The organism is Sunxiuqinia sp. A32 (assembly GCF_052690465.1).
Genome location: NZ_JBQYLI010000009.1, coordinates 1 through 57,671, shown reverse-complemented (window position 1 = coordinate 57,671; position 57,671 = coordinate 1). Strand labels below are relative to the sequence as shown.

General features: G+C 39.8%; 58 protein-coding genes and 1 pseudogene (1 of these 59 running past the window's edge). 28 read left to right on the top strand and 31 right to left on the bottom strand.

Going from position 1 to position 57,671, the window contains the following annotated elements:
* Together ACUNWD_RS10940 and ACUNWD_RS10935 are read right to left on the bottom strand one after the other, a co-directional pair.
* Positions 1 to 645: the start of a dihydroorotase gene (locus ACUNWD_RS10940; RefSeq protein ID WP_445587846.1), read on the bottom strand. It extends 699 nt beyond the left edge of the window; the window shows 645 of its 1,344 coding nt (coding positions 1–645); its start codon is at positions 643 to 645; its stop codon lies beyond the left edge, outside the window.
* Positions 646 to 764: 119 nt separating this feature from the next.
* Positions 765 to 1,502: a polyprenol monophosphomannose synthase gene (locus ACUNWD_RS10935; protein ID WP_445587845.1), complete on the bottom strand. Its 738-nt coding sequence runs from the start codon at positions 1,500 to 1,502 to the stop codon at positions 765 to 767.
* Positions 1,503 to 1,747: 245 nt separating this feature from the next.
* On the opposite strand from ACUNWD_RS10935, the gene ACUNWD_RS10930 reads away from it, so the two are divergent.
* The 4 genes from ACUNWD_RS10930 (at position 1,748) to ACUNWD_RS10915 (ending at position 7,800) form a co-directional block, all read left to right on the top strand.
* Positions 1,748 to 3,307 (top strand): sigma-54 interaction domain-containing protein, encoded by a 1,560-nt coding sequence (locus tag ACUNWD_RS10930; RefSeq protein WP_445587844.1) that lies wholly within the window; start codon positions 1,748 to 1,750, stop codon positions 3,305 to 3,307.
* Between the two features lie 77 nt (positions 3,308 to 3,384).
* On the top strand, positions 3,385 to 3,852 hold the full coding sequence (locus tag ACUNWD_RS10925) for a GNAT family N-acetyltransferase (protein ID WP_445587843.1): 468 nt from the start codon (positions 3,385 to 3,387) through the stop codon (positions 3,850 to 3,852).
* Positions 3,853 to 4,377: 525 nt separating this feature from the next.
* A complete protein-coding gene (locus tag ACUNWD_RS10920; RefSeq protein WP_445587842.1) occupies positions 4,378 to 6,657 on the top strand; it encodes an NADP-dependent malic enzyme in 2,280 nt (759 codons plus the stop codon).
* 129 nt (positions 6,658 to 6,786) lie between these two features.
* Entirely contained in the window at positions 6,787 to 7,800 is a 1,014-nt protein-coding gene (locus ACUNWD_RS10915; RefSeq protein WP_445587841.1) for a YeeE/YedE thiosulfate transporter family protein, read from the top strand.
* 13 nt (positions 7,801 to 7,813) lie between these two features.
* On the opposite strand, the gene ACUNWD_RS10910 is transcribed toward ACUNWD_RS10915, so the two are convergent.
* The 16 genes from ACUNWD_RS10910 to ACUNWD_RS10835 all read right to left on the bottom strand — a co-directional run bounded on the left by ACUNWD_RS10910 (position 7,814) and on the right by ACUNWD_RS10835 (position 19,584).
* Positions 7,814 to 8,668, bottom strand: a complete 855-nt coding sequence (locus ACUNWD_RS10910; RefSeq protein ID WP_445587840.1) for a GNAT family N-acetyltransferase — start codon at positions 8,666 to 8,668, stop codon at positions 7,814 to 7,816.
* A 9-nt stretch (positions 8,669 to 8,677) separates the two neighbouring features.
* The gene (locus tag ACUNWD_RS10905; protein WP_445587839.1) at positions 8,678 to 9,532 is read right to left on the bottom strand and encodes an alpha/beta fold hydrolase; all 855 of its coding nucleotides are present in this window, start codon (positions 9,530 to 9,532) and stop codon (positions 8,678 to 8,680) included.
* A gap of 16 nt (positions 9,533 to 9,548) precedes the next feature.
* A complete protein-coding gene (locus ACUNWD_RS10900) occupies positions 9,549 to 9,641 on the bottom strand; it encodes a zinc-binding dehydrogenase (RefSeq protein ID WP_445587951.1) in 93 nt (30 codons plus the stop codon).
* An 8-nt stretch (positions 9,642 to 9,649) separates the two neighbouring features.
* The gene (locus ACUNWD_RS10895) at positions 9,650 to 10,312 is read right to left on the bottom strand and encodes an NAD(P)-dependent alcohol dehydrogenase (protein ID WP_445587838.1); all 663 of its coding nucleotides are present in this window, start codon (positions 10,310 to 10,312) and stop codon (positions 9,650 to 9,652) included.
* A gap of 5 nt (positions 10,313 to 10,317) precedes the next feature.
* Positions 10,318 to 11,025, bottom strand: coding sequence for a DUF4386 domain-containing protein (locus ACUNWD_RS10890; protein ID WP_445587837.1), 708 nt, complete (start codon positions 11,023 to 11,025; stop codon positions 10,318 to 10,320).
* A 71-nt stretch (positions 11,026 to 11,096) separates the two neighbouring features.
* On the bottom strand, positions 11,097 to 11,753 hold the full coding sequence (locus ACUNWD_RS10885) for a hypothetical protein (protein WP_445587836.1): 657 nt from the start codon (positions 11,751 to 11,753) through the stop codon (positions 11,097 to 11,099).
* A 19-nt stretch (positions 11,754 to 11,772) separates the two neighbouring features.
* A complete protein-coding gene (locus ACUNWD_RS10880; protein ID WP_445587835.1) occupies positions 11,773 to 12,414 on the bottom strand; it encodes a class I SAM-dependent methyltransferase in 642 nt (213 codons plus the stop codon).
* Positions 12,402 to 13,037: a DUF4386 domain-containing protein gene (locus ACUNWD_RS10875; protein ID WP_445587834.1), complete on the bottom strand. Its 636-nt coding sequence runs from the start codon at positions 13,035 to 13,037 to the stop codon at positions 12,402 to 12,404. The genes ACUNWD_RS10880 and ACUNWD_RS10875 overlap by 13 nt, the downstream gene beginning before the upstream one ends.
* Positions 13,038 to 13,060: 23 nt before the next feature.
* Entirely contained in the window at positions 13,061 to 13,765 is a 705-nt protein-coding gene (locus ACUNWD_RS10870; protein WP_445587833.1) for a DUF4386 domain-containing protein, read from the bottom strand.
* A 73-nt stretch (positions 13,766 to 13,838) separates the two neighbouring features.
* A complete protein-coding gene (locus ACUNWD_RS10865) occupies positions 13,839 to 14,030 on the bottom strand; it encodes a hypothetical protein (protein WP_445587832.1) in 192 nt (63 codons plus the stop codon).
* A gap of 167 nt (positions 14,031 to 14,197) precedes the next feature.
* Positions 14,198 to 14,389 carry a hypothetical protein gene (locus ACUNWD_RS10860; protein ID WP_445587831.1) on the bottom strand — a complete coding sequence of 64 codons (192 nt, stop codon included), beginning with the start codon at positions 14,387 to 14,389 and terminating at the stop codon, positions 14,198 to 14,200.
* Positions 14,390 to 14,425: 36 nt separating this feature from the next.
* Complete coding sequence (locus ACUNWD_RS10855) at positions 14,426 to 15,133, bottom strand: L-2-amino-thiazoline-4-carboxylic acid hydrolase (protein ID WP_445587830.1); 708 nt, start codon at positions 15,131 to 15,133, stop codon at positions 14,426 to 14,428.
* 222 nt (positions 15,134 to 15,355) lie between these two features.
* Positions 15,356 to 16,480: a helix-turn-helix domain-containing protein gene (locus ACUNWD_RS10850; protein ID WP_445587829.1), complete on the bottom strand. Its 1,125-nt coding sequence runs from the start codon at positions 16,478 to 16,480 to the stop codon at positions 15,356 to 15,358.
* A 170-nt stretch (positions 16,481 to 16,650) separates the two neighbouring features.
* The gene (locus ACUNWD_RS10845; RefSeq protein WP_445587828.1) at positions 16,651 to 17,634 is read right to left on the bottom strand and encodes an NAD(P)-dependent alcohol dehydrogenase; all 984 of its coding nucleotides are present in this window, start codon (positions 17,632 to 17,634) and stop codon (positions 16,651 to 16,653) included.
* Positions 17,634 to 17,819: a hypothetical protein gene (locus ACUNWD_RS10840; RefSeq protein WP_445587827.1), complete on the bottom strand. Its 186-nt coding sequence runs from the start codon at positions 17,817 to 17,819 to the stop codon at positions 17,634 to 17,636. The genes ACUNWD_RS10845 and ACUNWD_RS10840 overlap by 1 nt, the downstream gene beginning before the upstream one ends.
* A 52-nt stretch (positions 17,820 to 17,871) precedes the next feature.
* On the bottom strand, positions 17,872 to 19,584 hold the full coding sequence (locus ACUNWD_RS10835; RefSeq protein WP_445587826.1) for an acyltransferase family protein: 1,713 nt from the start codon (positions 19,582 to 19,584) through the stop codon (positions 17,872 to 17,874).
* Between the two features lie 362 nt (positions 19,585 to 19,946).
* Here ACUNWD_RS10835 and ACUNWD_RS10830 point away from each other — a divergent pair, with 362 nt between their 5' ends.
* The 3 genes from ACUNWD_RS10830 (at position 19,947) to ACUNWD_RS10820 (ending at position 24,390) form a co-directional block, all read left to right on the top strand.
* A complete protein-coding gene (locus ACUNWD_RS10830) occupies positions 19,947 to 22,007 on the top strand; it encodes a helix-turn-helix domain-containing protein (RefSeq protein WP_445587825.1) in 2,061 nt (686 codons plus the stop codon).
* A gap of 111 nt (positions 22,008 to 22,118) precedes the next feature.
* Positions 22,119 to 23,471, top strand: coding sequence for an MBOAT family O-acyltransferase (locus ACUNWD_RS10825; protein WP_445587824.1), 1,353 nt, complete (start codon positions 22,119 to 22,121; stop codon positions 23,469 to 23,471).
* Position 23,472: 1 nt separating this feature from the next.
* Positions 23,473 to 24,390 carry a hypothetical protein gene (locus ACUNWD_RS10820; RefSeq protein ID WP_445587823.1) on the top strand — a complete coding sequence of 306 codons (918 nt, stop codon included), beginning with the start codon at positions 23,473 to 23,475 and terminating at the stop codon, positions 24,388 to 24,390.
* Positions 24,391 to 24,416: 26 nt separating this feature from the next.
* Here the strand turns inward: ACUNWD_RS10820 and ACUNWD_RS10815 are convergent, their stop codons facing one another.
* From ACUNWD_RS10815 to ACUNWD_RS10800, 4 genes are all read right to left on the bottom strand, one after another.
* Complete coding sequence (locus ACUNWD_RS10815) at positions 24,417 to 24,947, bottom strand: OsmC family protein (protein WP_445587822.1); 531 nt, start codon at positions 24,945 to 24,947, stop codon at positions 24,417 to 24,419.
* Between the two features lie 465 nt (positions 24,948 to 25,412).
* Positions 25,413 to 26,021: a hypothetical protein gene (locus ACUNWD_RS10810; RefSeq protein WP_445587821.1), complete on the bottom strand. Its 609-nt coding sequence runs from the start codon at positions 26,019 to 26,021 to the stop codon at positions 25,413 to 25,415.
* A gap of 4 nt (positions 26,022 to 26,025) precedes the next feature.
* Complete coding sequence (locus tag ACUNWD_RS10805) at positions 26,026 to 26,241, bottom strand: DUF2188 domain-containing protein (protein ID WP_445587820.1); 216 nt, start codon at positions 26,239 to 26,241, stop codon at positions 26,026 to 26,028.
* A gap of 386 nt (positions 26,242 to 26,627) precedes the next feature.
* A complete protein-coding gene (locus ACUNWD_RS10800; RefSeq protein ID WP_445587819.1) occupies positions 26,628 to 26,783 on the bottom strand; it encodes a hypothetical protein in 156 nt (51 codons plus the stop codon).
* 221 nt (positions 26,784 to 27,004) lie between these two features.
* Here ACUNWD_RS10800 and ACUNWD_RS10795 point away from each other — a divergent pair, with 221 nt between their 5' ends.
* A complete protein-coding gene (locus tag ACUNWD_RS10795) occupies positions 27,005 to 27,817 on the top strand; it encodes a YybH family protein (protein WP_445587818.1) in 813 nt (270 codons plus the stop codon).
* Between the two features lie 178 nt (positions 27,818 to 27,995).
* On the opposite strand, the gene ACUNWD_RS10790 is transcribed toward ACUNWD_RS10795, so the two are convergent.
* The 5 genes from ACUNWD_RS10790 to ACUNWD_RS10770 form a co-directional block, all read right to left on the bottom strand.
* The gene (locus ACUNWD_RS10790; protein ID WP_445587817.1) at positions 27,996 to 28,835 is read right to left on the bottom strand and encodes a hypothetical protein; all 840 of its coding nucleotides are present in this window, start codon (positions 28,833 to 28,835) and stop codon (positions 27,996 to 27,998) included.
* Positions 28,836 to 28,933: 98 nt separating this feature from the next.
* Positions 28,934 to 29,545, bottom strand: a complete 612-nt coding sequence (locus ACUNWD_RS10785; protein ID WP_445587816.1) for an indolepyruvate oxidoreductase subunit beta — start codon at positions 29,543 to 29,545, stop codon at positions 28,934 to 28,936.
* A 2-nt stretch (positions 29,546 to 29,547) separates the two neighbouring features.
* Positions 29,548 to 31,353 carry a thiamine pyrophosphate-dependent enzyme gene (locus tag ACUNWD_RS10780; protein WP_445587815.1) on the bottom strand — a complete coding sequence of 602 codons (1,806 nt, stop codon included), beginning with the start codon at positions 31,351 to 31,353 and terminating at the stop codon, positions 29,548 to 29,550.
* 265 nt (positions 31,354 to 31,618) lie between these two features.
* Positions 31,619 to 31,945, bottom strand: coding sequence for a hypothetical protein (locus ACUNWD_RS10775; protein ID WP_445587814.1), 327 nt, complete (start codon positions 31,943 to 31,945; stop codon positions 31,619 to 31,621).
* Positions 31,908 to 32,948: a family 43 glycosylhydrolase gene (locus tag ACUNWD_RS10770; RefSeq protein ID WP_445587813.1), complete on the bottom strand. Its 1,041-nt coding sequence runs from the start codon at positions 32,946 to 32,948 to the stop codon at positions 31,908 to 31,910. Before ACUNWD_RS10770 ends, ACUNWD_RS10775 begins: the two co-directional genes overlap by 38 nt.
* A 125-nt stretch (positions 32,949 to 33,073) precedes the next feature.
* On the opposite strand from ACUNWD_RS10770, the pseudogene ACUNWD_RS10765 reads away from it, so the two are divergent.
* From ACUNWD_RS10765 to ACUNWD_RS10755, 3 genes and pseudogenes are all read left to right on the top strand, one after another.
* Positions 33,074 to 33,424: pseudogene (locus tag ACUNWD_RS10765) on the top strand (DUF4440 domain-containing protein); the annotation flags it as partial.
* 303 nt (positions 33,425 to 33,727) lie between these two features.
* The gene (locus ACUNWD_RS10760; protein WP_445587812.1) at positions 33,728 to 34,411 is read left to right on the top strand and encodes a hypothetical protein; all 684 of its coding nucleotides are present in this window, start codon (positions 33,728 to 33,730) and stop codon (positions 34,409 to 34,411) included.
* Between the two features lie 99 nt (positions 34,412 to 34,510).
* Complete coding sequence (locus ACUNWD_RS10755) at positions 34,511 to 34,882, top strand: DUF423 domain-containing protein (RefSeq protein WP_445587811.1); 372 nt, start codon at positions 34,511 to 34,513, stop codon at positions 34,880 to 34,882.
* A gap of 92 nt (positions 34,883 to 34,974) precedes the next feature.
* Here the strand turns inward: ACUNWD_RS10755 and ACUNWD_RS10750 are convergent, their stop codons facing one another.
* Genes ACUNWD_RS10750 through ACUNWD_RS10735 form a run of 4 tightly spaced genes read right to left on the bottom strand, consistent with a single transcriptional unit; the run spans position 34,975 to position 41,228 of the window.
* On the bottom strand, positions 34,975 to 36,363 hold the full coding sequence (locus ACUNWD_RS10750) for a TolC family protein (RefSeq protein ID WP_445587810.1): 1,389 nt from the start codon (positions 36,361 to 36,363) through the stop codon (positions 34,975 to 34,977).
* A gap of 27 nt (positions 36,364 to 36,390) precedes the next feature.
* Positions 36,391 to 39,540 (bottom strand): efflux RND transporter permease subunit, encoded by a 3,150-nt coding sequence (locus ACUNWD_RS10745; protein WP_445587809.1) that lies wholly within the window; start codon positions 39,538 to 39,540, stop codon positions 36,391 to 36,393.
* Between the two features lie 14 nt (positions 39,541 to 39,554).
* Positions 39,555 to 40,742 carry an efflux RND transporter periplasmic adaptor subunit gene (locus ACUNWD_RS10740; RefSeq protein ID WP_445587808.1) on the bottom strand — a complete coding sequence of 396 codons (1,188 nt, stop codon included), beginning with the start codon at positions 40,740 to 40,742 and terminating at the stop codon, positions 39,555 to 39,557.
* Between the two features lie 36 nt (positions 40,743 to 40,778).
* The gene (locus ACUNWD_RS10735; RefSeq protein WP_445587807.1) at positions 40,779 to 41,228 is read right to left on the bottom strand and encodes a MarR family winged helix-turn-helix transcriptional regulator; all 450 of its coding nucleotides are present in this window, start codon (positions 41,226 to 41,228) and stop codon (positions 40,779 to 40,781) included.
* 384 nt (positions 41,229 to 41,612) lie between these two features.
* On the opposite strand from ACUNWD_RS10735, the gene ACUNWD_RS10730 reads away from it, so the two are divergent.
* From ACUNWD_RS10730 to modC, 17 genes are all read left to right on the top strand, one after another.
* Positions 41,613 to 42,047 carry an OsmC family protein gene (locus ACUNWD_RS10730; protein ID WP_445587806.1) on the top strand — a complete coding sequence of 145 codons (435 nt, stop codon included), beginning with the start codon at positions 41,613 to 41,615 and terminating at the stop codon, positions 42,045 to 42,047.
* Between the two features lie 449 nt (positions 42,048 to 42,496).
* Positions 42,497 to 43,321: a nitrogenase iron protein gene (gene nifH, locus ACUNWD_RS10725; RefSeq protein WP_445587805.1), complete on the top strand. Its 825-nt coding sequence runs from the start codon at positions 42,497 to 42,499 to the stop codon at positions 43,319 to 43,321.
* 27 nt (positions 43,322 to 43,348) lie between these two features.
* Positions 43,349 to 43,669, top strand: coding sequence for a P-II family nitrogen regulator (locus tag ACUNWD_RS10720; RefSeq protein WP_445587804.1), 321 nt, complete (start codon positions 43,349 to 43,351; stop codon positions 43,667 to 43,669).
* Positions 43,670 to 43,686: 17 nt separating this feature from the next.
* The gene (locus tag ACUNWD_RS10715) at positions 43,687 to 44,061 is read left to right on the top strand and encodes a P-II family nitrogen regulator (RefSeq protein ID WP_445587803.1); all 375 of its coding nucleotides are present in this window, start codon (positions 43,687 to 43,689) and stop codon (positions 44,059 to 44,061) included.
* Between the two features lie 15 nt (positions 44,062 to 44,076).
* A complete protein-coding gene (gene nifD / locus ACUNWD_RS10710; RefSeq protein WP_445587802.1) occupies positions 44,077 to 45,708 on the top strand; it encodes a nitrogenase molybdenum-iron protein alpha chain in 1,632 nt (543 codons plus the stop codon).
* A gap of 18 nt (positions 45,709 to 45,726) precedes the next feature.
* Positions 45,727 to 47,109, top strand: coding sequence for a nitrogenase molybdenum-iron protein subunit beta (gene nifK / locus ACUNWD_RS10705; RefSeq protein WP_445587801.1), 1,383 nt, complete (start codon positions 45,727 to 45,729; stop codon positions 47,107 to 47,109).
* A gap of 178 nt (positions 47,110 to 47,287) precedes the next feature.
* Positions 47,288 to 48,616, top strand: coding sequence for a nitrogenase iron-molybdenum cofactor biosynthesis protein NifE (gene nifE, locus ACUNWD_RS10700; protein ID WP_445587800.1), 1,329 nt, complete (start codon positions 47,288 to 47,290; stop codon positions 48,614 to 48,616).
* A 16-nt stretch (positions 48,617 to 48,632) separates the two neighbouring features.
* A complete protein-coding gene (locus ACUNWD_RS10695; protein WP_445587799.1) occupies positions 48,633 to 50,051 on the top strand; it encodes a nitrogenase component 1 in 1,419 nt (472 codons plus the stop codon).
* Positions 50,052 to 50,071: 20 nt separating this feature from the next.
* Positions 50,072 to 51,331 (top strand): radical SAM protein, encoded by a 1,260-nt coding sequence (locus ACUNWD_RS10690; RefSeq protein WP_445587798.1) that lies wholly within the window; start codon positions 50,072 to 50,074, stop codon positions 51,329 to 51,331.
* 119 nt (positions 51,332 to 51,450) lie between these two features.
* Positions 51,451 to 51,756 (top strand): (2Fe-2S) ferredoxin domain-containing protein, encoded by a 306-nt coding sequence (locus tag ACUNWD_RS10685; RefSeq protein ID WP_445587797.1) that lies wholly within the window; start codon positions 51,451 to 51,453, stop codon positions 51,754 to 51,756.
* The gene (locus ACUNWD_RS10680; RefSeq protein ID WP_445587796.1) at positions 51,757 to 52,896 is read left to right on the top strand and encodes a homocitrate synthase/isopropylmalate synthase family protein; all 1,140 of its coding nucleotides are present in this window, start codon (positions 51,757 to 51,759) and stop codon (positions 52,894 to 52,896) included. It begins immediately after the preceding gene.
* On the top strand, positions 52,893 to 53,237 hold the full coding sequence (locus ACUNWD_RS10675; RefSeq protein WP_445587795.1) for a winged helix-turn-helix domain-containing protein: 345 nt from the start codon (positions 52,893 to 52,895) through the stop codon (positions 53,235 to 53,237). The genes ACUNWD_RS10680 and ACUNWD_RS10675 overlap by 4 nt, the downstream gene beginning before the upstream one ends.
* A gap of 50 nt (positions 53,238 to 53,287) precedes the next feature.
* On the top strand, positions 53,288 to 54,445 hold the full coding sequence (locus ACUNWD_RS10670) for a porin (protein WP_445587794.1): 1,158 nt from the start codon (positions 53,288 to 53,290) through the stop codon (positions 54,443 to 54,445).
* 11 nt (positions 54,446 to 54,456) lie between these two features.
* Positions 54,457 to 54,855 carry a hypothetical protein gene (locus tag ACUNWD_RS10665; RefSeq protein ID WP_445587793.1) on the top strand — a complete coding sequence of 133 codons (399 nt, stop codon included), beginning with the start codon at positions 54,457 to 54,459 and terminating at the stop codon, positions 54,853 to 54,855.
* Positions 54,856 to 54,865: 10 nt separating this feature from the next.
* On the top strand, positions 54,866 to 55,603 hold the full coding sequence (gene modA / locus ACUNWD_RS10660; RefSeq protein WP_445587792.1) for a molybdate ABC transporter substrate-binding protein: 738 nt from the start codon (positions 54,866 to 54,868) through the stop codon (positions 55,601 to 55,603).
* Complete coding sequence (gene modB / locus ACUNWD_RS10655; protein ID WP_445587791.1) at positions 55,600 to 56,307, top strand: molybdate ABC transporter permease subunit; 708 nt, start codon at positions 55,600 to 55,602, stop codon at positions 56,305 to 56,307. Before modA ends, modB begins: the two co-directional genes overlap by 4 nt.
* On the top strand, positions 56,304 to 57,395 hold the full coding sequence (gene modC / locus ACUNWD_RS10650; protein WP_445587790.1) for a molybdenum ABC transporter ATP-binding protein: 1,092 nt from the start codon (positions 56,304 to 56,306) through the stop codon (positions 57,393 to 57,395). The genes modB and modC overlap by 4 nt, the downstream gene beginning before the upstream one ends.
* Positions 57,396 to 57,671: the final 276 nt, after the last annotated feature.

Sequence of the window (57,671 nt, the reverse complement as noted above, 5' to 3'; positions counted from 1 at the left end):
TTCTGCACTTCTAATTTTTGGGTGGCGTGAAATAGGAACAATTTCGCCATATTTCTGACGGTAAATCTCCGTATTGCGTTTTATTATTTCTTCATCTTCGCAGTGAGTTGCAATTAACGTTGGTGCATTTTTAAAAATTTCAGAAAGTGTTTGCTCATCATCCACCAGCATGTTCCCAGTTGACGATCCCATGAAAACCTTAATTCCACAAACCTTTCGAGGATCGGTAGCAAGAACTTCATCCAGATTGTCATTGGTTGCGCCCATATAAAATGAATAGTTTGCGGCTGAAACCTGTGCCGCTCTATCGTATTTTTTTGCCAATTCTGCCTGGGTGGTAGCCTGAGGTTTGGTGTTGGGCATTTCCATATAGGTGGTCACACCACCCGCAACTGCCGCCCGCGATTCCGTGGCAATTTCTCCTTTATGGGTAAGTCCTGGCTCACGGAAATGAACCTGATCATCAATCGCACCAGGGATTAAAAACCTTCCTTCTGCATCGATAATTGTTGCATCTTTTTTTACCTGTTCAGGAACTTGTGGTTCTTTATATATCTTCTTGATAAATTCATTCTCAATAAGCACACTTCCCGGGAAACGTTCTCCTTCATTTACAATAATGGCATTCGTTATGATGGTTTTCATGATGTCAATTTTTAGTTCCTTTATTACAAATTTACGTATCTCAAAAGAAAAGGCTACAATCTTGCAGCCTTATTCTAAATGTTTATTATTGATAAAATGTTCAACTAATTTTCTTTCAATTATTTCGTCGGGTGCTCATATTTCCTGAACCAACTCCTAATTTTCATTTTTAAAATACCCCAGAGAGCTTCGTTAAATATACCTCCACTCATTTTTGAAGTGCCTTCCTGTCTTTCTGTGAAAATGATTGGTACTTCAACCAGGTTGAATCCATGTTTCCATGCAGTGAATTTCATTTCAATCTGAAATCCATAACCTTTCAATTTTACTTTATCAAAATCGATTGTTTCAAGCACTTTCCTGCGATAGCATTTGAATCCGGCAGTGGTATCCATCACCTTCATTCTGGTAATAAACCGCACATAAACGGATGCAACATATGACATTAGCACCCTTCCCAAAGGCCAGTTGATTACATTGATTCCTGAAATGTATCTGGATCCTATCGCAACATCGGCGCCATCTTGGCATGCTTTGTAAAGGTTTTCGAGATCATCGGGATTATGGGAAAAATCACAATCCATTTCACATATATAATCGTATCGATTTTCAATGGCCCATTTAAAGCCTGTTAGGTAGGCCGTACCTAGACCTAGTTTTCCTTTTCGTTCAATTATGTGCAACCTTTCAGGAAACTCAACTTGCAATTTTTTTACAATTCCGGCAGTTCCATCAGGAGATCCATCTTCAATAATCAAAAGTTCAAAGGGTGTTTCAAGAGAGAACACTTTACGAATCATTTTTTCGATGTTCTCAATCTCGTTGTAAGTTGGTATGATGACAAGATTTTTGTCCACTTCTAAGACATTTTATATTCGTCTACGAAAGTAAGGTTTTTAAACCATTTATATTCATTTTTTTAACGCTTCCATTTAATTTTTAACAGCTGTTAAAAGTAGCAGAGCACACATATGTTCATTGTTAAAAATGTATTAAATTGATTTTTTATAAGCGTAATAGATGACTTATTGTCTTTAAATAGTTGCACATTTGTGACAAATAGATATTCAAATTAGCATTTGGTTGTCAAAATGGGAAAGTTATGGAGTTTAAATGTCGAAAAGTAGGCAATGAATGCTATGGGCTTAAAGAACTTGTATTATTATCGGAAGTAACCCAAAGGTTAATTCAAAGTAAGGAACTTAAGAATGACCTGGATGCCATTTTGGAGTTGTTGGTCAAACATTTGAAAGCTGAGCGCAGTATCCTGACGATATTTAATCGTAAGAATTCGAAGATATATATTGAATCCGCATACGGTTATACGCAGGCACAGCAGGCGCGGGGCAAATATAAGCTTGGGGAAGGCATTATTGGGCGGGTAGTAGAACTTTCAAGGCCTGTGGTCATTGAAAAAATATCGAAATCAAGTCTCTTTTTAAACCGAACGCGTCAGGAATTGACGAAGGATGGAGAAGAGCTTAGTTTTGTTTGTGTGCCAATTATTGAGGAAGGGAAGGTTACAGGTACACTCAGTTTAATTAGAGTTTTCAATCCGTTTATTACAAATCAGGAAGATTTAAACCTGTTGTCCATAATCGGAGGCTTGATTTCAAAGGTGGTTCGATCAAGACAGGAACGAATGGAAGAACTCGAACTGTTGAGACAAAAAAACCTGGAATTGCAAAATCAGGTGAAAGATGACCACCGACCTGTAAACATCATCGGAAATTCAGGAAAGATGCGGGATGTTTACGAATTAGTGAATATGGTTGCCGAAACTAATTCTACTGTTCTGATTCGTGGGGAAAGCGGAATAGGTAAGGAATTAGTGGCAGATGCTATTCACTTTTTAAGCAAGCGGGGAAAAAAGAATTTCATCAAGGTAAATTGTTCTGCCCTGCCAGATAGCCTCATTGAGAGTGAGTTGTTTGGGCACGAAAAGGGAGCATTTACTGGTGCAGACAGTCGGCGAAAGGGACGCTTTGAGCTGGCAGATGGAGGCACCATTTTTTTAGATGAAATTGGGGATATCCCACTATCAACACAAGTAAAGATACTTCGGATTTTGCAGCAGCGGGAGTTTGAGCGATTGGGAGGTACAGAAACCATTAAAGTGGATGTACGGATCGTAGCTGCGACTAACAGAAACCTGGAAGAGTTGATAGATAAGGGAGAATTTCGAGAAGACTTATTTTATCGGATTAATGTGTTCCCGATTTATATCCCCCCCTTGCGTGAAAGGAGAAACGATATTCCAATGTTGGTTGATCATTTTATTGAAAAATTCAACAAAAGAAATAACACCAAAATTAGTCGAATAACTACTTCTGCGCTAAATATGTTGATGGTGTATTCGTGGCCTGGGAACATTCGAGAGTTGGAAAATTGTGTGGAAAGAGGCTGCATTTTAACTACTGATAATGTTATTCACAGTTACAATTTACCACCATCGCTTCAAACGGCTGATTCATCGAATACCCGCTCACGAGGCGGAATGACATATACGGTTGAGCAAGTAGAGAAGCAGTTGATTCGGGAGGCACTGACAAGCACGCAGGGCAATATTGCTAAAGCTGCCGAGTCATTAAAAGTTACAGAACGAATGCTTGGTACCCGATTGAAAAAATATGAGATAGAGGCATGGCGGTTTAAGGTATAGGGATTGATTTTCCGAATTGATGAAGAATCGAAAGACTGATTTTTTCTTTTTAAGTACTTTTGCTGAAAACAAAACTCATGAACTATACTTTTCTTCAAATTGATTTGAACAAAGAGGAGCATTGTGGGCAGTTGATTCGTTTACTCGACGCGTACATGCAGGATGAAATGGGAAATGGGGCTCCGATGTCAAAAGAGCTTGCGCCCAAAATTCTGGATGGTTTGAAGAATTATCAGGGGTATCTTGGTTTTTTTGCGTTGGTAGATGGAGAATTCGCTGCATTGGCAAATTGCAATAAAAATTATTCAACTTTTAAGGCAAGTCCTTTAATGAATATTCACGATTTTGTGGTTCATCCGGATTATCGAGGTAAAGGAGTTGGAAAATTTTTACTGGACAGTATTGCGGAATATGGCAAACAAAATGGGTACTGTCGAGTCAACCTGGAAGTTCGTCATGATAACATTAATGCGCAAAAGCTCTATAAAAAGGCCGGCTATCAACAGTGTCAGCCACCGATGTATTTCTGGGAGAATAATTTGTAGTAGAGTTTGAAATTTTTCGAAAACGCCTCAACCTATTTTCACAATTACACAGGTTACAATACCTTGTTTGAGTATATGGGCTAGGTACTACTCGGCTGGGTGGTCTAGTTTCTTCCTTGTGCCAGGTTAAGGATAGGGGATCAAAATGATAATTCCCAATTTCTGTTTGAATAGCTGGAGGTCTGTTGGGGCGCGTATGGTGGCAAATACAATTACATTCATGTGGATATTTGATAGGGGTGATGATTTCATATTCTGTTGTATCGGATTCAATATAAGATTTTGGTTCTTCTCTGTCTCGAATAACAAAATAGGCATTGGGACCGCAGGAACTCAAAAGAATGAAGAATGCAATAGTCAAAAAAGGGATGATTGTTTTCATGACTTGAGGCTTTGATTTTAACAAAACAAATACCTTGCCAGTTCAAAGTTCAATTTAGAATTATATTTTTGAATCATGATTAATGTGTTGGTTTACAATGGTTATTTGTTGTAATTTGATTCAAAACCATTAAATCAACAGTCATGGAAAAATCAGTATATCAAGATGCTTTGTGGTATCACCAAAAAGGTCGTCCCGGGAAAATCGAAGTTGTTCCCACCAAGTCACACCACACACAATACGATTTATCACTTGCCTATACTCCCGGAGTTGCCCAGCCCTGCCGTGAGATTGAGAAAAATCCTGAAGATATTTATAAGTATACATCCAAGGGAAATTTGGTAGCAGTTATTTCAAATGGGACTGCTGTTTTAGGATTGGGGGATATTGGTGCGGCAGCCGGTAAGCCCGTAATGGAGGGGAAAGGAATGTTGTTTAAAATTTTTGCTGATGTGGACGTGTTCGATATTGAAGTTAATGAAAAAGACCCTGACAAGCTCATTGAAGTGGTAAAAGCAATAGCTCCGACATTTGGGGGCATCAACCTCGAAGATATTAAAGCACCAGAATGTTTTGAGATTGAAGAACGGTTGAAAGAAGCTTTGGACATTCCTGTTTTTCACGACGACCAGCATGGAACTGCAATCATCTCAGCAGCTGGATTAATAAATGCATTGGAACTGGTTGGAAAGAAAATTGATCAGGTTAAAGTAGTGGTGAATGGGGCAGGTGCCGCTGCGGTATCTTGCGCTAAGCTTTATATTTCCCTGGGTGTTAAAAAGGAAAATGTTGTCATGCTAGATAGTAAAGGTGTTTTAAATACTCGTAGGAAAGACCTGAATCCGGTTAAGCAGCAGTTTGTAACACTGAGGGAAATTAACACCTTGGGAGAGGCAATGGTCGGAGCAGATGTATTTCTCGGTCTTTCGGTGGGCAATGTGGTTTCTAAAGAGATGATCAAATCAATGGCAGACCAGCCAATTGTTTTTGCAATGGCAAATCCAACTCCTGAGATTTCCTATGAGGACGCTACGAGTGCACGCGACGATATAATTATGGCGACAGGAAGAAGTGATTATCCAAACCAAATCAATAATGTACTTGGATTTCCATTCATTTTTAGGGGAGCGCTGGATGTGCGCTCAAAAGTGATTAATGAGGAAATGAAGATTGCTGCGGTTCATGCATTGGCTGGTTTGGCAAAAAAGTACGTTCCTGAATTAGTTACCAAAGCTTATGGAATGGAAAGTATTGTTTTTGGCAAAGATTACATCATTCCGAAACCTCTTGATCCAAGGTTAATAACCACAGTTTCTCCAGCTGTGGCAAAAGCAGCGATGGACACGCTTGTCGCTCGTAAGCCAATCACGGACTGGGACGATTATGAAAGGGAACTTGGAGCCAGACTGGGGATGGAAAATAAACTGATAATGACCATTTGTGATAAAGCAAAAAAAGCTCCTAAAAAGGTTGTTTTTGCTGATGCCAATAACATCAAAGTGGTTCGTGCTGCGAGATTTGTGAAGGAACAGGGAATTGCACATCCAATTTTGCTGGGCGATCATATGGAAATTCAGCATTTACTCGATGAAAATAAAATGGAGCTAAACGATATTCCAATCATTGATATCTACAAAGACATTTCCGGTGAAAAGAGAGCAGCGTATGCCAATCTTCTTTTCGAAAAAAGAAAGCGGAAGGGGATGAGTTTTGACGAAGCTTTAGAGAAAATGTACAACCATGATTACGTTGGTTGTATGATGGTTGAGACAGGAGAGGCGGATGCTTTCATTTCTGGCTTTTCCCGAAAATATGCCGATACCATTCGTCCGGCGCTGCATGTCATCGGCACCAAGGAAGAATTCAATCATATCGCAGGAATGTATATCATGTTAACACCGAAAGGACCATTGTTTTTGGCGGACACAACGGTTAATTCGGATCCCGCGCCACAAATAATTGCCGATACTACGGTATTGGTTGCCAATGAAGTAAGGCGTTTTAAAATTGAACCACGGATTGCAGTTCTTAGCTATTCCAATTTTGGTGCATTCAAAGGCAAAGGAAGCCCGGTTCGGGCGAGCGAAGCAGTAAAAATACTTCACCGGGATTATCCGGATTTGATGGTGGATGGCGAAATGCAGGCGAATTATGCTCTTAATGGTGCTTTGAGAAACAAAAAGTTCCCGTTTACGAAATTAGGTGATCAGGATGCCAATGTGTTGATCTTTCCCAATCTGAGTTCAGGGAATATTTTGTACAAAGTATTGCAAGAGCTCGGCACTGCAAAAGCGATTGGGCCGATATTACTTGGAATGAAGAAATCAATCCATGTTTTGCAGATGGAAAGTTCGGTTCGGGAAATAATTAACCTGGTTGCCATTGCGGTAGTTGATGCGCAGGAAACATTGCATAAAAAATAAGGACTAACCTATTATTATTATTATTATTATTATTTAACTGATATAGATATCTGGAATTTTGTGACTTGAATCACACGATTCTAGAATGGAAAATATTAACTTGCCATTCCTAAAATCAACGACTTAATTATGACTTTATTAATCATCTTTCTCGGTTTTTTGTTTGGCGCAACTCTGCAGATTGCCAGACTCAACAGGTATAATGTTATTAGTGGAATGGCCACACTTGAGAACTTAGCAGTCGCAAAGGCTATTGCAGTAGCTATCGGTGTCGGTGCTATTTTAATCAATCTTGAAATAGGTTTTGGATTTGCATCCTATCATGTTAAGCCTTTTATTCTTGGTGGAATAATGATCGGCGGTTTAATATTTGGTGTGGGAATGGCTATTTTGGGATACTGTCCAGGTACTTTGGCTATTTCTCTGGGCGAAGGTTCTCTCGATGCCTTGTGGGGAATAATTGGGGGACTAATAGGCGGTTTGGTATACACTTTATTGCTTCCGGGAATCAATCCAATCTTGGGACCTAATTTGGGAAGTATTTCCCTGAATTCATTAGTTGGTGGTAGTTCATTCGTTTTCTATCTGTTGGTTTTTGTTATTGGTGGCGTATTTATTGTGTCCTCCTTTATTTTAAATAAAATTGAAAAGAAAAAGGATTGGAACTGGTTATATGCAGGAGTTGGCTTAGCGGTTTTAAATATGATCGTATTCTTAACCGTAACGACCAATCGTATTATCGGGGCATCTACCACTTACCCTTATTTAGCTAATTTATTGACAGGGAATACGTCGAATGACTATTTCATAAAAATTCAAACACCAGGTAATTGGGAGCTTTTGTTTTTAGGTGGAGCTTTTGTTTCGGGTATTATAATTTCTCTTTTTAGAAAAGAATTTAAATTCACGCTGATACATGATAACTGGAAAAAATACAAAGGCAATTCTTCACCAAAAAGGATTGCGTGGGCGTTAGTTGGTGGCTTTATTTTGATTTTTGGGGCCCGAATGGCAGGTGGCTGTACCAGTGGACATGTAATTTCCGGAGGAATGCAACTTGCCGTTAGCAGTATTGTATTTGCTGTGTTTGTGTTTGCTGGATTGCTTATAACAGGAAAAGTCTTTTATAAAATGAAAAAATAATTTGAGATGGAACTTATAATTGTTTAATCATCTCAAACTGTTTACCTGTAATTGAAACACCTTTTGATAGTAAAAATTGAGTGATTGATTCACAGTTGATTTCGGTATTGATTATTTTGATTGAATCTTTTCGATTCGAAGAGTTTGCCAATTTGAGTAAAGCTGTTGCAATTCCTTTTCTGCGGTGTTTCTTATCAACTGCCAGTTGAGTAATGTCGCCGGAGATAGGTTCGGAAATGCAGTAGCCAACAAGCTGTTGGTTTTTATAAGTACCAAATATTTTGAAATCCTCTTGCTTTCGTTTTACCGCATCAAAATTGTTTTGCCACGAAGGTTGAAAATCCCAAAAAGCAGATGCCTCACTTTGATTTGGCAAATTGATTAGACGAATGTAGTACACGTCATTCAACGGTTTGGAGTTCAAATGAAGTTCGTTGATTGAGGCAACAAAATAATTGAACTCGCGGCTTACTTCAAAACCGGCTTTTTTATATACAGAAATGGCTGTAGGATTGTGTTGCAGCACTTCGAGTAAATACCGAGAGATTCCATGTTCCTTTAAAAATGGGACTGAATATGAAAAAACTTTGCTGGCTAATCCTTGTCCGCGATACGCTTCAAGTGTTCCCGTTCCTGTGTCGTATGCAGTTTTTAGTCCATTGAAAATCCCAATTCCATTTAGAGTAAAAGACGTGATTTTCTCACCATCAAAAGCCGCAAAAGAAAGTTCAGGAACAAAACCACGTCGCGTTAGCATGGTTCGTAATTCTTCTTTGTTCAACTGCATTTCGTAGTCTTTAAATGCTTCATTAAAGGCAATGAATATGTCGTCGAAGCGAGTGTTCGTTAAAGATTTAATTGTTATCATGGCTTTGTTTTATTGTTTGTTGTCAATCAAAAATTGTATGATTTCATTTTCAAATTTTCTTAGAATTTTGTGATTAAAAAGGAGATGTCCCATTTGAGGAACTAGTATCAATTTGGAGTTTGGTATACATTCGGCAGTTTGTATTCCTCCATATTTATCCACCAAGTAATCTCCTTCTCCATGAATGATAAGTGCTGGAATGTTAAGCTGTTTTAATTGATCACTTCGATCAGTCAAATTGGCTTGTGCTTTTACATACGATTCGCCAAGTGCTCCTTTGATTTCCTGTCTTTTGTAAAGATTTTTCGTGTAGTTAATTGCTAGTTCTTCATCAAAATCAGCAGTTCCGTTTAAATACTTCCAAACCTGTAAAAATCCATTTAAATCTTTTTCATAATCATTTTGAGGGCTGGTCTGCATGAATATTTCCCAGGTTTTTTCAGGGGGCAATGGGACTTTGGGAGAATTAGTTGAGGAGGAAGCTGATGTCAGTGTTACTATTCGCTCTGGAAAATGAATGGCTATTAATTGTGCAATAAATCCACCCATTGAGTGTCCAACAACATGTGCCTTTTCAACATTAAGTGAGTCCAAAATTGCAAGGGCATCTTTCGCAAGTTTTATTGTATCATAAGGGTATTTCTCAAAATCTATCTTGGAAGAATATCCAAAATCACGGTGATCATACTTGATCACAAAAAAGTTTTTCCGCGTAAGGTTCTCGCACAATCGATCTGACCAAAAAGATGAATTTGCACCAGCCCCAGAAATGAATATGACAGCTTCATTTTGATAGTCTCCGTAGGTTTCAACCCACAGTTTTAAATTTGTTTCGATTTTTATAAACTGAACATTTTTCGTCATAAAATTGATGTATTGCTCAGAAAGTAACTATTACATTCCCTTTTTTATGGCCTTGATCGACATATCGATGTGCCTCTGCCATTTCTTCAAATGGATAAGTCTTATCAATAACCGATTTTAGTTTGCCATTGAATAAGAGCTCATTCTTGAAAGGTCATCTTTCTTATAATCAACAACCAATTCTGCTCCAAGTGATTTTACCAAGTCCACATTTTGGGTGCTACAAACCGCAGTAACTTCAGCTCCAAAATAGTTGGCTAATTGAACCGCATACGTGCCAACAGCTCCTGAAGCACCGTAAATCAGCATCTTTTGCCCTTTTTGAATATTTGCTTTACGCACAAAATATAAAGCTCCAATTCCCATAAATGGAACCGATGCGACTTCCTCGTAGGAAAGATTCTTTGGAATTTCAGCGATGATGCCGTCCTCTTTCATGATGAGATACTCAGCATAACAACCAAAACTCAGCCACGGAGTGGATCCGTAAACACGATCCCCAGTTTTGTATTTCGTTATTTTCTGACCAGTGAACTCAATTTCTCCGGCAAACTCAACACCCAATATTGATTTTTTGGGTCTTCGTAATCCTAATAATAACCGGAATGGAAACCAAAATAAAAGCGGCACCCGAAAAGCTCGAATCCTAACATCTCCTGCTGTTACTGTTGTTGCCTTAACTTTAATCAGAATCTCATCTTCCTTTGGAACTGGGTTGTTCATCTCCTGCATTTGGAGAACATCCGGAGCCCCATATTTGGTACAAACTATTGCTTTCATCTGGATTATTTAGACTTTCTAAGGCCAATAACAAGTAGCCATATACCAAGAGCTATTTCACTCAGCATAGGGATTATAAATATCCATTCCAAAACAGTTGTAATATTTTTTGCCTCCGGGGAAAGTAGTTTTAGAGAATTCGTGATAACGTATCCAACAAAAGCAAGTACAAGCAGAACTCCAAAGATTTTTGGACAGAAACCTGACTTGAATAATAAATATCCCAGGAGAAGAACATGAAGTCCAAACACCACTAGCCCAAGGGACCATGTATCGTAAAAACCTTTGATGTGAATCAGAACCTGCGTTTGTAGTTGCTCTGTTCCCAAGATCGCTGCGAAATCTATCCCCCCAATTAGTGAAAGAACCTGGACTAGGTTCATGATGGCTGTACCCAAGATTGCTACATAGATCAATCGGAACCATGCCATAATCAGTGACATATTTTTATTTACAGGCTTGAGAAAGATATACAGTCCCCAAGCAGCTATAACATCACTGATGAGAATGATGAGCCAGCTAAACACACCAATCCGAAAAAGCATACTGGATGCCGTAACGTTTTTCATCGTTTCCGAAGCGCTGTCCGGAACATAAAGATGCCCAATAGATACGTCAGTCGCGATTACGGCAGCAACAGTCATAACGAGAATTGAAATCCCCGCAATGATCGCGGCTTTTCGTTGGTTGATGTCGACGATTTTCGTTTTCATTTGACAGGTATATTTAAAAATTAATTAGTGAACATGTTTTGAACAGCATCTGGCCATTGTACTTCTCCTTTTTAATATAAACAATATTTACAAACACCGGTATCAATGGTTGAGACTTGTTTTAGTCCGATCCCCAATAATTCAGCTGAAGTGAAATCGAAAAATGTACAATAGGGTCGAATATCTCCCTCGCCGATGGCTTCCCAAAAGGCAACCATTTGGCAATTCCTGGTCTCAATACTCATCTCAAAATCATCGCTTTTAGTTCCGTCAATGACTTCGGTTGGCCAACCATTTTTGGAAACACTTTTCCCTACTTTTTTTAAATATCGACGCATCAGTTTGCTTAAGTAAACTTTGCCGCCAAATCTTAAGAGAAAGGAGGGAACCTTCTCTCCTGTTGACCGCGTATCTTCAATCGAGAATCTGATAAATTGTTCGGTGCTAATTCCTATTGCGTTCATACCTTTTTTTATCGCAGCCATTTTGCTGGCAGTAACCATCAACGCATCATACATGGGGGTTTGGAAGCTTCGAATGTGTATAACAATTTCTGGATATACTTTTCTTGCTTCAGCAAAAATTTTATCCGCAGCTTCCGTTCCAAATTGCCTGCTTATCGATTTTCTTTTTGATTCCAAGTATTTCGGAAAACTCCGGATCAACTTGCGTTGTTTCTTCTCAACGATGGGAGAAATAGATTGTTCGTGTTTAATTTGAGTTTCCATTTTCGCTTTGTTTTTTTGATTATAATTTTCGGGCTTTGATGTAAAATATCTTGTATTGTTCGCCTAATAAAAGGCTTTTGGAGATCTGGAGGCCATTATTTATAAGTAAGTTTTCTATGCTTTTGTGGGTTGTTTTTTCCAAAGTCGCTTCCTTCGAAGGTTTTCCAAATATTTTTAAATACCGCATGCCCATTTTCAGTCGGTTGAAAAAGCTCATGTCGTTTATCGCAAACGAGGTAATAATTAATGAGCCTCCTTTTTTTAATACCCGTTTACTTTCCTTAATTACCCGATCGGCGTTGCCAATAATATGAATCAAATTTGCCATGAAGACGGTGTCAAAACTCTCATCCTCATAATGTAAGTTTAATGCATCCGCTTTTTCAAAAACAACATTTTTCAAATCACCTCTTTTCTTTTTGGCCAATTCAATCATTTCATCAGAAAAATCGGTTGCGAGAACCTTTTCTGCAATTGGTTGAAGAGTTTCGGTATATAAGCCGGTTCCACAACCCAACTCTAAAATATATCCTGAATCTTGTTCCCTGGACAGCTCCACATGTGCTAGCGAAAGAACTTTTTTGCCAACTACAGCGCTTTGTTTCTCTTCAAACTCATTGGAGAATTGACTCCAATAGGTTTCTTTGTTTACAGTTTCCATTGTTGAGTTTTTACGTTGATGAATCCTTTTACGATCAGCCAGATACCCATGAAAATTTCATTTAGAATAATGGGTAAAGCGAGAGCCATTCCTGCATTGGATTGAATAGTTGTAAGGTTTAGCACAATAATTCCGCTAACTCCTATAAAGCCCCAGATTGAAATAAACCGTGGTAAGAATTTTGTGCGATATAGAAAGAAATAGAGCAAAAGTGCACCCAAACAAAAGAAGAGGGGAATTAGGATGCTTGCTATATCGCTGCGCGCCGTCAAGATAGACTCCCCAAAACCAGCGTTCGATTTTAAGATTGAAAGAGGGATAAAAGCTGCAGCAAGGCATGATACCATTTCCAGAATCCGGAAGCATAAATAGCCAATGGCAATTTTGACACTTTTCAACTTTAAGACTGGAAACAATAGTATTCCTATTCCAAGAACTGCAAAGGCATTGATCATTTCCAATAAAACGCCTGTTTTTATTAGACTTTCATTTTCTGAAATCAAAGTTGTGTTGATTGGCTTCGATAATATCGATTCCAAAATACCTCCACCAGTGAGGCTTCCAATCATTGCAACAAGGAATAGTATTCCGATGATTCTCGCAGTTTTTTTGAATGGATCCATACAGTCTTGTTTTTTTCTATTGTCTATTTAGCTAATTGGGCATCGGGCATATTTATGCCTTTTGCAAGAAGCCATATCCCAATTGCGATTTCAAAAATTCCGCTTGGTGTCCAAAAAATGAATTGATTTAATTGCATTGCTGCTAACTCGGGCATTAATATGTACATCAAAGCATGAACGAAGATGAGTGCAAAAGAAAGTATACCAAATCCAGCGATTATTCTGGGAACAAAGTTCGATTTGAAAAATAAATAGCAAAATAGGATCATGTCCAACCCAAGAAATACCATCGGAACAGCCATTATAGCTTTGTGTGAGTTTAGAAGCAATCCGATAGGAAATTGTAGTTGCTCTGGGGGCAACCCAGTTGGATAAAGGTCATTATTGATGAATTGCAGTGCAATAAAAGGAATTAGTACAGCAACAGCCGCTAGAGTCGCCTCTGCCAATTTTAACAACAATGCAAGCATTGCTAGACTTTTGCCTGTTGCTTTGAGTATTTGATAAAGAGCTAAGGCCAATACAATTAAGCCAATAGACATAAATAACTCGATGCTTATACCCACGCGAAAAAGCAACTCGTTTTCCAGGATGTTGTTGACCGTTTCGCTGATATTGTCAGTGACGACAAATTTGGAAAGGATAAATGTCCAGTTAATAAAGGGTAGCATTAAATTTAATATGAAAAATGCGCCTGCGACTCGTGCAAGCTTCTGGGTTGAATTCATTTCTTTGATTTTTAGTTTTATAATTACAGGATGATTGGCAACCGATTTATAAGTTACTAAAAAATGTTCTGAATTACAGCTTGTTAATTGTCTGATCTTTCATTTTTACGGCCACCCTGGATATTCCCGTACGGCTGGCTGATGGGCTTGCTTTGTTCAATTCCACTTTTATAATGGCATCGGCACCCATTTGGGCCGCTTTCTTTTTGACGTGTTTTACTGCTGCATCGCCGTTCCCAATGGCATCGACTGCAACCGAGCCCATAACAAGGTATTTTTGATCCAGGTCGCCAGATTAGATCTGAACCTGTTCTGGTCGCGTTGGAGTGTAACTAACAACGCCTGTTTGCGGATAGTAGGCGTAAAAACAGCTTGTAAAAAGCACACCCAGTATCATATCTGGTAAAATATTTGTTTTCATTACCAGTTGTTTTAATTTGTTATTCTTCTCAATATTTTGTCGAAATTAGCCGATGTTACAACCAGTCCAACTCCAATTCCAATGATTAATGATGCCGCAAAAATTTGTACTGAGTTTTGTAGAAAAATGAATCCAATTCCCAATCCCAACATGGTGGTTGATCCGATTATCCAAGTGTTTTTATATTCGTTTTTCTTTTTCATAATTTTTAGTTTTTAATAAAGATTCTTGTATTGTATTTATTTATTCAGGTGGGCAGTGTCTGGTGCAGTTCCTTTTCGGTGGAAGTAAAAATGACAACAGTCTCCACCTTTTGCCAGTGTACACGGGCGTCGGAATTCACAATTCACAACGTCTTCAATTAAGGGAAATCCTGCGAGATCGTGATCACAACCCAGCGTACCAATTTCAGGACAACCAATTTCCTCGAACAGTTCCATGTTCATACAGGAAGTCACCTTGAATTCGAGCAAGTCATCTGTTTCGTGAAACCCGCTATTTTTCCAGGTTCCAATTCGATCGATCTCTGTAAACATGGCTCGATTAAACCTTTTGAAATTGTCAAAAGCATCACCTTCACAATTTAATAGCTCATCCAATTGATAGATGGCTGGCATAGACACGGAAGCCACATTCTGGAACATTTTGGTCATGAATTCTGTGGCATATTTTTTCCCTTTCTTATCGGCGATTGAAAAAAATAATCCACCCAACATGCAAAGCTGTTTATCCATATCTTTACCAATATTTTCAGCTCTTTTAATTGCAGCGGGATACTCCTTTTTTATTCTCCGAGTATGTTTTTTGACGCCCATCATTATGAAGATAAGTCCAAACAATCCGAACTCTTTTCTGAGAAAATGAAAAACTACTTTCTGTTGTTTTTTCAAACCTTTTTTAGGCATTGTCAGTGCTTTGCCATACATTGATAATTCTTCGACTTTCATGGTATAAATTTTTGAGTTAAACTTTCTGGGATCAAAAGTATAGCGTGATGAATAGGCAATCGTTTCAGGATTGAATTGTAAGACCTGGAGAAGTCTCGAGAAAGTATAACAATCAGATGTAGAGCGATGTATGGGGTTGTCTTGATGGAGAGATGAGACGTGCTATTTTAAGTCAATTTAGTATTGAGACATCAATTTCTTAATGTAAGACCGGATGGGAAATCAGAATTTATAGCTTGACCTGAAATCAGAAGGAGTCAGGCCGGTGGCGTTTTTAAATATACGGTTGAAAGTTGCTTTGGAATTGAATCCGGCATCCATGGCAAGGCCCAATATTGAAATATGTTTGTTTTTGGGATCTGTAGCCAGCTTTTTAAATTCATCAATACGATATTCGTTGATGAATTCGAAGAAATTCTTATTCAATTGCGAGTTCACCATTTTTGAAAGTTGGTGTACATGAATACCGAGTTTATTAGCCAAATCACCAATATTAAGTTCCGGATCAAGATAAAGTTTTTCTTTTTTCATTAGGGTAACCAACTCTTCTAACCTTGGATCGGTATAATCATCTAGTCCCTTTGAACTGGTTAATTTTTCACTTTGCTGAATTTTGATTTGATTTTCACCAGATGTTTCCGTCGACAAATAAATAGTTTGTTGATTGTACCCACGATATACAATGTAAAAAAACAAAATCATGTTTATCAGGATAATGGATGAATCCATCTGGTATATTGAGATCATTTTAGCAGAGACCAGGCTGTAAGCAACAAAACTGATAACAATAATGAAAGCAAATCCAAAAACGATATGTTTAATCCAAGCTAAGTTTATAGACTCTTCATAGGAAAACTCACTTTTAATTTTGTACTGATGTTTGACCAGTATGATTATGGTGCGTATAAGAAAATAAACCTGGCAAAACAACAATGTGAGCATGGGAATGAATGCTTCATATGCCAGATTTTGCTTGTTATAGATCAGTTCCTGACGCTCTTCCAGGCTAAGCATTAGATTTGGAATGAATGAAATAATGTAGATTAGGACAAATCCAAAATGGGATAAATTTTTCAGGTCAAGTTTAAAATTTCGGATTGTAAGTGACTTTGTGTATAAAAAAAGGAAAGGTGTATGTGCCACCAGTACAATTCCTAAAATAAAGCCCCAATTGACCGGGGGCAAAAGAATTTTTCGTTCTGCCAAAAAAAGGATGGCGAAATGGATTGCAAAGTTCAAGGTCCAGGCAATTAATATTTTATTGCTGATGTTTTTCTCTTTCCTGCTAATCAAAAGCAACGCAATAATGATTGCATTAACAGAGCCTATCGCACTAATTATATCCATTCATATTTTTTTGATGACACCTCGTAATTTTTCAGTATGATTTCAGAACATCCGAATAAAATCAAACTAAAAATAATAAAAAGGATTGGACGATGAATAAAATGATTGCCATCGGGGGAATATTTTGTTTTATTATACGCGATAAATCAAGTCTGTTAAGATGAATTTGACTAATTTTTATGGTCAACCGTAATTACCACATGTCCTTTTTTGTGGCCTTTGTCAACGTAGGCATAAGCTTCCGGGATTTGCTCAAAGTCATATTGCTTATCGATTGCTGATTTCATTTTTCCAGATTCAACGAGTTCTCTCAGGTAGTTTAAATTTTCAACGGTGTAAGGAGCCACTCCGCCAACAACTTTTCGTTTATACTTTCTCGATGATTTCCTGCCCTCCAAAATTCTGGAAAGTTCCAGGTGCACCGCCGACATATAAATTCCGCCCTCATTCAGCGACTTTACACATTCTGTAATAGGAGCCTTGCCTACCGTGTCGAAAATGACATCATACATTTCGCCTGTCTGTGAAATATGTTGTTTTGTATAGTCCACGACTTTATCGGCACCCAGCGATTTTATCAGTTCCAGGTTAGCTGTGCTACACACACCGGTAACTTCGGCACCAAAAACTTTGGCTAGTTGAAGGGCAAAGCTTCCAATCCCCCCGGCTGCTCCATAAATAGCTACTTTGGTATTTTCTTTGACATTTCCTTTTCTTAAATAATGAAGGGCAGCCAACGCACAGTGAGGAACTGCAGCAGCTTCTTCAAACGTCATGTTATTTGGTTTTAAAGCGATGACTTCTTTTTCTGCCAGACAAGTATATTCAGCGTGTGCGCCAAAAGAAGCACCTGTAGAAGCAAAAACCTCATCTCCAACTTTCAAACGGCTTACTTTTTCACCAATGGCTTCAATCACTCCGGAAAGTTCAACACCCAAAATTTTCTTTCTTGGACCCTCAATTCCAAGTGCCAAACGTACCGGGATGTTGAAAATAGACGGGAACACGGCGCCTCTGATTCGAGCATCAGCTCCGTTTACCGTAGTGGCCATTACTTTAATTAACACTTCGTTTGCTTTTGGCTCTGGCTTTGCTACTTCTTTTATCTGCAATAAATCAGGAGAGCCATATTTGGGGCATATAATTGCTTTCATTATTCGTCTTTTTTGCAGGAAATGATGGGAGCTATTACCAATCCTAATCCGATTCCAACGAATAAAGACGCCAGAAAAATGAAAACGTTGGTTTGGATGAAAATTAATCCTACCCCCAGACCAATGAGAGTAGTTCCGCCGATTGCCCATGAGCTTTTGTCCTGTTTTTTAGTTTTCTTTTCCATCAGATTTTCAGTTTAAATGGTTATATTCTTGTTGATCTTTATAAAGTTACGGCTATTGAACCATCCCTGCAATTTTTGGCCTTGCGGTTTGAATGTGCTCATAATCCAAGGTGAGTCCAAGCGGAGCATAAACTTTAGAGAAGTAATCGTAAATGGGTTTCACCATTTCGAAAGGTGCTGACACCGATTCAAAAGCAGTTGAACCAGCATTGTTCTGAATGGTTTTATCGGCCCCGTTTTCAAGAAGTGCTTGTACAATTTCAGTACGGCAAAAGAAAGCCGCAGTATGAAGTGGTGTTGAACCGTCGTTATTTTTGAAGTTGACATCAGCACCTGCATTAATTAAAGTCAGTGCAATCTCAGTTTTATCAAAAACGATGGCAGAAATTAGTGGACTGGAACCGCCTGCCGGTTCACGCTCATCTAACCTACTTTTATCCTGGATAATTTGTTTCACAGCTTCCAGGTTTCCTGAAACGATTGCTGCGTGGATGCTTGCTGTTTGAGGTGTTTGTTCTGTTTGCGCCAGTTCCGGTTGGTTTTCTTCCGGTTGGGCACTTTGTTCTTGCCTTTTAAAAGCAACGGTCAGTGTGAAAATGACAACCATCGCTGTGACTACGGTTTTATAGTTGTACGTATGTTTCATGGCTTTTTGATAGGAATAAATAATCATGTTTGAAATAGTAAATGTTAAGGTGGATAAAATCAGGAATTTGATAAACGCAGGGATTGCGAATGGAAGAAGTGTCAAAGCAACGACTCCCAATACGATGGTGTGAATAATATATACCGAATAGGAACTTTTATTCAATTGCCTCATCAGTGGGTTTACTTTGTTGAAGCTAAACCTGAAGGTATGAATCAATACATGTAAAAAACTCAACATGGATGCGGTGGCAGAAGTATAATATAGAATTCGGTCAATTGATTCAGAGATATAGAAATAGTTTCTGCCGGGAGTGATGATGTTGAAAAATAAGTTAAGTGCGACTGCCGTGAATACTCCCAATGCAACCGTTAAAACAATATTTGAAATGACGAACCACTTGGTATTCTTTTTATTCGAATCGAAAACTCCTAATTTATTACACAGTGAGCCCAATAGGAAGGTTGCAAAATAAACCACTAATCGTTCATTCTGAAAATGGAACAGGATGTTGTGCGTCCAGTAATTAAGCCCATTTGAGGATATAATTACTCCATAAATTACACTCACCAGGAAAGTTAATGCGACACCTGTTTTTAGAGAGATTTTCATGGATAACACATGAATTCTTGATAATCCCAGGTAAATCAATTGGAATGTAAATAAAACGGGAAGGAACCATAACCAGTTTTGTACGGGGTTATTGGCGTAAAAGCTTAGATCCGTTCCGGCTCTTTCAAAAAAGTGAAAGTAAGAGAACCATTCTTCTTGTGGTAATCCACGAGAGTATAGGAAAATGGCTTTAAATGCAGGGATCAGGGTTAAAACGGCAATCAGCCAGGGAAGCATAATCCGTTTTAGTTTTGATTTAATGAATTCCCAACTGGATTTTCCCACTACTGAGAACCGCACAAAATAGCCGGAAATAAAAAAGATGGAGAACATCACAAATAAATCCAGATACATACGTATAAGACCAATTTCATTGCATTTTACCGGGTCGACTACAATCCATGAGTTTTGCAGTACGTGTTCATAAACCAATCCTGAGTGGAGTACAACCACCATTAAAATAAGGAAGGTTCTTAAGTTGTCTAGAAAGTAAATTCGTGTTTTCATTAGTAATCGTTTTAAAATTGTTTCTGTCGTCTGTTTCGGCTTTGAAGCGTTGTTGTTTTTCAATGTTTCTGAGAACTGTTTTCGTCGATCATTTTCGATAGTGTAAAGGTCAGGTAAACGCTGATGCAGGTCTAATCACTGGCGTAGCAAAGAGTATCAAGTTTGATGAAGGGCTGTAAACTATGACGAAAGGATATAAATTATGACGCAAGTGTTGCTTCAAGTGATTGAAAAAGAGCAATAAAATTGATTGCGCAAAATCAAGAGAACGATCGATATTGAGAAGGAGTTTTTTTATCTGATCGTTACTAATTTCAGAATTTGTATCTTTAAAAACCGAATAATTTTAACCGGAAACGACCATGCCAAATTTGAATCCTGCAGAAAATGATTTTTTAATTAAGATCACAGCAATCATTGAGGCGAATATTTCCAATGAGCAGTTTGGTGTTTCAGAGCTTGCTCAGGAAATTGGCATGAGCCGATCCAATCTGCTTCGAAAAGTGAAAAAGCTGACTGATTTATCGGTTAGTCAGTTTATCAGGCAGGTTCGCTTAAATAAGGCGATGGAAATTCTTCGCGAAGGTTCAATGAATGTTTCCGAGGTAAGCTATCAGGTTGGATTTAGCAGTACTTCTTATTTTATCAAATGCTTCCGGGAGCATTATGGCTATCCTCCTGGTGAAGTCGGGAAACATCAAGTGGAAGAAAAAATCGAGCACGAACCCAAGGAATCACCCAAACGAAAGAAGAATCCGGTTCTGATTATTTCCTATTCGGTGTTTACTCTGATAGTTGTTTTGGTTTTCATCTTTAAACCATCTTTTTCTCCCAAAAAGGAATTGGACAAATCAATTGCCGTATTGCCATTTAAGAATGATAGCAACGATTCAACCAATGTTTACATTATCAATGGACTGATGGAATCAGTTTTGAACAACCTTCAAAAGATTGAAGATTTAAGGGTGATCAGTCGCACTTCAGTTGAGAAATATCGAAATTCTGGAAAAACAATACCGGAAATCGCACAAGAGCTAAACGTAAGGTATTTCATCGAAGGAAGCGGGCAAAAGATTGGTGATCAGATCATGCTGAATATTCAGTTGATTGAGGGGGAAGACGACAAACATTTGTGGGCTGAGCAATACAGCAGGGACACAAAGGATATTTTTAATCTGCAGATGGAGGTGGCCAAAAACATTGCCGGGCAGATAGAAGCAATCATCACTCCTGAAGAGCAGAAGTTAATTGAGGAAGTGCCAACCGATAACCTGGAAGCTTACGACCATTTTTTGAAAGGGCAGGATTTGTTTTTCAAAGGAACAGCGGAAGGTTTGCTGGCTTCCATTCCCTGGTTTGAAAAAGCTGTCGAACTGGATCCGGAATTTGCACAGGCGTATGCTGATTTAGCGATAGTTTATTACTTCATGGACATGTACCAGGCCGAGAAAAAGTATTCGGAACAGATAAATAGTTACGCCGATAAAGCAATATTTTATAATGATAAGTTACCTCAGGCATTGTTGGCAAAGGCATTCTTTTACATGAATGCAAATGAAAACGAATTGGCCGAACCTTACTTGAAAAAGGCCTTGGAATACAATCCTAACTCTTCTTTTGTTATTGGGACGCTCTCTGATTTTTATGCAAGCCGCATACCTGACACAAAAAAATACCTGGAATATGCGCTGAAAGGAATTAGCATCGATATTGCCTCCAATGATTCGGCATCTGCCAGTTACATTTACTTGCACCTGAGCAATGCGTTTATTCAGTCTGGTTTTGTTGAGGAAGCTGAGAAATACATTAACAAGTCTTTGGAATACGATCCGGCAAACTTGTTTTCAGCGTATGTGAAGCCGTATATTTTGTATGCGAAGAACAAGGAACTGGGAGCACTGAAAGAAGGATTGATACAAGCTTTGAGTAAAGACACGATGCGTTTTGATATCATCCAGGAAATTGGGAAGGTGTGCTATTATCAACGGGATTTTCAGGAATCATATAAATACTATAAACGCTTTATTGATATTACTACTGCCATGCATTTGGATGTTTATCCTTTTGAAAAAGGCAAGATTGGGTACGTGTTCGATCAGCTTGGGAAAAAAGAGGAGGCAGGTAAGCTTTTTAAAGAGTATTTCGAATATTGCCAGCAAGATCAATCAATTTACAAGCACGTCAGCCTGGCAATGTATTATTCCTACATGAATAATAAAGAGAAAGCAATCGAGCACCTGAAGTTATTCGCTCAGCAAGATAATTTCCATTATTGGACCATTCTGTTTTTAGATTGGGACCCTTTGGTTGAAAACATCAAGGATTTGCCAGAGTTTAAAAAGATATTCAAACAGATTGAAACCAATTTCTGGGGAAGCCACCGGGAGATCAAAAAGTCATTGGAACAGAAAAACTTGATCTAATCAGGATTGATAAGTATCCGAATTCAATGTTGATTCATAATTATCATTATTTTTGCGTTCGTGCTTTTTAACTCATTAATATTTGTCGCGTTCGCCCTGCTCTTCTTTTTGGTGAATAAACTTATCGGGGAAAAGGTAAAAAGCCGATTGATTTGGTTAACCCTTGCTTCTTTCTTTTTTTATGGATGGTGGGATTGGCGTTTTCTTTTCTTAATTATTTTCAGTGGGCTGGTTGATTATTTTGCTGCGCTGATGATGCAAAAGCATCCCAAAAGGAAAAAGCTGTTTTTCATTCTTTCTGTTGTTGCAAATATTGGTTCACTCTCACTATTCAAATATTCGGGATTCATTGCAAGAAATATTGATTTGCTATTCGGGCTTGAGGGGAACCTGATGCTGTCGACCCACGTATCCGATTTTTTCCTGATCACTCCGGTTGGAATTAGTTTTTACACGTTCCAAAGTATGAGCTACACGTTTGATGTGTATCGGGAGAAATTGAAGCCTACGAAAAGTGTCATCCATTTTTTTGCGTATTTGTCCATGTTCCCGCAATTAGTTGCCGGGCCAATTGTGCGAGCAAAGGAAATGTTACCACAAATGTTGAAAGTGACTCCAATTTCTAAAACGGAACGTTGGGCTGGTTTTCAATTAATTGTTCGTGGTTATTTTAAAAAGATGGTGATTGCTGATAATCTGGCGCCATTGGTTGTTGCGGCTTTCAGCTCTCCCGAGTTGAATTCGTCTGGCATGTATTGGTGGGGAGTGATGATTGCTTTTGCTTTTCAGATTTATTGCGACTTTGCAGGATATAGTGATATAGCTCGTGGGCTGGCAAAATGGATGGGCTACGATTTTCCAGACAATTTCAAACATCCGTACATTTCAATTTCCCTGCAGGAATTTTGGACACGCTGGCACATTTCTCTTTCAACATGGTTTCGCGATTATTTTTACATTCCCTTGGGCGGTAATCGAAAAGGAAAGATTCGTACTCACATTAATTTGTGGATTACCATGTTGGTTTCGGGTTTGTGGCATGGGGCAGCATGGACTTTTGTTGCCTGGTCGGCTGTCCACTCGTTTTTTCTCAGTTTTGAGAAAATTACACATTGGCCGCAAAGAATCAGCAAAGTTGCATTGTTGAGGCCGTTGGTGTGGTTCTTGGTTTCGGCTCAGGTTCTGCTTGCGTGGGTGTTTTTTCGGGCCACCTCCATTGATCAGGCTTGGGAGATTGTGCAGCGGATGGTATTATTCACGGGTGATAATTATTTGGGATGGGGTTTAAACGGAAGCATATTTATAACACTCATGTTTCTACGAGAACTTAGTGTTGGTTTGAAATTGGAAGAAAGAATTCAACAGGTTCCGGCATGGCTTGAAATGACTTTTTATGCCTTTGTAATTGTCGTGATCATCTTCTTTAGGGGAGATGGTAGCGAGTTTATTTATTTTCAGTTTTAACATGAGAAGAACGCCAAACATATATTTTACGGTTTTGATTGCGATGGTAATCTCGCTATTGCTCAGTTTGGTGTTGCCGAAAGACAAAGAAAAATATTTGAAAGGACAGTTTTGGAGCAGGAAAGCTTTTGCACCTGCCAAATACGACGTTCTATTGATGGGAGATTCCCGGGTTTATCGTGGATTAAATCCGGAAATAATGAGCACTCAATTGCCTGAACTGAAAATATTTAACTTTGGGTTTTCCAATGGAGGATTGAATCCGGAGATGGTTAAGGCTGCTGTTTCAAAATTAAATAAAAACAGTAGACATCGAATTATAGTGATGGGAGTGACAGCTAATTCAATAACCGGATACACAAAAAATAACGAGCAGTATTTCCAGGAGCTGACACGACCCCGCGAAGAAGTGCTCGAGCATTTGTATCTGAATCCAGTTTTGTACTGGTTTTCTGCGACCAGCCCCGAAGAAATCAGGGAGCTATTTAACCCGGTGAAAGATTCGACTTACTATCATTCAGATTATCATTTGAATGGTTACGTGGAATCGGATAAATTTCCGATTGATACAACAGAAGCAATTCGTTCGTACGTCGATGATTTTACAAACTATAAAGTGGAACCAGCGGCAATCGATCAGCTTGAGAAATCTATTGAGAAACTAACGAAACGTGGGATCATTGTTATTGCTTATCGTCCACCAATTTCAAAACCCTTGCAGGAATTGGAAGACTCATTGGGAAAATACAATGAAGAACAAATTGAACGAGCGGTTGAACAAGCAGGAGGGTACTGGTTGCAGCTAAATTCAACACACTATAAAACCTACGATGGAAGCCATCTGGATAAACCATCCACCGAAAAATTATCAAAGCAACTGGCTGACGAAATTCGGAGCATATTAGCTAAGCAGGAATAATTCTGGAAACGTCTTTCTTAATAGATTTACGATGCCGAATTTTCTATATTTATTTGAGTGGTCACGGGTGTTGATGAAACAATGGTTTGGTAAACCACACAATAGCGCTCAGTTAGTTTTTTAAGCGCTTCTATTTGCTCTGAATCAGCATCGCAATCAAGTTCAAAAGCAAGTCGGATGGCTTTAAATCCTACAGGCACATCTTTCGAAACTCCCAAAGTTCCCTTAAAGTCAAGGTCACCTTCTGCTTTCACTATAGCATCACTAATTGATATTCCGATTGCAGTGGCTACGGCACTCATGGTTACTCCAGCACAAGCAACCAATGCTTCCAAAAGCAGGTCGCCGGAACAAGCCAATGAACCGTCCCCTCCGGTTGCAGGGTGAAGACCTGCCTCCGATAATGCTCGTCCTGTCTCAACTTTGCAGGAAATTCCTTCTCCAACTTTAGCCTGGGCGCGGAGAGTGACAACTGCTGATTCCGGATTGATTCGATACTGATTTTTCAGGGGGGCTTGCAAGCTTCTTAACTCATCAAAATTCATTTTCCTTTCCATTTGTTCCTCCTATTAAATGTTTATAGGTAACAATTCAGGCTGATAATAAGATCAAATGGAACGAAAGCTATCCTTGTTTGTGCTTCTGATTTTCTCTGTTAATTCCTCTCGATGGCGCAAGTTTGAAACTTGTGTCTTGCTTTGAAAAAGCAAACGTTTTTTTTCTTGCCCTATCGGGCAACACACCAATTGTAAATCGGCGCGAGCGGTGGGTACGACGGAAGTCATCTGGATAAACCATCCACCGAGAAATTATCAAAAGTACTGGCTGTCGAAATTCGAAGCATATTAGCTAAGCAAGAATAATTCTGGAAACTTTTAGTTCCATCACTGAAGTCGATTGATAAAATACATGGAGCCCTGTCGATAAATTGTAGTGTATTGCAAATATGGGCAAGTAGATGATTTCTATTGTCCACTTTTACAGAATCACTATGCCGAATTTTCTATATTTTTTAGGCTTAGTTATTTTATTTTCTCATCAATATATTCCATAAATTCTGAGATAGGCAATCTATTTATATCTTTTTGTTTAAATCCTAATTTTGTCTTTTCCTCATATAAGTCAGCATAAAACACATTGTACCCATCCCATATTGAACTTGCACTTGGAACCCTTTTATGTCCATTTTCAGCGAACCAATTACGTACTTCATAAACTAATTCTTCTGCTTCGCCTTTGTGGCACTTACAATCAGCAAAAGATAAGTCAGATAAGGCTTTCTGAGTGCTATATTTTTCCTCCTCTAAAATAAGTATCCTTTTCCCCTTAAATTCTTTACCAGAATTGTAATCTCGGCATCCTAAATCAAGTCCCAATTCAAATGGCATATTTTGGCGAAAATATTCACCTACCTTTTTTGCTCTGGCTCGACTCAAATCGTGAATCGAATATTTTGATGATTCTATTAACTCTTTAATTTTATGTAATCTAATTTCACCTGAATCATTTCTTTCAAGTGATATTCTAGGATTAAATCCAATCCTTTTAATTGTAAATAGTAATGGTTTAAGAAGAGGAAAATACTCATCATCAAAAGGGCAATTTATGAATATATTTTTGTTAAAATCCATGATCTTACTTTTGTGATTTTTTCCATTCTTGAATTGAGCCATCTTTCTTGTGAATTACAACATCACTGCCAGATTTTCGACTTTTTTCGGCTCCCTTAACAGCTTGTTCTTTTGTCGTGTAGACTTTAGTGGCTCTTTTAGCACCTTCTTTTTTAACGGCCCAACCTGAGTCTCTTTTTACTACATGGGTTCTTTTTGATGTGGATGATTGCTTTGCCATTCTAATATCTATTTGTATTTTGATCTAATTTTGCCTAACGTCAATATATTATGTGCCAAGTAGCTTTATTCAACAATTGAAGATGGTATAGTTACTTTTCCGCTCCCCAAATTACAAAAATTGATCAGTATAATATTTAAGCAGAGTATAATTTGAAACGGTTTTAAAGAAGAGTGTACTCTCTGGATTTGCAGCCTTGGCTTTGGGTGCGGCTAATTTTATTCGCCGGTTTATAGCGGATGAAATCCGCTACACCCGCAAGCAGTGCTGCTAAACGGTAGTGTTATTCGGCAAGATTTTTTTACGTCAATGGCCGTTGGAATAATGCTTCTGCGTTTGAGCAGAGGTATTCTTCTATGTGGAATCATCGATATTCCCGAAGGAGGCTATTTTATTCTATAGAGAATATTGATGGTTCGCAATGGAATTGCTTTGCTGACACATGGAATCATAGATATTCCACACATCAGAATGATTATTCCATAGAGAATTTCAATCATTCCAAAGGGAACAGGCTTTCGGTAGGGTGGAATAGCTTTCATTCCAAGGGGAATTAACCTTCAGCTATCTGGAATAGTTTGGCTTCATTTTGTGACTATTCATCTGATTTTTGTTTGACGAAAAAGTAAGGCATATACTGGTTTGGAATCTAAATAAGTTTATTGTCGTATATATCCAAGTCAGTTTTTTCTAATCTTCTTTAACATTGATTGAAAAGCAATCAACTAAGTCCAGGCTTTTTTACACATTAAAACTCAAATCGATGAAACAAAAAGTGTCCTTTACAAAACAACTTTTCTTCCTTTTCCTCTCATTGTTAATTGTTGGTGGGTGTGCTCAAAAACCGGTTGATGTAAGTGCTGAGATTCAGTCAGCAAATGATCAATTTGTTGAAGCTTATCAGAGTGGAGACGCACAGGCTGTTGCTGATAGGTACACCGCAGATGCAAAAGTATATCCCGAAAACTCGGATGTGGTTCAGGGAACAGAAGCGATCGCTGAATTTTGGGCAGGTGCAATCAGCATGGGAGTCACAGAGGTGATGCTTCAAACGGTTTCTGCTACCAGGTACGGAAATATGGCTGTTGAAGATGGCCGTTACATGCTTCATCTTGAAGGCGGACAAATGGTTGATCAGGGCAAGTATGTGGTAACCTGGGAAATGGTAGACGGGCAGTGGAAAATTTCGAAGGATATCTGGAATTCGAGTAATCCGGCAAAAGTAGCGAGGGCTGCTGCAAACGATACGGTTTGGGTGGTTTGGAATGTGGTGAAAAAGGATAAGGTGGCGCAATTTGAGGATTTCAATTTTAATTACCTGGATCCTGCGGCAAAAGAATTTTATCCAGAGTTGCGCAGCACTGTCAGGATTTTAAGGCCGGTTTCGCCAAACGATGACGGTACATCTACCTACGTGTACTTGATGGATCCGGCTATTGACCGTGAATATAGTATGAAGCCTCCGCTTGAGGCAAAATATGGTTCGGAAAAAGCGGATGAATACCTGAAGATGTTTGAGGATTGTTTGAAAGGTGGAAAGCAGCAGTGGGTGGTAACAACGCAAACGTCTTGGTAATAGCTAAAAAATCTCGGTTACGAGCAGAAAATGATACAATAATCCTGTCCCTTGTTCGAGCAACAATGTAAACAAGGGACTTTTTTTGGCATCTTCAGAAGTTATAAGTGATCAAGTCAGCAAAGAGGAGGCTCGTCATTGTCATGTTTTGCATTTGGGTACGATTACATGCACAAAGCTAAATAAGTTTAATGGCTTCTTTAACCATCATCTTTTCTTTGATGTTTCTGGTCTTTGCCAGTTGATTGCAAACCGAGATAATGCCATTGCCAAGTACGTCCTGCCCGTTAAAAATCTCTGCACTCATACAGTCAACCGTGCATGCAAGGATTCCGGCATCGCTTAGAGATTCTAGACTTTTTATGCCTGCATTATTTTTACCGATTCCTGCATCATTAAAAAACACCGCTTTAACACGACGTTTCTGTGCATATTCCCCTGCACTTACACCGCCATGTGAACCACACACAACGATATCTCCTGCATTTGTCTCATTTAAAAAGGTTATGCTATCGGTTACAGTAACACGCACTCCATCAATTTGTGTTTGCGTTTGTTTGTATAAGTCTACCTTGGAACTGTTATCCTTTACATCATTCTTAACAAGAGATTCAATTTGAGTAGACGAAGGGTGCTTGATTCGATTGATTATTGTGTCAACAGCCTCTTTCACAGAATCGCCAATTTGTATTCCGGCAGCGTCGGCTAGGGTGTTGGTGTGGCTTATGATTCCATTCTCCCAGGTATCGCGGGAAACGCCAATCTCAGCACTATTGCAATCAACAGCACAAGCAAGAATATTCTCGGCCTCATAATGTGTTAGACCACTGACGCCAGCCTGATTTTTCCCTACCCCTGCATTATTGAGAAAGACAGCTTTTACATGACCGTTTTTCACCTTCCGGGCCAAAGTTCCATTGTCACCGCAATGCGATCCGCAAACAAGAATTGGATGGGTGTTGTTGGCTTGTAAATCACCTAAACTATCCAGCAGCACTATACCTTCAGGTAATTCCATAATTGATTTTTAATAGATTCAAGAGCCAAGACTCAAGAATCAAGAGTCAGGAAGATTAAGTTCTTCGCTTATATCTTGGTTCTGGGCTCTTGGTTCTTCTATGCAGTTACGAGTTCAGCCTGGGCAATTGCCGCTCCCTTATTGTATGCTTTTATATTTCCTTCAACAAATTTTTCAGGAACGCTTTCCCTGACTATTTGAATCATGGTATCATGCGAGTAGCCTCTGAACTCAGCATAGTAGCCAAGCATGACAACATTCATCATTTTGTTGATATTAAATTCATCGCTTTTGTGCTCATTAGGATCGATAATAAACGTCTTATTTTTCGATCTCTTTATAATCTCGGTTTTAGATTCAGGCAAATCTTTTTGCAGCCTGGTGTTTACGCTGGTCGAGCTTAACTCATACGTGCCTGTGAAGATGACACCATCTTCTTTCAGGGTATGCAAAAACCGAAGGGTTTCCGTTTGCTCAAAAGATATAACGTAATCTACATCTCCCGCCTTAATGAAAGGCGATAACACGGGTTTGGTTGAATACCGGAAATGGCTTTCGACACCTCCACCACGTTGACCTAAGCCAATCACATCTGATATTTTCAACTCATAACCGAGTTTAATATAAAACTTACTTAAAAGGTTACTGAAAAGGAGTATTCCTTGTCCTCCTACACCAGCAATGATGATATTTTTTCCAGTGTCTTGCATTTTCATGATTTTATGGCTTCATGGTTACATACTGTAGAACAAAGGCCACAGCCCACACAAAGGTCTTCGTTAATAACTATTTCAACAGTTCCATCTTGAGCTTTTTTACTCTCTATGGCTAAACATCCAACGTTAATACATTTACGACATTTAGTACATAAATCCTGATCGATATAACATGGAGTAGCTTTAGGCAGTTTGAATTTTGTAATACACGGTTTTTTAACAATGACTACAGAATTTGTTTTTGCATTTACAGCATTAAGAATCGCTTCCTCAAGGTTGTCGATTTCGTATGGATCAACGGTCACAATATCTTTAACTCCGATAGCTTCGCAAACTTTGGCTATATCCAGTCTGTTTTCTGGTTTGTAATTAAACCCAAACTCACTGGATGCTACGTTCTGACCACCAGTCATTGCAAGGCAACTATTGTCAACAATAATCACCGTTGATTGACTGTTGTTGAATATCAGGTTTGTCAGTCCACTGATTCCGGTTGCCCAAAAACCGCCATCGCCAATCATGGCAACAAAATTTTCCTTGTTGTCTTTAGCAACGCGATAACCATGGGCTAGCGCAATACTTGAACCCATACATTTTTGCAGTGAATAAGACTCCATGTGCGGGAAGCAACCTATTAAACCACAGGTAACGTCGGCAGCCGCCCTGATTTTATGTTTCTTTAATATTCGTGAAATGAAAGTGTGAGAACAGCCGGAACAAGCAACTGGTAATCTGAAAGGGATATCTTCCATCGGAGTTCGCTTAGGCGCGTTTGGCACAAGTCTTTCCTCAATAATGTCCGGTGTGAAACGCATCATATCTGGGAATTTTGGGAATAATTCTTTCCCAATTACCGAAATCCCCAAGTCCTTGATATTCTTTTCAAGAACATCATGGCCATCTTCAATCACATACAATTCCTCCACGTGTTCAGCCAATTCACGGATTTTCTTTTCCGGAAGCGGCATAACAAGTCCCAGTTTTAAAATCGAGGCTTCGGGTAATACTTCTTTTACGTAATAGTAAGGAGTACCTGCCGTAATGATCCCGATATTTTTGCCATTCAACTCCAGTTTGTTAATATCGAAGTCATTGCTGTCTACAGCCAGGCGTTTCATATGCGCCGGAAAATCATTAAAGCATTTGGTCAATTTCGGATGCTCCGATCCTTTTGCCTTCATCATAATGGTAGTCATGATGACCTTACTGAAACTTATAGGATATTTATCTCTGAATTTTGCCTGGTAAGTATAGTCTTCATCAATAACAACCCGACTGGTTGTCTTGCATGTTACGGATGTAGTTTTAAATATAACCGGAGTACTGTATTCTTCGCTAATTTCGAATGCTCTAATCATTAGATCCTTGGCATCCTGACTGTCACTTGGCTCCAATACCGGTATATTGAACATGTTCCCATAGTGACGGCAATCATTATAATCATCACCCGCAAGTCGGCCAACATCATCTGAAACCACCAATACCAGTCCGCCGTTGATCTGACTGCCGGCAGCTCCACCCAATGCATCTGCTGCCACATGTAACCCAACTGTTTTCATTAATGCCAGGCTTCGATATCCTGCAAATGATGCTCCTGTAGCCACTTCTACAGCCACTTTCTCGTTAGTTGCCCATTCACAATAAATCTCAGGGTATCTTTGATGGGTATAATCCATTACCTCCGTGGAAGGTGTTCCCGGGAATCCGGCAGCCACTTTCACACCTGCTTCAAAGGCACCTCTGGCAACTGCTTCGTTTCCATTCATCATTCTTATTGCTGCAACCTCGTTTTGTGTCTCCATATTTCAAAAGTGATTCCTCTCAGCGCTGAGGATTTAGTTATAGATTTTTAGTAAATGCAGGCAAAAATAGATTAATTATAGTCTTATTGAAAGTTTTGCTGACAATTTGATAAAATAAAGTGGAATTTTGTCATAAATTCGTGAAGAAAATTATAGTGAGGTTAAACTAAAGTTGTCATTCGGGTCATGAAGATTAATCTGGCATTAATGAACGATGTAAGAAATATCGTCCTTTGAGCTAGCGGTGCTGTTAGTCAGCAAGCATTTAAACGTATGTGTCAGATGTCATTCCGAAGCTGTTAGATGTAAATCTGCTATTGTCAGATGCAGATCCGAAGGAATCATGTTTAAATCCGTCTGCAGCATAATGGGTGCCGGAGAAGTAGGATGGAATGCCGGAGCATTTATAAGAAGATCCGCAAATACCAGATATTAATCTGGAGCTATCAGATGTTATTCCGAATCTGCCATATTCAATTCCGATATTGCCAGATGTCATTCCGTACTCGCCATTTTTTGATTCCGGTGAGTATACATTAAGATGGCTGGGATTTTTAATAAATTTCTTTGCCAATAACCGGCCAACCTTCATTATCCCAATTCAATTCAAGAATCCTCAATTTGGAGGCTCCCCGGATATCATGTCTGTCATAGGCATGCGCAACCAGGTACACTTTACCATTTCCAGCATCTCTTACAACGGCATTATGGCCTTGTGCATACCAATCCGTTTCATCGCCCTGCAAAAGGATTGTTCCGCTACAATAAAGCATTTGCTTTCCCTCTTTATCAACAAAGGGACCATGCGGTTTTAGTGATCGGCCAATTGCAATTTTGTAGGTACTTTCTGGACCGGCACAACAACGGTCCCACGACACAAACAGGTAATAATAGTCTTTATTTTTGAACATGAATGGTGCTTCAATCTGCGACGAACCGGCATCGAGCGGATAATTCCCGGGATCGGGCTGGTTGTCTATTTCTTCTTCTGTCTTTCGGGATGCAATGGTCACAATATTATCACGGGTTCCATCAATTTCAAATAAGTTAGCATTCATTTTTATTTGTTGAATTCCATTCCAAAATGAGCCAAATGTCAGCCATGGAGTACCCCGATCATCAATAATCAGGTTCGGGTCAATGGCATTCCAGTTAGTTTCTCCCGGCACCGACTTGACCACCATTCCATGGTCAATCCATTTAAATTCGGGGTCTGCAGGATTAAGTGTTTTGTTGGTAGCAACACCGATACACGAGGTATTACGACCAAAAGCAGAAACCGAATAATAAATATAGTATTGTCTGTTATGATAGGAAATATCAGGTGCCCAGATACTACTTCCTTTGTAATTTGGAATTTCCTGCTTTACCCATGCCGGTACTTCCTCAAATACTGGGGAAAGGCGGGTCCAGTTTTGCAGGTCAGGTGACGACAGCACTTCGATTCCTCTTCCGGTGCAAAACAGATACCACGTATTATTTTCCTCAATCATGACCGGGTCGTGTACCCCAATCCGTTGCTTTTCTTTTGCATCTGCATAGTCAGAAAATAGAACTATCAATACTGCAATTGCCGCAAATGCAATTTTTTTCATATTCATCATGGTTAATTTTTCAAGGCCTCTGACCTTAAAATTAATATTTTCCAAGAGTTTCAGAGCAAAGTTCCCGTTGAGTGGTGTATATCCTGAAAACTCGGATGTGATTCAGGGGAAAAGAAGCGATTGCTGAATTTTGGGCTGGTGCAATCAGGATGGGAGTCAGGGAGGTGATGCTTCAAACTGTTTCTGCCACCAGATATGGAAATGTGGCCGTTGAAGATGGGCGGTATATGCTTCATGTTGAAGGTGGACAGATGGTTGATCAGGGCAAATATGTAGTAACCTGGGAACTGGTAGACGGGCAATGGAAAATTTCGAAAGATATCTGGAATTCGAGTAACCCGGCACCAATCGTGCGGGCTGCCACAAATGACACGGTTTGGGTGGTTTGGAATATAGTGAAAAAAGATAAGGTGGAGCAATTTGAGGATTTCAATTTTAATTATTTGGATCCAGCCATTGACCGTTGATATAATATGAAGCCTCCACTTGAGGCAAAATATGGATCGGAAAAAGCGGATGAATACCTGACGATGTTTGAGGATTGTTTGAAAGGCGGAAAACAGCAGTGGGTGATAACAACGCAAACGTCTTGATAATTGATACGAAATTGCAGTTGCGATCAAAAATGATGTGATAATCCTGCCCCTTGTTCGAGCAAAGCGGAAACGAGGTTTTTTTTGTGTAGATAGAAGTACGACATTGATGGTTTGTTGTTTTGTATTGTTCCAGATGATGATTAAGTTTACCAGAAACAGTAGACATCCCCCAAAATGGAAAAACAATACCTCTTCATCCTGATTGGCGCAGCCGTTGTACTGCTGATCATCTTTATCAGCACCTACTTTAGTAAAAAAGCCATTGTCAAGCGCAAGTTGAAACGGGCAACTTATCGGCGTTTCACCGAAGTAAGGCGGGGCGAAATCGCCAAAATAGTTGGTAACGTTGAATTTATAGACCAACCGCTGAAAGCGCCGCTCTCGGGCAGAACCTGTGCCTATTACCATGTGCTGGTTGAGCAAAAGGTTTCGACAGGTAAAAGTTCGCATTGGAAAACCATCATTGAAGAGGAAGCGAGTAGCAAATTTGTTTTGCGCGAGGGTAGTCGTTATGCTTATATCAAGTCCGACAAGATTAAAAGCTACGTGGTTGACGATATCGAATACAAATCGGGATTATGGAATGACGCCAGCAACGAACTGGAACGCTATTTAAATAACCATCAACTTGAAAGTCAAAGTTTTTTGGGACTCAACAAAACCATCCGATACCGCGAAGGCGTGCTGGAAGAGAATGAAGAAGTTGCCGTTCTGGGAACTGGGGAATGGCGTAATGCTTCCGAAATTGGTCTGCCATCACAATTTCAGCGGGTGCTGCTTATTCAATCACCTGCCGAACAAACCATTTATCTGAGCGATTCACCCGACACTGTAAAACATTCAAATGACCGGTTTTAGTTCCGAAGATCTGGATTTCGTCGAATATTCTAAAATCATTTCGTTATAACAAATCCGTTTCTGGCTTGTTGTTCTAGGCAAAATCAAAAATAAATATCAATGAGTAAGACCATATTATTAATAGCTTCTGCTTTATTGGCATTGGCAGTCATTTTAGGAGCTTTTGGCGCACACGGATTAAAGGCAAAGCTTGCCGAAGACATGATGCAGGTGTATAAAACAGGCGTGGAATATCATTTTTATCATGCACTTGGACTCCTGGTAATAGGAATACTTTCTATCCAAATGCCTTCAGGTTTAATGAATTGGGCGGCAATTTTTATAACTGTGGGAATTTTTGTGTTCTCTGGAAGTTTATACGTTCTGGCAGTTTCAGGAATTAAATGGCTGGGAGCAATTACCCCAATTGGAGGATTGAGTTTTATCGCCGGATGGGTGTTATTATTTATAGCTGTTTGGAAAAGAGTTTAAAGGTATAGTTGAATTAATTTTGTTAGTCAACAAAAAAAGGACGATACTCATGAGCATCGTCCTTCCAGTTTTCAGTTTTTCAAATGATTGTACTATTTCCATCCTCCACCTAATGCACGGTAAAGAGATACCACTGCATTAAGTTGTTGTAAGTGATCATTAACATTGCTTAATTGTGCTGACAATAAATATTGTTGTGCATTCAATACTTCAGTATAAGTAGCTGATCCATAGGTGAGCAATTCTTTTGTATACTCAACCGATTTTTCAAGAGACTCGACCTGCAGCAACCGTAAATCCATCTTTTTTTGCGAAGACTCAAATGATCCAAGAGCATTATTAACTTCCTGGCCTGCGGTCAACAAGGTGTTTCTTAAGTTGATCAGTGATTCTTCCTGTTGGGCTTTTGCAACTTTAAGGCGAGTTACGTTAGCTCGTTTGTTGAATAAAGGAGCCGTTAATCCGCCGAGCACATTTGAAGCAAACGATGTTGGATCGAGCAGATCCGCCAAATCGGTTGATGCAAATCCTGTTTGTGCCGTAATGGTCAGTGCCGGGTAGAAATACGCTTTTGCGCTGTTTGTTATTTCATAGGCACTGATGACAGCATATTCTGCCTGCATCACATCTGGGCGGTTTTCCAGCAATTGTGAGGGAACTCCGGTGTTGAGCATATCGGCTACCTTTTGCTGGTCGAGCAAGCCCCGTTCAATTGTTCCAGGAACACGTCCCAGCAGCAGGCAGATTGTATTCTCTGTTTGCCTGATTCGTTGCTCAAGGTCAGGGATTGTCACTTCGGCGGCGTAACGGGCAGCTTCACTCTGTACGATGGCGGCACCTGTGACTCTTCCGCTTTCCTTTAATACCTTCATGGTTTCAACCAGCTCAATGTTGTTTTGCACGGTTTCATGAGTGATAGCCAACTGGGCATCCAGTGCCATCAGGTTGTAATAAGCCGTTGCAATGTTGGCAATCAATCGGGTTTGAACAGCCTTCTGTCCGGCATCTGATGCCAAAAGATTAGCATAAGCTGAGCGCTTGGAGCTTCTCAATTTTCCCCATAAGTCAACCTCCCAGCTAGCTTCCAATCCAAGCTGGTAGCTTTCCACGTCGCGAGGCCCATCCGGGTAAATCGACTTAGGATTGTGCTGATATGTGCCTGTACCTCTTGCGTTGATTCCGGGAAGCAGTGAGGCTTTACTTTGTGAAAAATAAGCTTCCGCTTCGAGAACACGCTGAGTTGCTATTTGTAAGTCTGGATTATTGCTTAATCCTTCATCGATTAGCTTTATCAAAGCAGCATCGCTGAATATATCTTCCAAGGGAGCATTCGCCATAGTTGTTGTATCGGTAGCGTCTATTCCAAAAAGGCCATCGGTATTCACCGATTCCTGATGGAAATGACTAGTCGAGCTACATGATACCAGTATGGCAGAAATTCCAATTAGTAAGATGACTTTTATATTTAAAAATGTTTTCATAATTCGTTTTTGATTTTTCAGCTTACTTTATCCTAAACTGTTCATTTCTGAAATTTCTTCTTTCTCAGGTTTCGAGATCTTTTCCTGAAGGGTTTGGAAAATCATAAACATGGTCGGAATAACCAGTATTCCAATCATGGTGCCGATAAACATTCCTCCTACTGCACCAACACCAATGGAGCGGTTACCATTGGCACCAACTCCACCACCGATGACCAACGGAATCAATCCGAAAATGAAAGCGAATGATGTCATCAAAATTGGGCGAAGACGAGCCGTGGCTCCTTCAACAGCTGATTGTAGAATACTCATTCCGGCATGTCTCCGTTGCAGAGCAAATTCGACAATCAGGATAGCGTTTTTAGCAAGAAGCCCAATAAGCATGATCAATGATATTTGCAGGTAGATGTTATTTTCAACACCCATGATGCGGGCGAATATGAAAGCACCTGCGATACCAATTGGCATAGATATAATAATGGACAATGGCAGGATAAAACTCTCGTACTGCGCTGCCAGTAAGAAGTAGACAAAAATTAAGCTCAGGGCAAAAATCAATATGGATTGATTACCTGAAGCCATTTCTTCTCGTGTCAAACCAGAAAATTCATACGTATATCCTGGTGGCAATGTTTGGGAAGCCACTTCTTCAACAGCCAAAATCGCATCACCTGTACTGTATCCAATATTTGGGGCACTGTTTACATCAATGGAGGTGAACATGTTGAAACGGGTGATGTTTTCCGGTCCATATACGCGGCTAAGCGAAATAAATTGTGTGATAGGAGCCATTTCTCCAGTTGAAGTCCTGATCTGAATATTGTTTAAATCATCCGGATTTCCCCGGTAACTTGGATCAGCCTGAACCATCACCCTATATTGTTTTCCAAAGCGGTTAAAGTCTGATGCATAAAAACCACCAATATAACCTTGCAATGCAGAAAGCACAGTATTCACCTGAATACCCGATTGTTTACAGCGAGCTACATTGACGTCAACTTTGTATTGTGGAAAGTTTGTATTGAAGGAAGTCATCGCATATTGCATCTCCGGACGCTGGTTTAACGCTCCCAGAAACTGTCGGGCAATTCCCTCGAATTTCTTAATGTCACCACCTGTTTTATCTTCCAGTTTGAACTCAACGCCACCAGAAATACTAAATCCTGGAACCATTGGTGGAGTGATGAAAAGAACTCGGGCATCTTTAATTTGCGATGCAGCGCCGTATAGCTTTCGAATCACGCTATTAATATCTTGTCCTTCACCTTTTCGTTCTGTAAAAGGTTTCAAATCACAGAACATCATACCGTATGAACTACCTTGTCCACTAATAATCGAACGTCCAACAACCATGGCTCTACCAGCTATTTCCGGCGTATTTGCTAAAATCTGGTCAACTTGTTTTACAACTTTTGTGGTTTGTTCAGCAGATGTTGCCGGAGGCATACTAATGTCAACAATCAGGATACCTGTGTCTTCCGAAGGAACAAATCCCGACGGCGTTGTTTTTATCAGGTACACCAATCCCGCTGAAAAGATGATGACTAATGCAAATGACAACCATTTCTTCATCATGAAAAAGTGGGTCGTCTTCTTATATTTTTCCGTCATTGTATCAAATGCCACATTAAAGGACGCATAGAAACGTTGCAAAAATCCTTTGTTGTGAAGAGCACTGTCGCTATGTGGTTTCAGGAAAATCGCACAAAGAGCAGGACTCAGTGTAAGGGCGTTTACGGCTGATAACACAATGGCGACGGCCAGCGTAATCCCAAATTGCTTATAGAAAACGCCAGTTGTACCTGTGATAAACGTTACCGGGATGAACACGGCTGCCATCACCAGCGTGATAGACACGATTGCAGTTGAAATTTCATTCATCGCTGAAACAGCAGCTTCTTTTGCATTCTTGGCTCCCTGGTCAAGTTTGGCGTGTACCGCTTCTACCACAACAATGGCATCATCCACTACAATCCCGATGGCCAGCACCAGGGCAAATAATGTCAACAGGTTAATGGTGAAACCGAATACATTTAAGAAGAAGAACGTTCCAATAATTGCTACCGGCACTGAGATAGCCGGGATTAGTGTTGCCCTGAAATTTTGAAGGAAAATAAATACGACAAAGAATACGAGTATAAATGCCTCCAAAAGAGTGCTCAATACTTTTTCTATTGATGAATCAAGGAAATTATTGGCATTGATAAGGATGTGATACTTCACTCCCTCTGGAAAGGTTTCTGCAACATCGTCCAGTACTTTTTGAGCTTCAATAATTACTTCCCGGGCATTGGATCCAGGAGACTGAAATACAGCCATCGCAATACCGGGTTTATTATTTGCAGCAGTTGACGAAGAATAGCTCAATGCACCTAATTCAACCTTTGCTATATCCTGTAAGCGAAGTATATTTCCGTCTTTATCTGCCTTAATGATAATGTTTTCAAAGTCTTCGGCCATTGAAAGCTTTCCTTTGTATTTGAGCACGTACTCAAATGACTGACCATTTTTCTCTCCAAATCGACCAGGTGCTGCCTCCAGGTTTTGTTCATTCAACGCGGCTACCACATCCGATGGCATTAAGTTGTAAGAAGCCATTACATCTGGTTTCAGCCAAATTCGCATCGCATAATCTTTTGCCCCAAAAACCATCGCTTCACCAACACCATTTACCCGTTGAATTTGCGGGAGCAAGTTGATCTTACTGTAGTTTTGAAGGAACGTTTCGTCGTATTTTCCATCTTCGCTATACAAGGAAAATACCATTAACATACTGTTTTGCCGCTTGGCGGTAACTACACCAGCACGGGTTACTTCAGCTGGTAACAAGCTGGTTGCACGGGTAACGCGGTTTTGTACGTTTACCGCTGCCATGTCGGCATTCGTTCCTTGTTTAAAGAAAACCTGGATGGTTGCCAATCCATTGTTGCTGGCTGTTGAAGTCATGTATGTCATGTTTTCAACACCGTTAATTTGTTCTTCAAGTGGTGTGATAACACTTTTTAATACCGTTTCGGCATTAGCTCCCGTGTAGTTTGCCGTCACCTGAATAGTAGGTGGAGCGATGTCTGGATACTGCTCAATGGGTAGGTTGAGCACGCTCAAACCTCCCAAAATGACAATAATAATGGATATGACCGACGATAAAATCGGTCTTTCTATAAATTTTCTGAACATGATTTCTTTCCGATTTAATTTTTAGCTGGATTTGCTGCTGCCATGTTTTCTGCCAGATTTTGAGCCTCTGTCAGCTTTGGTTTGATAGGTGTATCATTACGCAATGAAGCAATTCCCTCAATAACAATTTGGTCGCCACTCGTCAGTCCACTGGTCACAACAAATGAATCTTTCAAGTTTCCGACAATTACGTCAATTGGGGTACTGCGAACTTTATTTTCCTCACCTACAACATATACAAAGTGTTTGCCCTGCAATTCGAATGTTACTTTCTGTGGAATAATCAGGACATTATCCATATGTTGAGGAATGCGAACTAAGCCACTACTGCCACTTCGTAGCATACCATCCGTGTTTGGGAATATAGCCCGCACGTTTACTGCTCCGGTTTGTGGATCAACCAACCCACTGGCTGTTTGAATAGTTCCTGCTGATTGGTAGGTAGTGTTATCTGCCAATACGAGTGAAACAGGTGGCATTTGAGCCAATTTCTCCTGCATGTTTTTGCCGTCCAGACTTTTCGCTAAGGTCAAAAATTCTTTTTCGTTCATCGAAAAGTATGCATACATGTTGCTGGTATTCGATACGGTTGTTAATGGTTGGGCAATTGCGCTGCTAACCAAACTACCCACCCGATAGGGGAAATTTCCGATATAACCATCTGTTGGGCTTGTGATCACCGTATACTGTAAGTTTGCTTTGGTATTTTCAAGATTTGCTTTGGCTTGTGCCAGCTGTGCTTCCTTGGCTTTGAGGCTTGATTCCGATGATTCCAAATCAAATTTACTGATGATGTCTTTCTGAACTAGTGGTTTTGTTTTCTCGAGATTGATTTTTGCTTCAACAATCTGTGCTTCGGCAACTTTCACCTGTGCTTCGGCCGAACGAACACTGGCTTGGATGTCGTTGGCATTCAATCGGAAAAGTACTTGCCCTTTTTTCACAAAAGCACCTTCGTCTACTAAAATGTCTTCAATGTATCCGGCCACTTTTGGGCGAATTTCCACAGTTTGTTGTCCTTGAAGGTTTGTTGGGTAATCTTTATAAAGGGTTGTTGATTGCGGTTTCACGGCAATTACCTGATACTCCCTAACCTGTCCGGTCATACCGGCCGGTCCTCCTCCTTGTTTGTTCGAGCAGGAAAATGCGACGAACAGCGTCATGATAATACTTAGATTTCTTAATTGCATAATTGTTTTCATGTTTTGTTTCTAATAGCTTAATAATAGTTGATCTAGTCAACAGTTGCAGGATGGATCATCTAATCCACTATTTTCTTCTATCTTTTTAAGTACCTTCTGAAAAGTGTATAAATCTTCGTTGCTGATTCCGGAAAGGAGTTCATCCGAAAGATTATTGACTACCTCTTTTGTTTGTTCAAGTACTTCAATTCCTTTTTGTGTCATGATCAAATTCTTCTTTCGTTTATCTTCGTTATCTGGTAATCTTACAACAAATCGTTTTTCTATTAGGTTGTTTATAAGGCGCAAGATAAATGACTTATCCTTCTGGAAGTGATTTGCTAAATCCTGTTGTGTTAAGTCATATTTCTCATTAATTTTATGTAGAATAATGAATTCTTGAAAACTGATTTCAATATCCGCTTCCCTCAAATTTGAGGTCAATCTGTTTTTATAAATTCTTAGGGTTTTCCCCAATAAGTATCCTAATGGTTTTTCTAATTGCATTTTTTCTTAATTAGTTTGGCAAATATAAAAGCAAATAGTTGACCATGTCAACTAATGTACGTTAAGAAAATATTAATAAAAGACCTAGGTGTCTTAATATGCTGTATTTGTGTTAGTTCTGTATGTCAATTTGTGTTGTGGAGCATAAAAAACTTCACCAAATTTTTTCAGCAATCTTGAGATGAGGTGAATTTTACATCTAAATTAATTGAGAAGTGAATAATTTATTGGAAAGATGTAAGTAACTCTATTTTTATTGGTAGTTTAAAAGTTTGGTTATACCTGGAGGTATTTGCCATTAAAATAGAGGGATAGAAATTTCAGAAAACAAAAGAATAAAATGGTTGTTTCAATCATAAAATATTTACTTAAAAATTTATTCGTATGAAAAGAAGAGCAACAGCTATATGGAAAGGCAAAGGCCTTGAAGGAAGTGGAACCCTAAATTCACCAAGTGGTTTATTTCAAGATACTCCCTATTCCGCAGCCATGCGTTTTGAAAATGAAGATGGCAAGAAAGGTACCAATCCGGAAGAATTAATAGGTGCAGCTCATGCTGGTTGTTATGCAATGGCGCTAAGTTTTGCATTATCTGGAGAAGGTTACACACCTACATCTTTGGAAACCAAAGCGACTGTTACCCTTGAAAAAATTGAAGACCATTTTGAAATCACCGGAATTAATTTAAAGTTGGAAGGGGATGTGCCCGGTATTAGCGAAGAGAAATTTCTTGAACTGGCAGAGGGTGCAAAAAAAGGCTGCCCTATTTCAAGGGCACTTGCTGCAGTCGACATAACTCTGGACGCAAAATTGAAGTAATATTTTCAACAAATAACTCCCAAGATTTGCGGGGAGGACATTCAAAGCTAAAAGTACATTATAATATAGTGTGCTTTTAGCTTTTTTAATTTGCCTCCAATTTCTCCCGTTTCATTTCCTCTACCCCAAATTCTCATCTTCTTCTCCTACAATTTCCATTCCTACCAAAATGTAGGTTAAGGCAGTGTTAACACATCTGCATCTCCTATGAATATTGATTTTCTGCTCTAGAGCATGTTTTGTATTCCAAATGGTCGTTTCCTACCAAAATGTAGGAGATTTTTCAAGCCTGCAAACCGTGCCGGAAAATATTTAGCGTTGTAATTGGCTGTGTGTGTGATAGTTTGTCTTCTTTCTTTTTTCTTTCTCCTTTTCCCTTTTTGGCTTTGGCACTCTTATCGTAATGAGGGGGTCAAACAAAAATGTTAAACCCTTAAAAATTTTGAAACATGAGGAAGATTGCAATTTATGGTAAAGGTGGTATTGGTAAATCAACCACAACCCAGAATACAGTTGCCGGTTTGGCTGAATTAGGAAAAAACATAATGGTTGTTGGATGTGACCCTAAAGCAGATTCAACTCGTTTGTTATTAGGTGGTCTTGCACAGAAAACAGTACTTGACACTTTGCGTGAAGAAGGTGAAGATATTGATCTTGATGATATCATCAAGCCAGGTTACGCTGGTACTCGTTGTGTTGAGTCAGGTGGTCCTGAACCAGGCGTAGGATGTGCCGGTCGTGGAATCATTACTTCTATAAACCTTTTGGAGCAGTTGGGTGCATGGGATGAAAAATACGAAACTGACTATACTTTCTATGATGTACTTGGTGACGTTGTATGTGGTGGTTTCGCAATGCCTATTCGTGATGGTAAAGCTGAAGAGATTTATATTGTTGTATCAGGTGAAATGATGGCAATGTATGCTGCAAACAACATTTGTAAGGGTATTAAAAAATATGCTCAAGCTGGATCTGTGAGACTAGGAGGATTGATTTGCAACTCTCGTAAAGTTGATAATGAGCGTGAAATGATTGAGCAATTAGCTGCAAAATTAGGTACCCAAATGATTCACTTTGTACCTCGTGATAACATGGTTCAACAAGCTGAGATTAACCGAAAAACAGTAATTGATTTTGCACCAGATCATGTTCAGGCTGATGAATATCGTGCATTAGCAAAAGCTATTAATGATAATGAGACGTTTGTGATCCCTGAGCCTCTTGAAATTGAGGAACTGGAAAAATTACTAATTGATTTCGGAATTGCTAACTAAACAAAATAGGAGGAAAAAACCATGTTAATGATCAGAGCTATTATTCGCCCGGAAAAGTCAAGTAAGATTTTGAAAGCCCTTTTTGAAGCCGGTTATGTTGCAGTAACAAAAATTCCAGTGGTTGGACGTGGAAAACAACGCGGTATCAAAATCGGGGATGTTACTTACGATGAATTGCCAAAAGAAATGTTAATCATCGTTGTGAAAGACGAAGACAAGGATTTTGCAATCACGACTATTATGGAAGCTGCCCGCACAGAACCAAACGGAGCATTTGGAGATGGGAAAATATTCGTTACAGCAGTCGATGAAGCATACACCATCAGTCGTGGAACAAAAGAGTTATAACCTTAAAATCCAAGACTATGAAAATGATACTGGCAATTATCCGCATCGATAAAATGAACGCAACCAAGAAAGCCTTAACCGAAGCTGGCATTACTTCGATGACAGCAACCGGAAAAGTTTTCGGAAGAGGAAAAGGCTTATGGGATGCAAAAGTTTTGGAAGGAGTCAAAAACGATACTCCCGAAGCACTGGCCCATCTTGGAAAAGAACCCAGACTCAGACCACAGCGAGTTCTTAACATCGCTGTTTCGGACCACAACGTTCAATTAACAATTGATACGATTATTGAAGTTAACCAGACACCTGCACCCGGAGATGGAAAAATCTTCGTCCTTCCTTTGGATGATGCATGTCGTGTTCGTACAGGTGAAACTGGCACAACAATTCTTTGATAAAAATTTACAATTATGCCTAAAAATATAGATTATACAAACGGATTACCAGATCCTTCGAAACTGAAAGAAGAGATTCTGAAAAAATATCCACGAAAAATCGCCAAGAAACGTGACAAGGCAATGGTCATCAATGAACCAGGAGCTGGACAGGAAATTCTTGCAAACGTTCGGACTGTACCTGGAATCATCACACAGCGTGGTTGTACTTACGCTGGATGTAAAGGGGTGGTTTTGGGGCCTACAAGAGATATTATAAACTTGGTGCACGGTCCAATCGGATGTAGTTTTTACGCTTGGTTAACTCGTCGTAACCAAACACGGGTTCCTGAAGGTGGTGATAACTTTATTACCTACTCGTTCTCTACTGATATGCAAGATGAAAACATTGTTTTTGGTGGTGAAATGAAACTAAAGGAAGCGATCCGTGAGGCATATGAGATGTTTAGCCCAAAATCAATCGGTATCTTCTCCACTTGTCCGGTTGGTTTGATTGGTGATGATGTTCACTCTGTGGCTCGTGATATGAAGGCTGAGTTGGGAATCAACATTTTCGGATTCAGTTGTGAAGGTTACCGTGGAGTATCTCAGTCTGCTGGTCACCACATTGCCAACAACGGTGTATTTACTCACGTGGTTGGTAAAGATGAACGCAAACGTACCGGTAAATTTCAGGTGAACTTGTTGGGTGAGTATAACATTGGTGGTGATGCCTTTGAAATTGAAGCATTGTTTGAAGAAGCAGGGATTACACTTCTTTCAACATTCTCAGGGAACTCAACCATCGAGAGCATGGCATACTCCCATACCGCCGATTTAAACATGGTAATGTGTCACCGTTCCATCAACTACATTGCTGAGATGATGGAAGAGAAATATGGTATCCCTTGGATTAAGGTGAACTTCATTGGTGCTGATTCAACTGTCAAGTCACTTCAAAAGATTGCTGAATATTTCAACGATGCAGAATTGACTGCCAAAGTGGAAGAGATTTGTGCGCGTGAAATGGCAAAAGTGGAAGCGATTGCTAAAGAAGTTAAGCCAAAGGTGGAAGGTAAATTAGCAATGATGTTCGTTGGTGGATCTCGTGCTCACCACTATCAGGATTTGTTTAATGAACTTGGAATTCGTGTTGTTTCTGCTGGTTATGAGTTTGCTCACCGTGATGATTATGAAGGTCGCGAAGTTATTCCAAGTATTAAGATTGATGCCGATACGAGAAACATTGAAGACTTATCAGTCAGTAAAGATGATGAGCACTTCCGCGAAGATCTTGTTTCCAAGAAAGCAGAACTGGAAAAAGCTGGCTACAAATTCAGTGACTATGTCGGAATGATGCCTGAGATGAAAAAGAACTCATTGGTAATTGATGATGTGAACCACTGGGAAACTGAAAAGCTGATTGAGTTCTACAAACCTGATGTATTCTGTGCTGGTATTAAAGAAAAATACGTGGTGCAAAAATACGGCGTCCCTCTAAAACAGTTGCACTCTTACGATTACGGCGGCCCTTATGCAGCCTTCGGCGGAGCAATCAACTTCTATAAAGAAATGCAACGTATGTTGGCTACTGACATTTGGAAATTGGTTGCTACACCATGGAAAGATGAGCCTGAGATCGTTGGAAGTATGACCATTGAAGCTTAATAATAGGAGGATAAAAAAATGTTACTACGACATACAACAGATAAAGTAAAAGAAAGGAAAGCATTGACCGTCAACCCGGCAAAAACTTGTCAGCCGGTAGGTGCCATGTATGCTGCTCTCGGAGTTCACGGATGCCTTCCTCATAGTCACGGGTCACAAGGATGTTGCTCTTATCACAGAAGCGCATTGACTCGTCACTACAAAGAGCCCGTTATGGCTGCTACAAGTTCATTTACAGAGGGTTCTTCGGTTTTTGGTGGGCAAGCTAACTTGCTGCAAGCAATCGATAACATCTTTGGAATTTACGAACCTGAAATCATTGCAGTTCATTCAACTTGTTTGTCTGAGACTATTGGTGATGACCTTGCCCAGATTGTGGCCAAAGCAAAAGACGACGGAAAAATTCCATTAGGAAAACACGTTATCCAGGCATCAACACCAAGTTATGTGGGTTCTCACGTTACCGGTTATGCCAACATGTTGGAAGGAATTGTAAAGTATTTTGCTGAAAAAACAGATGAAAAGAAAAGACAAGTAAACTTGCTTTCTGGTTGGGTTGAACCATCTGATATGAGAGAGTTGAAAAGAATGGTTGGTTTGCTGAAAATCAATTCTGTTCTTCTGCCTGATACTTCTGATGTTTTGGATACCCCAATGGTTGGTACTTACGAGATGTATCCAAAAGGGGGGACAACTATTCCTGAAATGGTTAGCATGGGTGACAGTTTAAAAACTATTGCTCTTGGCGAATGGGGAACTCGCGCTGCAGCTATCGCTTTAGATAACAAATGCAAAGTGCCATTTGATCTGGTTGATCTTCCAATTGGATTGAAAGCTACAGACCGTTTTATTCAAGCCTTGGCAAAAGCGGGTAGGGTTTCTATTCCTGATTCTGTTACTGATGAGCGTGGACGTTTGGTTGATGCAATCACAGATATGCACCAATATTTGTACGGAAAACGCGTAGCACTTTATGGCGACCCAGATCAGTTGATTCCATTGGTAGAATTTATGTTGGATATGGATATGAAGCCTGTATATATCGTTTCTGGTACTCCAGGTAAAAAGTTCATGAAGAAAATGGAAGAATTACTTGCAGAACGTTGTCCTGAAGCTAAATACAAAAACGGACCACAAGCTGATATGTTTTTAATGCATCAGTGGATTAAGCAGGAACCAGTTGATTTGATTGTTGGTAATACTTACGGAAAATACATTTCTCGTGATGAAGGTATCCCATTTGTTCGCATGGGCTTCCCAATCCTCGATCGTATTGGACACAGTTACTTCCCAACGGTTGGTTACCTGGGAGGATTGCGTATCCTGGAAAAATTCCTGAGTGCCATCATGGATAACATGGATGCAACAACTCCAGAAGAAACATTTGAACTGACTATGTAATATATATGATTGGCGCAGGTACTTGCTACCTGTTGCCTTTCAACTTAAGATATCCTTCCCTTCAGCCAATTGGAAGGAGTTTCGGATTACCTACTCCGAAACACATGTTCTTCATAATGTCAAAAACAAGGGGAGGTCATTACCCGCAACCTCCCCTTTCTTCAAAAAATATGGAAAGATGAAAGAATTATTGAAAGATAGAAGGGCACAAATCCTTGAAAAAGGTAAAGACGGGACTCAAATCGCTTGTGAAAAAGCAAGCTTGGCAGGGTCGGTAAGTCAGCGGGCATGTGTATTTTGTGGATCACGCGTGGTTTTATATCCAATTGCGGATGCCTTGCATTTAATACACGGACCAGTAGGTTGTGCAGCCTACACCTGGGATATACGGGGAGCACTCTCCTCCGGACCTCAAATTCACCGACTAAGTTTTACAACTGATTTGAAAGAAAAAGAAGTCGTATTTGGTGGTGAAGAAAGACTTTACAAAGCTTTAATTAGCTTGATCGATATGTACAAGCCGAAAGGCGCTTTTGTTTATGCAACCTGCATCGTAGGGGTTATTGGCGATGATGTGGCTGCAGTTTGTAAACGGGTAACACGTGAAAAAGGAATTGATGTAATTCCGGTGATGTCGGAAGGTTTTAGCGGAACCAAAAAAGATGGATATAAAGTTGCATGCGGGGCACTTTCAACATTAATTGGAACTGATACTACTTATGAAGCACCAAAACACAGCATCAATATTTTAGGAGATTTCAACCTGGCTGGTGAACTCTGGATGCTGTCGGAATACTACAAAAAAATGGGTGTTAACCTGGTTGCTGCGATGACTGGCGACGGACGGGTTGATGATGTTCGAAAAGCTCATACTGCTCAGCTAAACGTCGTTCAATGTTCGGGATCGATGATAGGATTGGCTAAAGAGATGAAAGAGAAGTATGGCATTCCATTCATGAAAGTTTCTTATTTCGGAATTGAAGATATGTCGGATGCACTCTACGAAGTGGCTAAATTCTTCAAGTCGGATGAAATGATGGAAAAAGCCAGGGCATTGGTGAAAGAAGAACTTAGCAAATTATTACCGGCACTTCAGCCATATAAAGAAAGTCTTCAGGGTAAGAAGGCTGCCATTTATGTTGGTGGTGCATTCAAAGCAATTTCATTGGTGAAAGCTTTGCGGCTAATCGGAATGAAGACAGTTGTTGTCGGTTCCCAAACAGGAAATCAGGACGATTACAATTTGCTGAAAGACTTGTGTGACGATGGAACTATTATCGTGGATGACTCCAACCCCAATGAACTATCAGAATTTGTGAAGCAAACTGGTGCAGACCTGTTTATTGGAGGTGTGAAAGAACGCCCGATCGCTTACAAACTGGGATTGGGATTTTGTGATCATAACCACGAACGTAAAGAAGCCCTCGCGGGATATGAGGGAATGCTAAATTTTGCCAAAGAAGTACATGCATCTGTTTGCAGTCCGGTTTGGCAATTCATGAAATAACAACGCAACTCAAAAAATGAAGGACATGTTTGAATATGCACCTGTTATAAAATCAACAAAAGAATTTACAGCAACACGCAATGCCTGTAAGCTTTGTGCTCCGCTTGGGGCAGCAATTGCATTCAAAGGTATTCGCGGCTGTGTCCCCATCATTCATGGCGGACAAGGATGTGCCACATACATCCGAAGGTATTTAATTAGTCATTATAAAGAGCCAGTTGATATTGCATCCTCCAACTTCTCAGAAGAGGCAACCATTTTTGGCGGAGCTGCAAACTGCCACCAGGCAATTGACAATGTGATCAGTGCTTATAAGCCGGAAGTTATTGCGATGAGTACAACTTGCCTAAGTGAAACGATTGGCGACGATGTGAAATTTTACATCAAAAACTATATCGAAGAGAAAAAGGACGAAGAAATACCACATTTCATTACTGCAGCAACCCCCAGCTATCAGGGATCTCATATGGATGGTTTCCATGAAGCCGTTGCAGCAACAGTAAAATCATTAGCTAAGGGAGGCGAAAAGGGAGACCACATTAACCTGTTCTCCGGATTTGTTTCAACAGAAGATTTACGACAACTAAAACAAACAATGTATGATTTGGCTACTGATTTCGTTTTGCTTCCCGACTATTCGGAAACCCTTGATAACCCGATTTGGAAAACCTATAAACGCATTCCGGAAGGTGGTACTCCGGTTCAGAAGATTGAAACTGCCGGTTCGGCTGCAGCATCTATTGAGTTTGGAACCATCCTGAATAGTGGAAGTTTATCCGGCAGGGTTAAAAATAAAAACCTTACAACTTCAGGAGGCACCTATTTGGAGAAAGAATTTGGAGTGAAAAATTACCGGATGCCAATGCCAATAGGGGTGAAGTTAACTGATCAGTTTTTTGAAATACTGACAGAAGTTACCGGGAAAGAAATGCCTGAGGTTTACGAAGGCCAGCGAGGTCGGCTAATTGATTCTTACGCCGATGGTCATAAATACATTTTTGGAAAGAAAGCAGTGGTATATGGTGAAGAAGATTTTGTAGTTGCAATGACTGCTTTTCTGGATGAAGTTGGAATTGACGTTGTATTGGCTGCCACTGGTGGTGAAAGTGGTAAACTGGCGGATGAAATTAAAGAGTATTGTCCTGAAAGAGGAGATAAAATACTGGCGAAGAATGGCTGGGACTATGAAAGAATCCATGAATGGTGTCAGGAAAATAAGCCAGACATCATGGTCGGAAACAGCAAAGGTTATTACATCGCCAGAGAGTTGGAAATTCCGATAGTTCGCTGTGGCTTCCCAATTCACGACCGAATTGGAGGACAGCGTATCAAACACATTGGATACGCCGGGACACAAGAGCTATTTGATCAGATTGTAAATTCAATAATAGAATATAAACAAGACCATTCACCGGTCGGCTATAAATACATGTAGAACGATAAAAGATTGACGCTATGATAGACATTGAAAAACATCCTTGTTTTAGTAAAGAAGCGAAAGGAAAATATGCCCGGGTTCACTTACCCGTGGCTCCCAAATGCAATATTCAATGTAATTATTGTAAAAGGGATAATGATTGTGTAAATGAAAGTCGTCCGGGGGTAACCAGTAAAGTTTTGTCGCCAGAACAGGCACTAACTTATCTGATTAAGTTAAAAGAGAAAATGCCACATCTATCTGTGGTTGGTATCGCTGGCCCTGGTGATCCATTTGCAAATCCAGTTGAAACCATGACCACATTACGATTGATTCGCAAAGAATTCCCAGAGATGATTTTGTGCCTTTCTTCAAATGGGTTGAATGTTGCACCTTATGTTGACGAACTGGCCGAATTAAAGGTAAGTCATGTGACTATCACCATGAATGCATTGGATGCGGAGGTGACCAAGGACGTGTATAAATGGGTTCGCTTTGATAAGCGCGGATATTTGGGAGTAGAAGGTGCAAAGCTATTGCTCGACAAACAGCTGGAAGCTATCCGCATGTTGAAGATGTACGATATTACAGTCAAGATAAATACCATTGTAATACCTGGAATTAATGATCATTTGGTGGGAGATATTGCAAAAGCTGCTAAAGAGATGGGGGCTGATTTGATGAATGCAATTCCTCTTTATCCGGTAGCAGATACACCTTTTGAAGATTTTGAAGAGCCATCTGTAATAATGATGCGAGAGGTTCGAGCTAAAATTGCACAACATATCAAACCAATGACTCATTGCGCAAGGTGTCGTGCAGATGCTGTTGGCCTGCTTGGAAAAGATGATCCTGAAGCTGCAAAATTATTATCTGAAGTGGCAAACATGTCGGTTTCAGTCGATGAGAGTCGTCCGTATGTTGCTATTGCCAGTCATGAGGGAATGTTGGTAAATCAGCATTTGGGTGAGGCCGATCACTTATATATATATAAAGAAACTCCATCTGGATATCGAATGGTGGAACAACGAAGAACCCCTCCATCCGGAACCGGGAACCTGCGTTGGGAAGCCTTGGGAAAAAGTTTGGAAGATTGCCGTGCCTTGTTGGTCGGCGGAATCGGGCCATCACCTTCATCAATTATTGGTCGCTCGGGAATTAAAATTGTTGAGATGACAGGTTTAATTGACGATGGACTCGATGCAATCTACAAAGGAAAGAATATGAAAACCATTAAAAAAGCAGATGTGTTCCGTTGTGGAGCTGAATGTTCTGGTAGCGGAACCGGCTGTGGGTAATTCTGAAGCAGTGATCCCGAACTTGTTTCGGGATCTCCAACAATAATAAATACAGATCCTGATCCGTCAACTGACAGACAGGGTGACTTTAAAAAGTAAAACCTTTAAATATTTCAACAATGAAAAAACCTGAATATCACATTTTGGTGTGCAACTCGTACCGGGTTGCTGGCGATGCCAAAGGGTATTGCAACAAGAATGGTGCTGGTGATTTTATCCAGTACATTATGGAAGAGTGTAACGATCGTGGAATCGATGCAGCAGTTTCGTCAACTGCATGTTTGAATGTATGTTCTCAAGGACCAGTTATGGTTATTCAACCAAGTAACCTTTGGTACGGTGGGATCACAGAGGAGAGGATTGATGAAATTTTGGATGCATTGGAAGACGGAGAAGCTGTTGAGGAATATTTGATCAGTGAATAAATGAAACCCCGCAAATCTTTCCATATTATTGATACTACTCTCCGGGACGGCGAACAAGCCCCGGGGGTAGTTTTCAGTTTTGATGAAAAACTGAAAATCGCTGCTTTGCTCGACGAAGCAGGTGTGAAAGAGCTGGAGGTGGGGACCCCCATTATGGGCAAGAGCGAACAAGCAGTCATTCGTGAGATTGTTCGATCCAATTTTAGTTTTCAATCAACTTGCTGGGGGCGTGCCACCGAAGAAGATATGGTTGCTGCTGAGAAAACAGGTGCCAGTAGAATGAATATTTCATTTCCGGTGTCGGATATTCAACAGTCAGCAATTGATAAAAATCGCAAATGGGTGATGAAAAACATTCGTCCTATGATGACTTTCGCTCGTCAGCGGTTTGATTTCGTTGCAGTTGGTGCACAGGATGCAAGTCGTGCTGACAAGAGTTTTCTTCATGAATTTATCTCCACCTGTTTATTCTACGGTGCTGATCGAATCCGAATTGCAGACACAGTTGGAACTTTGAATCCGCTTTCAACCATGGATTTATTCAATTGGTTAAATAAGCACTTTCCTGGAGTAGACTTTGAATTTCATGGACACAATGATTTGGGAATGGCTACAGCCAATACGGTTTCCGCTGCAATGGCTGGATGTTCTTCTGCCAGTGTAACTGTAAATGGGTTGGGCGAAAGAGCTGGGAATGCCTGTTTGGAAGAATTAACTGCAGCCTTGAAAGTGTCGGCCCAGATGGATTGTGAAATTCAACTGGACAAGTTACAGGATCTTTGTTTGGCAGTTTCTGAGGCTTCACAAAGGAAGATTCATGAATCAAAGCCCATCGTCGGTGAAATGATTTGTCGTCACGAGTCCGGGATTCATTGTAGAAGCTTAGTGAAAAACGAATTGAGCTACCAGGCTTTCAATCCGGCTGATTTCGGACGCGAAACTGAGTTGGTCTTCGGAAAGCATTCCGGTAGTGGAGGACTCAATCATTATTTACGTTCAAAAGGAATTTTAATTTCTAAGGAGCAATTGCATGAAATCATGCTACGGATGAAAGATATTGCCCGAAAAGCTAAAAAGGCTTTGGATTACGAGGATGCATTGTTACTTCTGAACTCTTTCTCAATAAACGAGCAGAAATGAGAAAGAAAGTCATTGAAGGTGCCATTTGGTTTGGGATGGGTGATCAAGGAGTAAAATGTCATTTGTGGATGCAGATTTTGGCAGGCATTAACGAAACAGGATCTATTTCGGGAACTGCGGCTCAAATGGGTAGCTCATATTCTAAAGTTTATACTGAAATTGTACAATTCAATTGTGCTGCCGGTAAAAAACTGATTGAATCTGTCAGAGGTGGTATCGGCGGAGGTTTTGCCAGATTAACTCCAGAAGGTGTTCATGTGCTGAAACTGTATAGCGAAGCAGAAAAGCGGTTCGATCAATTTATCCGCGAATTAAACCAGGCATTTGAGCCTTTTTTTTGAAAACCGTTATTCAAAAAAAGATAACGGGTGTATTGGTTAAAGAGAAGAGTATGCAAAAACAACTAATTACATATTTTTTGGTTCTGGCATTTACGGGAGTATTTGCTTCAGAACCATTATTAAAACCGACGTTACAACCGTATGCGAAAATCCAATTTTGGAATGTTTATAGTCAGAATTTTGAAGTAGAGGGAGTTGACGTTTCTGATCGCTTTGCTTCATATTTCAGAAGAGGTCGGTTAGGATTGAAAGGACATTTAATGGATCGGTTGAATTACAACATCATGTGTTCTTTCGATTACCTGGGCAAAAGTGAAAATTTGTCATCGAAAGGAAAAGCAAATGCAAACACGATTTCTCTGTGGAGTGCCTATTTTACCTTTCAACCTGCAGAAAAATCTCAATGGCTGATGATCACTGGCGGAAGCTTTCTCCCTCACCTCAGTCGTGAATCAGTGACTTCACCATGGGCAACCAGTTCGCTGGATAAAGGTGAAACATCTTGTTATCTCCGTCAATTTGTTACCGGGAAGACGAATGGCATTTGTCCGGGTGTAAATATTGGTGGTTTGGGTGATATCGGTAAAAGTCACTTATTATATAATGTGGCAATGATTAGTCGGCAGGATAATTCGAGTTTCACGAAATCGAAATGGAGTCCGCTACTCATTGGGCACACCGTATTAACTATTGGTGACAAGGAATGGTCTTCTTATAAATATACTTTTTCAGGGAATCCAATGAAAACGCAACGTTTCTTATCGATTGGAGCTGGTGGATCGACTCAGGGGAAAACGGATGCTTTTCAATCATCATCATCATATGGAGTTGACTTTTTACTGTTATTGAATAATTTCAAACTGGATGGTGAATATTATTGGCTCCATCGTGAAAATACTACTTGTTACCTGGCTACTTGCTTTCAGCTTCGCGGATCGTATAACTTCTTTTTACAAAATGGCTGCATTTTGGAACCTGCGGTTATGTTTTGCCGGTTTAATGGAGATGATACTTATCCGGACGCTTCTTTTTATGATGGCGAAGATAGTTTATTGGATACCGGGGTAAACTTAATTTCAATCAAGCAAAAAACTAAATTCAGTATACATTATATATATCGTACTGGAGAAGCGACATCCAATCACCGCGTAACTTCCGGCGGTACCTATGGTGATTATCTCAATTTTGGAATTCAATTAGTAATTTAAATTATACAATTATGGAAATTTGGAATGGTTATTATTCAGAAGCGGAAGCTTACTACAAAACAACTGTTGGTGCAAAGAAAAAGGATCGTCCTTTCGGGAACCTGGTTTATTACAACTTAATTGGTTTGGCATTGGAAGGATTTCTAACGGCAATGATTTCTAAAGATGGCGATTTACCTGAGCATTCAAGTATCTCAAGCATGTTGCGAATGCTGAAAAAGAAATACGAAGTGCCGGAATCTTTTACAGAAGAAAGTCGGTTTTATAACAAGTTTATGAATTACTGTTCTTTGGAAATCCTTGAAACTCTGGAGCCAACCGATGAAGAAATTGACCGGATGATTCAATTTGTAGCAGACCTGAAAGCTTGGATTGATAAAAATATGGGTGTTTTGAAAGAATCCTGCTAAATTTAGTGCGATGAATAGAATTGAATATATATTATTAATAGTGGTGATGGTTGGTTGTTCTGGAGCAAAAAAGAATTCTTCTAAGGAAATTACTGTTTTTGCAGCAGCCAGCTTGTCTGATGTGATTACAGAACTCACTGAGAATTTTGAGCAGGAAAAAGATGTTACCATAAAGTTGAATTTGGCAGCATCAGGAACGCTTGCCCGGCAGATTGATCAGGGGGCAGACGCTGATGTGTACCTTTCGGCGAATAAAAGTTGGATGGATTTTTTGGTTGAAAAGGAGAAAACGCTCGAAAACGAAGTTTTTGCAAAAAACGAGTTGGTGTTAATTTCACCATCAGATCGAGATTTTCAATTTTTAAAAGTTGACTCCTTATTACTATATAGCAAAAGTAAAATTGCGATAGGAGACCCGGGTTTTGTTCCGGCGGGGAAATATGCCATGCAGGTATTCAATTATTATAAGCTTGACCTAAGTTCCCGGCTCTTTCAAAGTCAGGATGTACGGTCGGCGCTAATGATGGTGGAGTTAGGAGAGCTTGATTTTGGGGTGGTATATAAAACGGATGCTTTGGCGTCGAAAAAGGTGAAAATCATCCATACCTTTCCCGAGGAAACACATGAACCAGTAGAATATTATCGGGCGCTCATCTCAACGAAAGGTTTGGCAAAAGAATTTTACGATTATCTTTATTCTTCGGAAACAAAGAAAATACTGGGCAATTATTCATTTAAAACGGATTGATCGAGCTCCTAAATATCGGATTAACAGGTTCTGAGTGGTCGGCTTTGGCTATTTCAGTCAGGGTGTCGTTGCTTTGTGCTTTTATATCATTGCCCTTTGCGATTATTTTGGGATGGCTATTGGCCCGAAAGGATTTTAAACTGAAAGCTTTTTTTGAAGCATTTCTGCATATTCCTATGGTGATGCCTCCGGTGACCACTGGCTATGTGCTGTTATTAGTTTTCGGAACCAACGGAATAATGGGGCATTTTTTAGAAGAGACTTTCGGGATCAAAATTGCCTTCAGTTTCCCTGCTGCAGTGGTTGCATCTATTATTGTGTCATTTCCATTGGCAGTTCGTGCCGTAAAGCAAGCAGTTGAAATGGTAGATAAACAATTGGAAGATGCTGCTGAAATTCTTGGAGCGAGTCGGTTCAAAGTGCTTTTCACAATTACAATACCACTTGCATTGCCGGGAGTAATTAGCGGTTTCTTATTGAGCTTTACAAGAAGTCTGGGCGAATTTGGGGCTACCATCACCTTTGCAGGTAATATATATGGTGAAACACGTACCATCCCTTTAGCCTTATTTTCGGCCATGCAAACTCCCGGAAAGGAATCAGAAGCTTTCAGACTAATGATAATTTCGATTGTTATTTCATTTATTGCCATGTTGGCTTCTGAGATAGTTGCCCGTCGTTATCTAAAATCGGTTAAGTCGTGAATGATTCGGTATATATAGATATAAAATACACGCGGGGAGAGTTTATGCTTCAGGCAAAAACATTTATTCCGAATGGTATCGTTGGGCTCTTTGGTCCATCGGGGCATGGAAAAACAACCTTACTGAAGCTACTTGCCGGAATTGAGACGCCCGATCAGGGACAGATAATAATAAAAGGTCACGAAGTATATAATCGGTCATGTAAAATAAATATACCTACCAGGAAACGAAATATTGGAATGGTTTTTCAGGAAGGCCGGTTATTTCCGCATATGACGGTTCGCAAAAACTTGTTGTATGGCTACCAACCAACATCCTCTATTCAGTTTGATGAAGTGGTTGACTTATTAGAAATACGAAGTTTGCTGGATAAAAAGCCACAACAATGTTCCGGAGGGGAGAAGCAGCGGGTAGCAATTGGACGGATGTTACTCAATTCTCCTGCTATATTAATGTTGGACGAGCCATTTTCTGCCTTGGATCAGCGCTTACGCAGAAACATTATTCCTTACTTAATAAAGATACACGAGAAATTTGATCTGCCGATTTTAGTAGTTAGTCATGATTTAGATGACTTATTGATGTTGACAGACCAGTTAATGTTGGTTGAAAATGGGCGCATTATTGGAATGGGATTATATAATGATTTGTTATTTGATTCATTCGCCAATCGCTTATTGCACTCAGAAGAGTTGTTAAATGCTGTTCGATTGAGAGCTCATAGCATCGATTATCAAAGTGGAATGACTGCATTCTATTATTATTCCAATTACCCTGGGAACTATTTATTGATTGATTCTGACCATGAATTTTATCCGGATGACCAGATGATCATGGGGATTTCTCCAAAGAACATCAGTTTGTCATTGGAAAAGGTTGGGCATATTTCGGCTCGAAATCAATTAGAGGGCAAAATAGTTTCCATACATGAACAAGGTCGAAAGGCATTTTGTATGGTAGATGTTGGCTTTTTACTACTGGTTGAAATCACCCGTCAGTCATTAATAAATATGGGGTTGGTTCAAGGAATGAAAGTTTACTGCATGTTTAAGTCATCTTCGCCGAAAATTTTATTCGTAGGTAAATAATTGGAATTCAGACCTCACTGAAATTTACTTCAAAAAACTTTCAAATTATTTTCATTTTGGTGTTGTCAGAATGAAAAAGGTGTCTATATTTGCAGCCGCTAAAAGGGAATAACGGTGCTACACCGGGGGACCTGGAAGGCAAGTTCTAAAGGGGTTTTGAGGAATATAGATTTATTTTTGAGCTGGTTAAAACCGGCGAAAAAAAAGTTTGAAAAAACATTTGGAGAATCAAAAATAAAGACTTTACTTTGCAGCCGCTTTCAGAGCAAACGTTCA

Excerpts from the sequence above, each read along its gene's own strand:
- ACUNWD_RS10670 (WP_445587794.1), top strand. The coding sequence starts at position 53,288 with ATGCAAAAACAACTAATTACATATTTTTTGGTTCTGGCATTTACGGGA.
- ACUNWD_RS10780 (WP_445587815.1), bottom strand. The coding sequence starts at position 31,353 with ATGGAGACACAAAACGAGGTTGCAGCAATAAGAATGATGAATGGAAAC.
- ACUNWD_RS10925 (WP_445587843.1), top strand. The coding sequence starts at position 3,385 with ATGAACTATACTTTTCTTCAAATTGATTTGAACAAAGAGGAGCATTGT.
- ACUNWD_RS10820 (WP_445587823.1), top strand. The coding sequence starts at position 23,473 with ATGAGAAGAACGCCAAACATATATTTTACGGTTTTGATTGCGATGGTA.
- ACUNWD_RS10795 (WP_445587818.1), top strand. The coding sequence starts at position 27,005 with ATGAAACAAAAAGTGTCCTTTACAAAACAACTTTTCTTCCTTTTCCTC.
- ACUNWD_RS10885 (WP_445587836.1), bottom strand. The coding sequence starts at position 11,753 with ATGGAAACTCAAATTAAACACGAACAATCTATTTCTCCCATCGTTGAG.
- nifK (WP_445587801.1), top strand. The coding sequence starts at position 45,727 with ATGTTACTACGACATACAACAGATAAAGTAAAAGAAAGGAAAGCATTG.
- ACUNWD_RS10920 (WP_445587842.1), top strand. The coding sequence starts at position 4,378 with ATGGAAAAATCAGTATATCAAGATGCTTTGTGGTATCACCAAAAAGGT.
- ACUNWD_RS10865 (WP_445587832.1), bottom strand. The coding sequence starts at position 14,030 with ATGGGCTCGGTTGCAGTCGATGCCATTGGGAACGGCGATGCAGCAGTA.
- ACUNWD_RS10750 (WP_445587810.1), bottom strand. The coding sequence starts at position 36,363 with ATGAAAACATTTTTAAATATAAAAGTCATCTTACTAATTGGAATTTCT.
- ACUNWD_RS10790 (WP_445587817.1), bottom strand. The coding sequence starts at position 28,835 with ATGGAATTACCTGAAGGTATAGTGCTGCTGGATAGTTTAGGTGATTTA.
- ACUNWD_RS10830 (WP_445587825.1), top strand. The coding sequence starts at position 19,947 with ATGCCAAATTTGAATCCTGCAGAAAATGATTTTTTAATTAAGATCACA.
- ACUNWD_RS10890 (WP_445587837.1), bottom strand. The coding sequence starts at position 11,025 with ATGAAAACGAAAATCGTCGACATCAACCAACGAAAAGCCGCGATCATT.
- ACUNWD_RS10895 (WP_445587838.1), bottom strand. The coding sequence starts at position 10,312 with ATGAAAGCAATAGTTTGTACCAAATATGGGGCTCCGGATGTTCTCCAA.
- ACUNWD_RS10860 (WP_445587831.1), bottom strand. The coding sequence starts at position 14,389 with ATGAAAAAGAAAAACGAATATAAAAACACTTGGATAATCGGATCAACC.
- ACUNWD_RS10760 (WP_445587812.1), top strand. The coding sequence starts at position 33,728 with ATGGAAAAACAATACCTCTTCATCCTGATTGGCGCAGCCGTTGTACTG.
- ACUNWD_RS10915 (WP_445587841.1), top strand. The coding sequence starts at position 6,787 with ATGACTTTATTAATCATCTTTCTCGGTTTTTTGTTTGGCGCAACTCTG.
- ACUNWD_RS10675 (WP_445587795.1), top strand. The coding sequence starts at position 52,893 with ATGAGAAAGAAAGTCATTGAAGGTGCCATTTGGTTTGGGATGGGTGAT.
- ACUNWD_RS10735 (WP_445587807.1), bottom strand. The coding sequence starts at position 41,228 with ATGCAATTAGAAAAACCATTAGGATACTTATTGGGGAAAACCCTAAGA.
- nifE (WP_445587800.1), top strand. The coding sequence starts at position 47,288 with ATGAAAGAATTATTGAAAGATAGAAGGGCACAAATCCTTGAAAAAGGT.
- ACUNWD_RS10850 (WP_445587829.1), bottom strand. The coding sequence starts at position 16,480 with ATGGATATAATTAGTGCGATAGGCTCTGTTAATGCAATCATTATTGCG.
- ACUNWD_RS10800 (WP_445587819.1), bottom strand. The coding sequence starts at position 26,783 with ATGAAAGCTATTCCACCCTACCGAAAGCCTGTTCCCTTTGGAATGATT.
- nifD (WP_445587802.1), top strand. The coding sequence starts at position 44,077 with ATGCCTAAAAATATAGATTATACAAACGGATTACCAGATCCTTCGAAA.
- ACUNWD_RS10775 (WP_445587814.1), bottom strand. The coding sequence starts at position 31,945 with ATGAAGGTTGGCCGGTTATTGGCAAAGAAATTTATTAAAAATCCCAGC.
- ACUNWD_RS10835 (WP_445587826.1), bottom strand. The coding sequence starts at position 19,584 with ATGAAAACACGAATTTACTTTCTAGACAACTTAAGAACCTTCCTTATT.
- ACUNWD_RS10905 (WP_445587839.1), bottom strand. The coding sequence starts at position 9,532 with ATGACGAAAAATGTTCAGTTTATAAAAATCGAAACAAATTTAAAACTG.
- nifH (WP_445587805.1), top strand. The coding sequence starts at position 42,497 with ATGAGGAAGATTGCAATTTATGGTAAAGGTGGTATTGGTAAATCAACC.
- ACUNWD_RS10910 (WP_445587840.1), bottom strand. The coding sequence starts at position 8,668 with ATGATAACAATTAAATCTTTAACGAACACTCGCTTCGACGACATATTC.
- ACUNWD_RS10715 (WP_445587803.1), top strand. The coding sequence starts at position 43,687 with ATGAAAATGATACTGGCAATTATCCGCATCGATAAAATGAACGCAACC.
- ACUNWD_RS10845 (WP_445587828.1), bottom strand. The coding sequence starts at position 17,634 with ATGAAAGCAATTATATGCCCCAAATATGGCTCTCCTGATTTATTGCAG.
- ACUNWD_RS10870 (WP_445587833.1), bottom strand. The coding sequence starts at position 13,765 with ATGAATTCAACCCAGAAGCTTGCACGAGTCGCAGGCGCATTTTTCATA.
- ACUNWD_RS10720 (WP_445587804.1), top strand. The coding sequence starts at position 43,349 with ATGATCAGAGCTATTATTCGCCCGGAAAAGTCAAGTAAGATTTTGAAA.
- ACUNWD_RS10880 (WP_445587835.1), bottom strand. The coding sequence starts at position 12,414 with ATGGAAACTGTAAACAAAGAAACCTATTGGAGTCAATTCTCCAATGAG.
- ACUNWD_RS10815 (WP_445587822.1), bottom strand. The coding sequence starts at position 24,947 with ATGGAAAGGAAAATGAATTTTGATGAGTTAAGAAGCTTGCAAGCCCCC.
- ACUNWD_RS10855 (WP_445587830.1), bottom strand. The coding sequence starts at position 15,133 with ATGAAAGTCGAAGAATTATCAATGTATGGCAAAGCACTGACAATGCCT.
- ACUNWD_RS10665 (WP_445587793.1), top strand. The coding sequence starts at position 54,457 with ATGGAAATTTGGAATGGTTATTATTCAGAAGCGGAAGCTTACTACAAA.
- ACUNWD_RS10690 (WP_445587798.1), top strand. The coding sequence starts at position 50,072 with ATGATAGACATTGAAAAACATCCTTGTTTTAGTAAAGAAGCGAAAGGA.
- ACUNWD_RS10840 (WP_445587827.1), bottom strand. The coding sequence starts at position 17,819 with ATGGAAAAGAAAACTAAAAAACAGGACAAAAGCTCATGGGCAATCGGC.
- ACUNWD_RS10685 (WP_445587797.1), top strand. The coding sequence starts at position 51,451 with ATGAAAAAACCTGAATATCACATTTTGGTGTGCAACTCGTACCGGGTT.
- ACUNWD_RS10740 (WP_445587808.1), bottom strand. The coding sequence starts at position 40,742 with ATGAAAACAATTATGCAATTAAGAAATCTAAGTATTATCATGACGCTG.
- ACUNWD_RS10930 (WP_445587844.1), top strand. The coding sequence starts at position 1,748 with ATGGAGTTTAAATGTCGAAAAGTAGGCAATGAATGCTATGGGCTTAAA.
- modA (WP_445587792.1), top strand. The coding sequence starts at position 54,866 with ATGAATAGAATTGAATATATATTATTAATAGTGGTGATGGTTGGTTGT.
- ACUNWD_RS10680 (WP_445587796.1), top strand. The coding sequence starts at position 51,757 with ATGAAACCCCGCAAATCTTTCCATATTATTGATACTACTCTCCGGGAC.
- ACUNWD_RS10745 (WP_445587809.1), bottom strand. The coding sequence starts at position 39,540 with ATGTTCAGAAAATTTATAGAAAGACCGATTTTATCGTCGGTCATATCC.
- ACUNWD_RS10755 (WP_445587811.1), top strand. The coding sequence starts at position 34,511 with ATGAGTAAGACCATATTATTAATAGCTTCTGCTTTATTGGCATTGGCA.
- ACUNWD_RS10770 (WP_445587813.1), bottom strand. The coding sequence starts at position 32,948 with ATGAAAAAAATTGCATTTGCGGCAATTGCAGTATTGATAGTTCTATTT.
- ACUNWD_RS10805 (WP_445587820.1), bottom strand. The coding sequence starts at position 26,241 with ATGGCAAAGCAATCATCCACATCAAAAAGAACCCATGTAGTAAAAAGA.
- ACUNWD_RS10810 (WP_445587821.1), bottom strand. The coding sequence starts at position 26,021 with ATGGATTTTAACAAAAATATATTCATAAATTGCCCTTTTGATGATGAG.
- ACUNWD_RS10785 (WP_445587816.1), bottom strand. The coding sequence starts at position 29,545 with ATGCAAGACACTGGAAAAAATATCATCATTGCTGGTGTAGGAGGACAA.
- ACUNWD_RS10695 (WP_445587799.1), top strand. The coding sequence starts at position 48,633 with ATGAAGGACATGTTTGAATATGCACCTGTTATAAAATCAACAAAAGAA.
- ACUNWD_RS10875 (WP_445587834.1), bottom strand. The coding sequence starts at position 13,037 with ATGGATCCATTCAAAAAAACTGCGAGAATCATCGGAATACTATTCCTT.
- ACUNWD_RS10730 (WP_445587806.1), top strand. The coding sequence starts at position 41,613 with ATGAAAAGAAGAGCAACAGCTATATGGAAAGGCAAAGGCCTTGAAGGA.